Raw genomic sequence first — 56000 nt, 5'->3', positions numbered from 1 at the left:
CGGCGCTGCAGGCGCTGAAGGACGCGGGCGCCGTCTCGATCGGCATCCACGTGGAGTCGATGGACGACGCGGTGCGGCAGCGCTGGACCCCGGGCAAGGCGCGGGTCAGCCTGGACGAGTACCGCTGGGCGTGGCGCGAGGCAGTGCGGATCTTCGGCCGCAACCAGGTCTCGACCTACCTCCTGGTGGGCCTCGGCGAGGACCCGGACGAGCTGGTCACGAGCGCCCGCGAGCTGATCGGGATGGGGGTCTACCCCTTCGTGGTGCCCTTCCGTCCGCTGCGCGGGACCCTGGCGACCGAGGTCGACCACGTGCTCCCGCCGGCCGGGTCACTGCTGGAGCGGGTCAGCGCCGAGGTCGCCGCGCTCCTGATCGAGGCCGGGATGCTGAGCAGCGGCCAGAGTGCGGGCTGCGCGGCGTGCGGGGCCTGCGGCGTCCTGAAGACGGCCGGCGCCTGATGGTGGAGCTCTCGATCCTCGAGGGTGTTCGGGTCGCGCCTGCGTTCACGGTGGTGCGGGCGGAGGAGCGCGAGCTCGCCGCGCACCGGGCCCTGCGGCGCGAGGTCTTCGTCGCCGAGCAGGGGCTGTTCGCGGGCGACGACCACGACGACGCCGACGACGATCCGCGCTCGGTGGTGCTCGTCGCGGTGGCTCCGGACGGCGCGGTGCTCGGCGGGGTCCGGATCGCGCCTGTCGGCGGCGGACGCGATCTGGGCTGGTGGACCGGCAGCCGCCTGGTGGTGGCGCGCGAGGCGCGGGGCGGCTCCGGGATCGGTGCCGCCCTCGTGCGCGCGGCCTGCGCGGAGGCGGAGGCGCGCGGGGTGCTCCGCTTCGAGGCCTCGGTGCAGCTGCGCAACGAGGTGCTGTTCCGGCGGCTCGGCTGGCGGAGGATCGGCACGAGCACCGTCGCCCGAGTCGAGCACGCCCGGATGCGCTGGCCGGTCGACCGGCTCGACCGGGCGGCCACCGCGGCCAAGGCGGCCCTCGGCGCCCTTCTGGCTCCGCTGGCGGCCGAGGGGGGCCTCGGTGGGGCCGGCTTCGTCGGCGACGACGGAGCACCGGTCCCGGGCAGCGACCTGATCGCCGTCTGCGACGCGATCGTCCCGTCCATGGTGGAGCGCCACCCGGAGTGGGCGGGGTGGTGCTCGGTGCTGGTCAACGTCAACGACCTCACCGCGATGGGCGCGACCGGCATCGGGCTGATGGACGCGATCGGCGCTCGCGACGCGGCCGCCGCCGCGCGCATCGTGAGCGGTCTGCGGGCCGCCTCCGCCGCCTGGGGCGTCCCCGTGCTCGGCGGGCACACCCAGCTCGGAGTGCCGGCGGCCCTGAGCGTCACCGGTCTCGGCCGTACCGCGGCGCCGGTGCCGGGCGCCGCCGCTCCGGGCGACGAGCTCTCGCTGACGGCCGACCTCGGCGGCGGCTGGCGGCCCGGCTTCGCGGGCGCCCAGTGGGACTCGACGTCGTCCCGGCGCGCGGAGGAGCTCCGGGCGATGGCCGCCTCCGTCGGACTCGCGCGGCCGAGGGCGGCGAAGGACGTGAGCATGGCCGGGCTGGTGGGGACGGTCGGCATGCTCGCCGAGGCCAGCGGAGGAGGAGCGGTGATCGACCTCGCGGCGGTCCCCGTCCCCGAGGCGGCCGGCACCGCCGACTGGCTCGGCTGCTTCCCCGGCTTCGCGATGATCACCGCCGACCGGCGGGGGGAGTCGAGGATGGGCACACCCTGGACCGCGACGGCCGCGGTGGGGAGCGTCGTCACGGAGCCGGGCGTGCGGCTGCGCTGGCCGGACGGCGAGGAGACGACGGCGATCGCCGGTGCGGTGACGGGGCTCGGCGCAGCGGGCTGACGGGCCGGGCCGGAGGCGCATCGTCCTCGGCGCGGCCGTGAGACGCAACCCCGTGCAGATCCTCGCCGAGCGGCGGAGACTGGCGGCGGCCCGTTGCTCGACGGGCGCTCATCGACGGAAGGAACGACCCCATGGTGGATCTCGGAGGACTCGCGGACAAGGCGAAGAACGCCGTGAACAGCGACAAGGGCGAGGAGCTGACCGACAAGGGACTCGACAAGGCGGGCGACGCCGCCGACTCCGCGACCGGCGGGAAGTTCGCCGGCCAGGTCGACAAGGCCCAGGAGGCCGGCGACCAGCACGTCGGCAACGACTGACCGCCGGGCGGCCCTTCCGCGCTGTCGCGGAGGGCCGCCCGTCCATCAGTCCCGGTCGCCGAGCCCGCGCAGCAGCGCCCGCACCACGGCGACGGAGCGATCGGCCGCGTCGTCGACGTGCGCCTCGAACTCGCCGGGGGCGCAGAGGTCCGAGATCCCGCGGACCGAGACGAACGGCAGCCCGTGCACGTGCGCCGTCTGCGCGAGGGCGACGGACTCCATGTCGGTGGCGAGCGCGCCGGGGAAGTCGTTCCGCACGCGGTCCACGTGGGCGCTCGAGACGAAGACGTCGCTCGAGACGATCAGGCCGCGGCGCACCGGCGGCCCCTCCAGCAGCTCGAGCTCCGCGGCGAGCGCCGCGTTGTCCCCGGAGTAGCGGGCGGGCATCCCCGGGACCTGCCCGAGCGCGTAGCCGAACGCCCGCGCATCGGCGTCGGTCTGCACGTACTCGGCGCCGATCACGACCTCGCCCACGCGGACGTCGGCGCCCAGGCCGCCGGCGGTCCCCGCGCTCACCACGAGCGGCCGGGAGCCGCCCTCCCGCAGGATCGCTGCGGTGAGACCGCCGGCCGCGTTGACGAGGCCGATGCCGGTGCGGATGAGCAGCACCGCGCGGGAGTCGAGCTCGAGCTCCCACTGCAGCGCGTTGCCGACGGCGCGCGGCTCGGAGGCGCTGGACGCGGCGGCGAGGAACGGCGCGGCCTCCTCGTCCATCGCGACCAGGACGATCGCCGTGCTCACGCGGTGACCGTCTCCCACTCCGAGCGGTGCGCGAGGAACGTGCGCGCCGCCTCCTGCGCCCCCTCGAGGGAGTGGTTGGCGCCCCAGCCGCACTGGGTCTCGTTGGCGGCCGGGACCTCGTCGGCCTCGGTGATGTCCTGGAGCGTCGCCTCGACCAGGCCGAGCACCTCGGAGAGCTCGGGCTCGCCCGAGAGGAGCAGGTAGAAGCCGGTCTGGCAGCCCATCGGCGAGAAGTCGATCACGCGGTCGGAGTGGTTGCGGGACTTCTCGGCGAACAGGTGCTCGAGCGAGTGCACGGTGGGCATCTCGAGGTGCCCGCGGTTGGGCTGGGTGAAGCGCACGTCGTACTTGACGAGGTGGTCGCCTCCGGGCAGCGTCTTCGCGTCGGCGAGGCGCACGTACGGCGCGGCGACGGTGCGGTGGTCGAGGTTGAACGACTCGACGTTCATGCGCGGCTGATCCACGGTGGTCTCCTTCACTGGGGGTCCCTCCATTGTCCTCCGCTCCGCGGAGCGGAGGCGGACCCCGGCGGATCCGGCTGCTTCTTCTCCGGGGCTGCGCCCGGATGCGAGGGCGGAACGGAGATCCCCGATCGACCGGGCGGAGGGGTGGCCGGAGCGGGGCGGCCGTACGCAGGCGGGTAGCGGAGGGCCGTCGAGCCGTCGTTCGCAGTCGTCTTCCCGGTCGTCGTTCCTCCTCCTCGGCGTGCGGGGCGGCGTCCTCGGTCCACTCGACCACGGACTGGTCGGGCACGGAGAGCCAGCGTGCCGTCGCGCCCGACGCGGCGGGGACCCGGGCCCCTGAGCGGTGGAGAACGGGCCGCTCCGATCCCTGGCGAGGAGCCTCGGCCGCTCCTCAGAACAAGTCCGAGAAGCCCATCGCGACGAGGTTCGCGTGCGAGGTCCGCAGGCAGTCGAGCGCGCTCCGCCCGTAGCGCTCGTCCTGCTCGACGAGGAGGTGGTCGACGCCGAGCGCGAGGCTCGTCCCGATGATCCCCGGGAAGTCGAGATTGCCCTCCCCCACCTCGGCGAACTGCACGTTCGAGGTGAAGGCGTGCACGGACCACCCGCCGGACATGTCGGCGGGCGGCCCGACCCGGTAGTCCTTCAGGTGCACCAGGGCGACGCGCTCCCCGTACCGGCGCAGCGTCGTCACGGGATCGAGCCCGCCCCGCTGCACCCAGTGCACGTCGAGCTCGAGCCCCAGCAGCGGAGCCCGGTCGGCGACGACGTCGAGCAGGAGGCGGCCGCCGTGCCGCGCGAACTCGTGGTGGTGGTTGTGGAGCAGCAGCCGCAGCCCGTCGTCGCGGAGCCTCGCCGCGGCGGCCTGGGAGCGGTCGGCGAAGTCGAGCAGGGCGGCCGGCGAGGCCGCCGCGGAGGCGGGCAGCATGCCGATCCGGACCGTGCGCGTGCCGAGCGCGCGGGCGTCGGCGACGATCCCGGCGAGCCCGCCCTCGAGCGCGGCGCCCGGGGAGTCCCCCGGTGCCAGGCCCGCCGAGATCGCCGCGATCTCCACGCCGAGCTCGTCCCGCGCCCGCTGCAGCTCGGCCACGGTGGCCGCCGTCAGCGGGATCTGCGAGATCTCCACCGACCGGTAGCCGATCGCTCGGACCTCCCGGAGCGTCGCGAAGGCGCCCGCCGAGGCGAACGCGTCCTTCAGCATCATCGCCTGCACGCCGATCCTGGTCACGGCAGTCCTCCCGGTCGCGGTGGGGGCCGACGTCTCCGCGGCCCGGAACGCCCCCGACGGTAGAGGCGCGCCTCCGATCTTGTCAATCGGTTGCCAATACGCGTATGGTCGTGGCACGGCGGCGCTCCTGCCCGCCGGTTCCCGACGACGAGAACGAGGCACGCACCGTGACCACCGCACCCGTGACGACCGCACCCGCGACGACCGCACCCGAGAACCCCGCGCCCTGGACCCTCTCCGGCTTCGGCGACGAGATCGACCCCGACCCGGTCGTCCAGGTCGCCGTCCTCCGAGCGCTCGGCGCGCACAGCATCGAGGTGCGCAGCGCCTGGGGCCGGAACGTCGTCGACCTCGACGACGAGCGCCTCGCCCGCCTCGCCGCCGTGCTCGAGCGCGGCGGCCAGTCCGTCTCGGCCGTCGCCTCGCCCATCGGCAAGGTCGACGTCGCCCTCGATCCCGAGCTCGAGGTCGCGCGCCTCGACCGCGTCATCCGCGCCGCGCACGCCCTCGGCACGCCGAGCATCCGCGTCTTCTCGTTCTACCGGGGCGAGGGAGTGCCGGTCGAGAGCATCCGCGACGACGTCCTGCTGCGCATGCGCAGGCTCGCCGATCGCGCCGAGCGCGAGGGCGTGGTGCTGCTGCACGAGAACGAGAAGGACATCTACGGCGACGTCCCCGAGCGGATCCTCGATCTGGTCGAGTCCGTCGGCTCGCCCGCCCTGCGCCTCGCCTGGGACAACGCGAACTTCGTGCAGTGCGGGGTGCGGCCCTTCGACGACGGCTGGACGGCGCTGCGGCCCTACGTCGACTACCTGCAGGTGAAGGACGCGGTGGCCGCGACCGGCACCGTGGTGCCCGCCGGCGAGGGCGACGGCCAGCTGCGCGAGACGCTCACCGCCCTGCGCGACGACGGCTGGACGGGCGTCGCCTCGCTGGAGCCGCACCTCGCGATCACGGACGCCCTCGGCGGATTCTCCGGCCCCGAGTCGTTCGGAGTGGCCGCTCGGGCCTTCCGGGGGCTCGCCTCCTCGCTCGGGATCGACCTGCGATGACCGTCCGCGCGGCGGTGATCGGCTGCGGCGACATCTCCTCCGTCCACCTCGCGGCGATCGGCACAGCGCCCGGCGCGGAGCTGGTGGCGGTCTGCGACACCGACCCGGGCCGGCTCGCCGCGGCCGCCGAGAGGCACGCGGTGCCGGGCTTCCCCGAGGCGGTCCGGATGCTCGACTCCGTCCGCCCCGACGTCGTGCACGTCTGCACTCCGCACAGCACGCACGCCGCGCTGGCGGTCGCGGCCCTGGACCGCGGCGTCGCGGTGCTCCTCGAGAAGCCGCTCGCCTCCTCCGTCGCCGAGGGCGAGCAGGTGATCGCCGCGGCCGAGCGGGGCGGGGCGCGCATCGGCGTCTGCTTCCAGAACCGCTACAACCCGCCCGTGCAGCGCCTCCGCGAGCTGCTGGCGTCCGGCTCCCTGGGCGCCGTGACAGGTGCGGCCGCGACCGTGCTCTGGCACCGCACTCCCGGCTACTACCTCGACCGTCCCTGGCGCGGGATGCGGGCCGAGGGCGGCGGCGGGATGCTGATGAACCAGGCGATCCACACCGTCGACCTCCTGCAGTGGCTCCTCGGCGAGGTGGTCGCGGTGAGCGGCTCCGCCTCCACGCGCCTGCTGCCGATCGAGGTCGAGGACACCGCCGACCTGGTGCTCACCCACGCCTCCGGCGCGCGCAGCGTCCTCTACGCGACCGTGGCGAACGCGTGGGACGAGCCGGTCGAGCTCCGCCTGCGCACCGAGCGCGCCATCGTCTCGCTGCGCGGTGCCCTCACCGTGCGGCGCGACGACGGATCCGTCGAGGTCGTCCCGGACACGGAGCGCCGATCCGGCGGGCGCTCGTACTGGGGCGCCTCGCACGAGCTGCTCGTGCACGACTTCTACGCCCGCCTCGGCGAGGACGAGCCCTTCTGGATCTCGCCCCGCGAGGCGGCGAGGTCGCTCGCGATCGTCCAGGCCGCCTACGCCCCGAGCGCGCCCGCGCGGATCCCCCACTCCACCCCGAACGAAGGACTCCTCCCATGACCACCGTCCGCCTCGGCATCATCGGATTCGGCGCCCAGGGCTCCTCCTACGCCCGCTTCCTCGCCGACGGCAGAGTGCGCGACCTCGTCGTCACCGCCGTCGCCGACGTCGACCCCGCCCGGGAGGCGGCGGCCGCCGCGCTCGCGCCCGGAGCGTCCTTCCACGCCGACCACCGCTCCCTCCTCGCGAGCGGGGAGGTCGACGCCGTCGTCGTCTGCACTCCGCACTACCTCCACCCCGGGATCGGCATCGACGCTCTCGAGCACGGGCTGCACGTGCTGGTCGACAAGCCGGCGGGCGTCTACGCCGCGCAGGTGGCGGAGCTGAACGAGGCCGCCGCCGCCCATCCCGGGCAGCGCTTCGCGATCATGTTCAACCAGCGGGCCAACCCGCTCTACCGCCGGCTCAAGGAGGTCGTCGACGAGGGCGGGATCGGCCGGATCCTGCGCTCGAACTGGATCATCACGACCTGGTGGCGGCCGCAGGCCTACTTCGACCAGAGCGCGTGGCGCGCGACCTGGGGAGGCGAGGGCGGAGGCGTCCTGGTCAACCAGGCGCCCCACCAGCTCGACCTGTGGCAGTGGCTGTGCGGAGTGCCGGAGTCGGTGGTCGCGAAGGCCGGCTACGGGCGGTGCCGCGACATCGCGGTGGAGGACGAGGTGACGGTGCTCGCCGACTTCGGCGGGGGCACGACCGGTGTGCTGGTCACCACGACGCACGACCCGATCGGCACCGACCGCCTCGAGATCATCGGCGACCGCGGCCGGATCGTCGTCGACGACTCCCGGGTCGCGACGATCACCCGGCTGAACGCCCCCGAGCGCGAGGTCAGCGCCGCCCTCAGCGCCGAGGACGTGGGCCTCCTGCTCGGCGGTCGCTACGACACCGCGGGCCTCTCCACGACGGAGCGGATCGAGTCGGCGTCGGTCTGGGGCGAGCAGCACACGGCCGTCCTGCAGGACTTCGCGGACAGCATCCTGCACGGCACGCCGCTGCTCGCACCCGGGGCGGAGGGGATCCTCGGGGTCCGGCTCGCCAACGCCATCCACTACTCGAGCTGGACGGGACGCGAGGTACCGCTCGACCTCGACGAGGGCGTGTTCCTGGCGGCGCTCAACGAGCGCATCCGCGAGGAGGGGGCGTTCCCGGAGCGGAGCTGACGGGGCGGAGCCGCGCGGACCCGCGCTGGACGGGGCCGGAGCGGTGGGCGGCCGGCCGGCGACGGCGGCCTCCCGGAGCGCGGGCTCCCCGATCCGGCCCGACCCGGACGCGAGCGACGGGCCGGGCGGGCTTCTCGGCCCTGTGGCAGCATGGGCGGCGGACGGCGCCCCGTCCGCCGCCGTGCCCCTCGAGAGAAGACCGCGATCGTGCCCAGCGAAGACGTGCCCACCGGCCCCTCCGCCGCGAGACGCCGCGGCCGCTCCGCGACGACGATCTACGACGTCGCCCGACTCGCCGGCGTCGCCCCCTCCACCGTCTCGCGCGGGCTGAGCACGCCCGGACGGCTGAACGCCGCGACCGAGCAGCGGATCCGCGCCGCCGCCAAGGAGCTGGGCTACCGGCTCAACCCGATGGCGCGCGCGCTGCCGACGGGCCGCACCTCGACCCTCGGGCTGCTGGTGGCCGACATCACCAACCCGGCCTTCTTCCCCGCCGTGCGCGGAGCGGAGCGGGCGGCGTCGCTCCGCGGCTTCACGATGATCCTCGCCGAGTCGCAGGAGTCCGGGGAGCGCGAGGCCGAGGCGGCCGACCGCATCGCCGCCTCCACCGACGGGCTCGTCCTCGTCAGCACCCGCCTCAGCGACGAGGAGATCATCGCGCTGGCCGGGCGCATCCCGGTCGTCGTCCTCAACCGCGTGGTCCCCGGCGTCGCGGGGATCGTGCCCGATCTCGCCCCCGGGATCGACGCCGCGCTCGACCACCTCGCGGCCCTCGGCCACCGCTCCCTCGCCTTCATCGCCGGTCCGCCCGACTCGTGGATGAGCGCCGCTCGATGGGAGCTCCTCCTCGACCGCGCTCCGCAGCGGGGCATGACGGTCGTCGAGATCGGGCCGGGCGTCTCGACCCTCGAGGGCGGGAGGAGCGCGCTCGCGAGGGTGACCGCCTCCGGCGTCGGCGCGGTGATCGCCTACAACGACCTGGTCGCCATCGGACTGATGCGCGCGGCTCAGGAGTCGGGCGTCGCGATCCCGGAGCAGCTCAGCATCATCGGCTTCGACGACATCTTCGGGAGCGACTTCACCTCGCCGCCGCTGTCGACCATCAGCGCACCGCTGGGCCGGATGGGCGAGCGGGCGGTCCGCCGGGTGCTCGGCGACGAGGAGCCTCCGGAGCGGGCCGACGACCTGCCGACGGAGTTCGTCCCGCGCGCCTCGACGGGACCCCGCCGCGACTCCTGACCCCGGTCCGCGCCCGGCGCGCCATCCGGTGCGACACCTCTGGCAATCGGTTGACACTCCTCGGCACCCATACTTGGATGGCCCTGTGCCGACGAAGCTGCTGAACGATCCCGACCGACTCCTGCCGATCGACCCGACGACCCGGGCGATCGCCCGCGATCTCCACGCGAGCGTCGCCGACCTGCCGATCCTCTCCCCGCACGGGCACGTGGATCCGCGCCTCCTGCTCGAGGACCGCCCGTTCGCCGACGCGGCCGAGCTCTTCCTCCGGCACGACCACTACGTCACCCGTCTGCTCCACTCCGCCGGGATCGACCTCGGCGATCTCGGCATCCCGGGAGGCGAGCGCCTCGCCGGCCCGGAGGAGGTGTGGCGCACGTTCTGCGCGCACTGGCGGATCTTCGCGGGAACCGCCTCGGGCTACTGGCTCCAGTCGATCCTCGCCGAGCAGTTCGGCATCACCGAGCAGCCCGACGCCTCCACCGCCGACGCCCTCTTCGCGGCGATCGGGGCCCGGCTGTCGTCCGCCGCCTTCCGCCCGCGGGCGCTCTTCGAGCGGTTCGGGATCGAGGTGCTGGCGACGACCGACGATCCGCTGGACGACCTGGCCGTCCATCGGGCTCTGGCGGAGGATCCGGCGTTCCCGGGCCGCGTGCTGCCGACCTTCCGCCCCGACGCCTACCTCGATCCCTCCACCCCCGGCTGGCCCGAGCGCGTCGCCGCCCTGGCCGCCGCCACCGGAACGAAGGAGTCCAGCTTCCCCGGATTCCTCGAGGCCCTCCGCGCCCGGCGCCGGTACTTCCTCGACCACGGCGCCGTCTCCGCCGACCACGGAGTGCTGGAGCCGCTGACCGTCGACCTCGACCCCGCCGAGGCGCAGTCCCTCTTCGCCCGCGCCCGCGCCGGCACGATCGACGCCGAGGGCAGCCGCGTCCTCGCCGCGCACCTGCTGCTGCAGTCCGCCCGCATGAGCGTCGACGACGGCCTGGTGATGACCGTCCACGCCGGCGTGCTGCGCAACCACGATCGGCCGACCTTCGAGCGCTTCGGTCCCGACACCGGCCACGACATCCCCGTCGCGACCCGGTTCGCCGAGCCCCTCCGCCCGCTGCTGCAGGAGCTCGGCAACGCACCGGGCTTCCACCTCGTCCTCTTCGGGATCGACGAGAGCACCCACTCGCGCGAGCTCGCTCCCCTCGCCGGCTACTACCCGTCGGTGTTCCTCGGAGCGCCGTGGTGGTTCCTCGACGCGCCCGACGCGGTGCTGCGCTTCCGCGCCGCCGTGACGGAGACCGCCGGCTTCTCGCGGAGCTCCGGCTTCATCGACGACACCCGCGCGTTCCTCTCCATCCCGGCCCGTCACGACATGGCGCGGAGGCTGGACGCCGCGTTCCTCGCGCGCCTGGTCGCCGAGGGGCGCATCGACTCCGAGACGGCGAGCGCCGTCATCCTGGACCTCGTCGACGCCCAGCCGCGGAAGGTCTTCAAGCTGTGAGCGGGCACGGCGGAGGAGGCTCACTCGATCGCGCATCCACGGGCCTGCCGGCGGCTCCCGTCCGCATCGTCCACCTCGGCCTCGGCGCCTTCCACCGAGCGCATCAGGCCTGGTACACGCACGCCGTCGACGACGAGCACGAGTGGGGAATCGCCGCATTCACCGGCCGGAGCCCCCGCGCGGCCGAGGAGCTCACCGCGCAGGACGGCCTGTTCACGCTGATCGAGCGCGGACCGGAGGGCGACTCGGCGACGGTCGTGGGCAGCATCGTCGAGGCGGTCGACGGCGCGGACGTCGCGCGTCTCGTCGAGCTCGTCGCGGCTCCGGCGACGGCGATCGTCACGCTGACGATCACGGAGGCCGGGTACCGTCTCGCCGCGGACGGCGGCCTCGACCTGGACGACCCCGCCGTCCGGAGCGACCTCGCCGCCTTCCGATCGGGAGGAGCGCCGACGACCGCGCTCGGCCGCCTCCTCCTCGGCCTCACCGCCCGGCGCGACGCCGGCTCCGGCCCGCTCGCCGTCGTCCCCTGCGACAACCTCTCCGGCAACGGCCCTCTCGTGCGCCGTGGGCTGCTCCTGCTCGCAGAGCGGCTCGACCCGTCGCTCGCCGACTGGATCGACCGCACCGTCTCGTTCGTGTCGACCTCCGTCGACCGGATCACTCCGGCCGCCACGGCGGCGGACCGGGAGGCGGCGGCCGAGCTCACCGGCATCAGCGACGCCGCGTCCGTCGTGACCGAGCCGTTCCGCGACTGGGTCCTCTGCGGCGGCTTCCCCGCCGGCCGGCCCGCCTGGGAGCGCGCCGGAGCCCGCTTCGTGGACGACATCGAGCCCTTCGAGCGGCGCAAGCTGCGACTCCTCAACGGCGCGCACACGCTCCTCGCCGCCACCGGCCGCCGGCGGGGTCTCGCCACCGTCGCGGAGGCGATCGCCGACCCCGCCTGCCGGAGCGCCGTCGAGGCGTTCTGGGCGGAGGCGGCGGCCGGCCTGCCCGCCGGTCTCGACGCGGACGCCTACTGCGCCGCCCTCCTCGGGCGCTTCGGCAACCCCCGGATCGAGCACCGGCTCGAGCAGATCGGCGCCGACGCGACCGCCAAGCTCCGCATCCGGATCGCGCCCGTGCTCCTCGCCGAGCGCGCGGGCGGACACGACGGAGCCGCCTCCCTCCGTGCCGTCGCCGACTGGATCGCACTGCTGCTCCAGGGCGACCGCCTGCCCGACACGCAGCGCCACGCCCTCGACCGCGCCCTCGGCTCCGCCCGGCCCGTCGAGGCGCTGCTGCGGCTCGTCGACCCGCGCCTCGCCGACGACCCGGCCCTCGTCGCCGCGGTCGCCGCTCAGGCGGCCTAGACCTCCACCCCGCCTCTCCGCGCGGCGCCTCCGGCGCCGTCGGCAACCGATTGCCACCCTCGCACCGTCTCGACGCGGCGCGGATCCCGACGGGTCCGCGCCCGGGTAAAGGAGCCCGCATGACCCCCCGCACCACCGCGCCCGGAGCGCCCGCCGCTGAGAAGCTCTCGAAGCTGAGCATCGTGGGCTACGGCGCCGGCGACACGGCGAACAACCTCGCCTTCACCACCGCCACGATGTTCCTGCTCGTCTACTACACCGACGTCGCCGGGATCTCCGCGGCCGCGGCGGGCACGCTGCTGCTCGTCGTGCGGATCTTCGACGCGTTCGCCGACGTCTTCGCCGGCCGGGTCGTGGACCGCACCTACAGCAGGCGCTTCGGCAAGTTCCGGCCCTTCCTGATGTTCGGGTCGGTCCCGCTCCTGCTGCTCTCGGCCGCGACCTTCTCCGTCCCGCAGATCGGCGAGAGCGGAACCCTGCTCTACGCCTACCTGAGCTACGCCGCGCTCGGCCTCGCCTACAGCCTCGTCAACATCCCCTACGGCTCGCTCGCCGGAGCGATGACGCAGGTCGGCACCGAGCGCGCGAAGCTCGCCAGCGCCCGCGCCATCGGCGGCGCGATCGTGGGGGCCGGGCTCGGCACCTTCATGGCCCCGCTGGTCGTCCCCGGCGCCGATCTGCAGTCGCTCTTCTCGATCGTCACGCTGAGCTTCGTCGTCGTCGGCTCCGCGCTCTACCTCTTCACGATCCTGACCGCGAAGGAGCGCGTCCAGCGCGACGTCGCGCACGTCACGTTCCGTCAGAGCATGACGACCCTCCGCTCCAACCGGCCGCTGCTCTTCCTCTGCCTCAGCTCGTTCCTGTTCCTCACCGGGACGCTCGCGCTCCAGACCGTGCAGCTCTACTACCTGCGCGACGTGCTCGGATCGGTCCAGCTCTACGCTGCGATGTCGCTGATCCAGCTCGCCCTGACCTTCGGACTGGCCGCCCTCGTCCCGACGATCGTGCGGCGGTTCGGCAAGCGCAACGCCTACATGGCCGGAGTCGGGGTCCTGATCAGCGGCGGAACGGTCGTCTTCCTCGCCCCGGGCGACGCGGTGGCGGTCGGCTTCGGCGGACTGGTCCTCGCCTACGTCGGCATCCAGCTCGTCAACATGCTCGTCTGGGCGATCGAGGCCGACACCGTCGAGTACGGGGAGTGGAAGACCGGCATCCGCTCCGAGGGCACGATCTACGCCCTGTTCTCCTTCACCCGCAAGACCGGCCAGGCGGTCGGAGGCGCCCTCGCCGCGTACGCGCTGGCCTGGGGCGGCTACGTGGCCGGCGCCGCGGAGCAGAGCGAGCACGCCGAGTGGGGCATCCGCGCCGCCGCCGGCCTCATCCCGGCCGTCGCGGCCCTGCTCGCGGTGCTGATCATGGCGTTCTACCCGCTGACCGACCGCCGGCACGCGCAGATCGTCGCCGAGATCGCCGAGCGCCGCGAGAGCACGGGTCAGGCCGCGCCCGTGGCGCCCGGCCTCTCGACCGCCGCGTTCTCGATGGACCGCGCTCCCGGCCGGAACCCCTGACCCGATCCCCCACCACGAAAGGCACCCCATGAAGATCGACAAGGCCGAGGTCGTCGTCACCAGTCCCGACCGCAACTTCGTCACCCTCAAGCTCACGACCGACGACGGGCTGACCGGCCTCGGCGACGCGACCCTCAACGGCCGCGAGCTCGCCGTGGTCTCCTATCTCGCCGACCACGTCGTGCCGCTGCTCCTCGGCCGCGACGCCTCGCGCATCGAGGACACCTGGCAGTTCCTCTACCGGTCGTCCTACTGGCGCCGCGGGCCGGTCACGATGGCGGCGATCGCGGCGGTCGACACCGCTCTCTGGGACATCAAGGGCAAGGCCGCGGGCATGCCGCTCTACCAGCTGCTCGGAGGCGCGTCGCGCACCGGCCTGCTCGCCTACGGCCACGCGTCCGGGCGGACGGACGCGGAGCTGTTCGACAGCATCCGCGAGCACCAGGAGCAGGGATACCGCGCGATCCGCGTGCAGACCGCGGTGCCGGGACTGACCTCGATCTACGGCATCGCCTCCAACGCCGTCCTCGAGGGCAACGCCGGTGTGCGCTACGACCACGAGCCGGCGCAGCGCGGCGGCCTGCCGACCGAGGAGGACTGGGACACCCGCGCCTACCTGCGCCACGTCCCCCGCGTCTTCGAGGCCGTCCGCAACGAGTTCGGACCGGGGCTCCCCCTCCTCCACGACGGCCACCACCGGATGACGCCGATCCAGGCCGCGGCCCTCGGCAAGTCCCTCGAGCCGTACGACCTCTTCTGGCTCGAGGACTGCACGCCCGCCGAGAACCAGGAGGCCCTCCGCCTCGTCCGGCAGCACACCACGACGCCCCTGGCGATCGGCGAGGTCTTCAACACCGTCTGGGACTACCAGCTCCTGATCCGCGAGCAGCTGATCGACTACATCCGCAGCGCGGTCACGCACACCGGAGGCGTCTCCCACCTCCGGAGGATCCTCGACCACGCCGCGCAGTACCAGATCAAGTCCGGGATGCACGGACCCACCGACGTCTCCCCGGTGGGCATGGCGGCCGCGATGCACCTGGGCCTGGCGATCCACAACTTCGGGATCCAGGAGTACATGAAGCACGGCGAGCGGACCGACAGCGTCTTCCAGCAGTCGTTCACCTGGAGCGAGGGACGGCTGCACCCGGGCGACGCCCCCGGTCTGGGCGTGGAGCTCGACGTCGACGCCGCCGGGAAGTACCCCTACGTGCGCGCGTACCTGCCCTTCAACCGACTCGCCGACGGCACCGTCCACGACTGGTGACCTGCCCCCCTCCGCCGAGGCGATCGCGGACCGTCGCGGGAGCCACGACCGGCGGGCTCCCTCGACGGTCCGGGGTTCCCCCCGCCGGGCACAGGCCGGTCAGGGCACGAAGCGGTAGCCCATGCCCGCCTCGGTCAGCAGGTGCCGCGGATGCGCGGGGTCGGGCTCGAGCTTCTTGCGCAGCTGCGCGAGGTAGAGGCGCAGGTAGCCGGTGTCGGTGACGTGCGCGGGGCCCCAGATCTCGGCCAGCAGCGAGCGGCGGGTGACCAGCTTGCCCGCGTTGCGGATGAGGATCTCGAGCACCTGCCACTCCGTCGGGGTGAGCCGCACGGAGACGCCGTCCCGCGTCGCGCTCTTGGCCACCAGGTCCACGGTCACCTCGCCGATCACGACCAGCGGCTCGCCGTCGGCCGGCTGCACGCGTCGCGAGAGGGCCCGGATGCGCGCGAGCACCTCGTCCATCGAGAACGGCTTGGTCACGTAGTCGTCCGCGCCGGCGTCGAGCGCGCCCACCTTGTCGGCCGCGCCCGTCCGCCCCGACACCACCAGGATCGGCGCGCTCGTCCAGCCGCGCAGTCCGTGGATGACCTCCACCCCGTCGAGCCGGGGCATGCCGAGGTCGATCATGTAGAGGTCCGGATGCTCGTCCACCGCGCGGTTGATCGCCTCGGTGCCGTCGCCGGCCGTCACCACGTCGTATCCGCGGGCGGTGAGCGTGATGCGCAGGGCGCGCAGGATCTGCGGGTCGTCGTCGGCGATCAGGATCTTCATGCGGCTCCTCCGGAGTCCTCGTGCGGAGCGGTGCCCGACCCGCCGTCGTGCGGGGCGGCCGGAGCGACGTGAACCGCAGGAGCAGCGGCAGCAGTCTCCGGCGCCAGCGGCAGCGTCACCACCATCGTCAGCCCGCCCCCCGGAGTGTCCTCCGTCTCGAGCGTGCCGCCCATCCCCTCCGTGAACCCCTTCGAGAGCGCGAGGCCGAGGCCCAGGCCCGTCAGGTTGTCGTCGTCGCCGAGTCGCTGGAACGGCACGAAGATCTCGGCGCGGCGCTCCTCGGGCACCCCGGGGCCGTGGTCGACGATCCGCAGCTGCGCGCTCCCGCCGAAGGCGCTGGCGGCCACGCGCACCCGGGTGCCGGACGGCGCGTAGCGGACGGCGTTCGCGAGCAGGTTGACCACGACGCGCTGCAGCAGAACCGCGTCGGCGAGCAGCGCCGGGCCCTCCGGATCGAGGTCGAGGTCGACCTCGCCGGGACCGAGCCCGAGCTCGTCGAGCGCGGGGAGCACCACGTCGGCGGCGTCGAGCGGGGCGAGCGCCACGGCGAGCGCCCCAGCCTCCAGCCGCGTCACGTCGAGCAGGTCGGTGACCAGCGCGGCGAGCACGGTGAGGCTCTCGTCGGCGGTGGCGAGCAGCTCCTCCCGGTCGCGCTCGCTCCAGACCACTTCGGGCGAGCGCAGACCGCTGACCGCCGCGGTGGCCGCGGCGAGGGGCCGGCGCAGGTCGTGGCTGACGGCCGACAGCAGGGCGCTGCGCACCCGGTCGGTCTCGGCCAGCGGAGCGAGGGAGCTGGCCGTCTCGCTGAGGGCCGCGTTCTCGAGCACCGAGTCCAGCTGGGCGGCGACGACCTGGAGCAGTCGCCGCTCACTCCCCTCCAGCTCACGGCCGTGCAGCTCGAGCACCGCGCCCTCGCCCACCGCGATGCGCGCGGGATCGCCCTCCGGCTGCGGCTCGCCGTCGGCCGCGACGAGCTCGCCGCCTCGCAAAAGCCGCACGCCGGTCAGCCCGAACGCCTCGCGCGAGCGCTCGAGGATCGCCTGCAGCGCCCCCTGCCCGCGGATCACGCCGCCCGCGATCGTCGCCAGCAGCTCCGACTCCGCCCCCGACCGCTTGGCGGCCCGCGCCCTCCGGGCCGCGCGGTCGACCACGGCGCTGACGAGCGCCGCGTTCAGCACGTAGAGCACCAGCGCGAGCGCGTGCAGAGGCTCGTCGACGGTGATCGTGTAGAGGGGATCGACGAAGAAGAAGTCGAGGGTCAGCCCCGAGAGCACGGCCGCGAAGAGGGCCGGCCAGAGCCCGCCGACCAGCGCGACCACCACCACCAGCAGCTGGTACGAGAGCACGTCGCTCGTGATCGACTCGTCGCTGCGGAGGCTCGAGAGCAGCCAGGTCACCAGCGGGCCGCCCACGAGGGCGAGGGCCAGTCCCAGGAGGCGGCGCCGCAGCGTCAGGGCCCCGTCGAGCCTCGGCAGCACCGCGGTGCGCCCGGCGGCGGAGTGGCTGACGATGTGCACGTCGATGTTGCCGGACTCGCGGATCACCGTCGACGCGGTGCCGGGCGTCAGCGCCGAGGCGAGGCGGCTCCGCCTGCTCACGCCGATCACCAGCTGCGTCGCGTTCACCGAGCGGGCGAACTCGACCAGCGTCCGCGGCACGTCCTCGCCTACCACCTGGTGGTAGCTGCCGCCGAGCTTCTCGACCAGCACCCGCTGCGCCTCGAGCACGTGCGGCCGGGGAGTGCGGAGGCCGTCGGGGGTCACCACGTGCACGGCGAGCAGGTCGCCCCCGGAGGCGCGGGCCGCGATCCGCGCGCCGCGCCGCAGCAGGGTCTCCCCCTCCGGCCCGCCGGTGAGGGTCACGACCACGCGCTCGCGCGCCTCCCAGGTGCTGTCGATGCCGTGCTCGACGCGGTAGTCGCGGAGCGCGCTGTCGACCTCGTCGGCGAGCCAGAGCAGCGCGAGCTCGCGCAGGGCGGTCAGGTTGCCGAGCCGGAAGTAGTTGGACAGCGCCGCGTCGATGCGCTCGGGCGGGTAGACGCGGCCGTCGGCGAGGCGGTCGCGCAGCGCCTGGGGCGCCAGGTCGACGACCTCGATCTGGTCGGCGGCGCGGAGGACCGCGTCCGGGATCGTCTCGCGCTGCGGCGCTCCGGTGATCGCGTGCACCACGTCGTTGAGCGACTCGATGTGCTGGATGTTCACGGTCGAGAAGACGGTGATGCCGGCGTCGAGGAGCGTCCGCACGTCCTCCCAGCGCTTCTCGTGCCGGGAGCCGGGGGCGTTGGTGTGCGCGAGCTCGTCGACCAGCGCGACGTCGGGCCGGCGGGCCAGCACCGCGTCGAGGTCCATCTCGTCGAGCAGCACGCCGCGATGCTCGACGGCCCTCCTCGGCACGACCTCCAGCCCCTCGACCATCGCGGCGGTGGCGGAGCGGCCGTGCGTCTCGACCACGGCCACCACGACGTCGCGACCCTCGGCGGCGAGCCGGCGGCCCTCCTCGAGCATCGTGTAGGTCTTGCCCACTCCGGGCGCGGCTCCGAGGAGCACGCGCAGGCGGCCCTTCGTCATGCTCCCGGCCTCCCCTCGTGCTCGCGGCTCCGGGGCGTCCCGGGCTCGCGGGACCGGCGTCGATCCGCTCGATCGGACGGTCCCGACGAGCCGATCGCGATTCTACGAGCCGGAGGCGCCACCGGAGCGGTCACAGCCGCGCGAGAGCGGCGTTGAGCTCGAGCACGTCCACCGTCGGCTCGCCGAGGTACCCGAGCTCGCGGCCCGCGGTGTGCTCCTCGACCAGCGCGCGCACGGCGCTCACGTCGAGCCCGCGGGCGGCGGCGACGCGGGGCGCCTGCAGCTGCGCGTAGGCGGGGCTGATAGCGGGGTCGAGCCCCGAGGCGGAGGCGGTCAGCGCATCGGCCGGCACCGCGGCCGGGTCGACGCCCTCGAAAGCGGCGATCGCGGCCCGGCGCTCCTCGACGGACGCGACCAGGTCGGCGTTCTCGGGGCCGAGGTTGCTGCCGGTCGAGGCCGCGGCGTCGTAGCCCGCGGCGGAGGGACGCGACTGGAACCACTCCGGCAGGGGCGCTCCGTCGGCGTCCGTGAACGACTGGCCGATCAGCGACGAGCCGATCACCGCGCCGTCCTGGCGCAGCAGCGAGCCGTTCGCCTGGGCGGGCAGGGCGAGCTGCCCGATCCCGAGCACCGCGAGCGGGTACGCCGCTCCCAGCAGCACGGTGAGCACGATCATCGCGCGCAGCGCGACACCGTAGGGACGGAACATGGTCTCTTCTCTCTGTCTTCAGTGGTCGGGACGGGCGGGTCAGAAGCCCGGGATCGCGGCGACGATCAGGTCGACGAGCTTGATCCCGAGGAACGGAGCGATCACTCCGCCCAACCCGTAGACCAGGAGGTTGCGGCTGAGGATGCGCGAGGCGGCGACCGGGCGGTACGCCACTCCCCGCAGCGCGAGCGGGATCAGCACGACGATCACCAGCGCGTTGAACACGATCGCCGAGAGGATCGCCGAGGCCGGCGAGTGCAGCTGCATCACGTTCAGCACCGCGAGCCCGGGGAAGACCCCCGCGAACATCGCCGGGATGATCGCGAAGTACTTCGCCACGTCGTTCGCGATCGAGAACGTGGTGAGTGCGCCGCGGGTGATCAGCAGCTGCTTGCCGATCCGCACGATGTCGATGAGCTTGGTGGGGTCGGAGTCGAGGTCGACCATGTTGCCCGCCTCCTTCGCCGCCGAGGTGCCGGTGTTCATCGCCACGCCCACGTCGGCCTGCGCGAGGGCCGGGGCGTCGTTGGTGCCGTCGCCGGTCATCGCGACCAGCGCGCCGCCCTCCTGCTCGCGCCGGATCAGGGCGAGCTTGTCCTCGGGGGTCGCCTCGGCGAGGTAGTCGTCGACTCCCGCCTCCGCCGCGATCGCCTTCGCGGTCAGCGGGTTGTCGCCCGTGATCATCACGGTGCGGATGCCCATCGCGCGCAGCTCCGAGAAGCGCTCGGCGAGCCCGTCCTTCACCACGTCCTTCAGGTGCACGACGCCGAGCAGGCGGGCGCCGTGGGCGTCCTTCACCGCGACGACGAGGGGCGTGCCGCCGCTCTCCGAGACGCCGTCGACGAGCACCGTGAGGCGCGCCGCGACCGCGGACGGCAGCGGCCCCTCCTCCTCCACCCAGGCGCGCACGGCCGAGCCGGCGCCCTTGCGGATGGAGGAGCCGTCGGGGAGGTCGAGCCCGCTCATCCGGGTCTGCGCGGTGAACGGCACCACGGCGGCCTGAGCGGGCTCGACGGCGGGGCGGCCCGAGTCGCCCGCGAGGTCGACGATCGACTTCCCCTCGGGCGTCGGGTCGCTGAGCGAGGAGGAGGCGGCCGCGTCGACGAGGGCGGCCTGCGCCACTCCGTCGAGGGGGAGGAACGCCACAGCGCGGCGGTTGCCGTAGGTGATCGTCCCCGTCTTGTCGAGCAGGAGCGTCGTGACGTCGCCCGCCGCCTCCACCGCCCGGCCTGACATCGCGAGCACGTTGCGCTGCACGAGCCGGTCCATGCCGGCGATGCCGATGGCCGAGAGGAGGGCGCCGATGGTGGTCGGGATGAGGCAGACGAGCAGGGCGACCAGCACCGGGACGCTCACGGAGGCTCCCGCGAACGAGGCGATCGGGTTCAGGGTCAGCACGACCACGACGAACACGATCGAGAGGCTCGCCAGGAGGATGTCGAGCGCGATCTCGTTCGGCGTCTTCTGCCGCGACGCGCCCTCGACCAGGCCGATCATCCGGTCGACGAAGGTCTCGCCCGGCCGGGAGGTGATGCGCACCACGATCCGGTCCGAGAGCACTCGCGTGCCGCCCGTCACCGCGCTGCGGTCGCCTCCCCTCTCGCGGACGACCGGGGCCGACTCGCCCGTGATCGCCGACTCGTCGATGGAGGCGATGCCCCAGACGATGTCGCCGTCGCCGGGGACGAGGTCGCCCGCCTCCGCCACGACCACGTCGCCCAGCTGCAGCTCGGCCGAGGAGACCTCGACCAGGCGGGCCGACAGGGCGGAGGGGTCCGCGGGGTCGTAGTCGGCCACACGCCGGGCCGGAGTGCTGGTCCGGGTGGCGCGCAGGCTCTCGGCCTGCGCCTTGCCGCGGCCCTCGGCCACCGACTCCGCGAGGTTCGCGAACACCACGGTGAGCCAGAGCCAGATCGCGATGCCGGCCGTGAAGGTGACGGGCACCGTCGATCCGCCCGACTCCTCCGGCCCGCCGAGGAACGGCTCGGCGATCGCCAGCACCGTCGTCAGCACGGCGCCGACCTCGACGATGAACATCACGGGGTTGCGCCACATCAGGCGCGGATCGAGCTTGCGCAGCGCTCCGGGGAGGGCGGCGGCGAGCTGGCGCGGCCCGAGGGCGGCGCGGGTGGGGCGCGCGGGTTCCGCGGGTGCCTCGGTCAGTGCAGTGGTCATCGGAGTCGCAGTCCTTCCGCCAGGGGGCCCAGCGCGAGTACGGGGAAGTAGGTGAGCGCGGTCACGACGACCGTGACGCCCACGAGGAGGCCGACGAACTGCGGCCGGTGGGTGGGCAGCGTGCCGGCGCTGGAGGGCACCGGCGACTGCGCCGCGAGCGAGCCGGCCAGGGCGAGCACCAGCAGGATCGGGAGGAAGCGGCCGAGGAGCATCGCGACGCCGAGCGCCGTGTTGAGCCAGGGCGTGTTCGCCGTCAGCCCCGCGAACGCCGAGCCGTTGTTGTTGGACGCGGAGGTGAAGGCGTAGAGCACCTCCGAGAGCCCGTGCAGCCCGGGGTTCAGGATCGACGTGCTCTCCACGTCCTCCCGCACCGCCGGGATCGCGAAGCTCAGGGCCGTGCCGGCCAGCACGAGCGTCGGCGTCACGAGGATGTAGAGGCTCGCGAGCTTGATCTCGCGCGGGCCGAGCTTCTTGCCCAGGTACTCGGGCGTCCGGCCGACCAGCAGCCCGCCGACGAACACGGCCAGCACCGCGAGCACGAGCATCCCGTAGAGGCCCGAGCCGACGCCGCCGGGGGCGACCTCGCCGAGCATCATGTTGAGCATCGGCAGCATGCCGCCGAGCGCAGTGAAGGAGTCGTGCATCGCGTTGACGGCGCCGGTCGAGGTGAGCGTCGAGGCGGTCGCGTAGAGGGCGGAGCCGGCGATGCCGAAGCGCGTCTCCTTGCCCTCCATCGCGGCTCCGGCGGCCTGCGCCGCGGATCCGCCGCCCGCCGCCTCCAGCGCGGTGAGGGCCGCGAGCGACACGACGAAGATCGTCGCCATCGCCGCGAGGATCGCGCGGCCCTGCCGCACGTCGCCGACCATCCGGCCGAAGGTGCGCGGCAGCGAGAACGGGATCGCGAGGATCAGCACGATCTGCAGCAGCGACACCCACGCCGAGGGGTTCTCGAACGGATGCGCGGAGTTGGCGTTGAAGTAGCCGCCGCCGTTGGTGCCGAGCAGCTTGATCGCCTCCTGCGAGGCCACCGCGCCGCCCGGGATGCTCTGCTCGCCGCCGGTGAGCGTGGTCACCGTCAGCGGGCCGTTCAGGTTCTGGATCACGCCGCCCGCGATCATCACGACCGCCGCCACCACCGCGAGGGGCAGCAGGAGGCGCAGCGTGCCGCGCACGAGGTCGACCCAGAAGTTGCCGAGCGTTCCGGAGGAGCGGCGCGCGAATCCGCGGATCAGCGCCACCGCCACGGCCAGGCCCACGGCCGCCGAGACGAAGTTCTGCACGGCGAGGCCGCCGAGCTGCACCGCGAAGCCGAGGGTCGCCTCCGGGGAGTAGGACTGCCAGTTGGTGTTGGTGACGAACGAGACGGCGGTGTTGAACGCCAGCCCCTCCGGCACCGCGGGCAGGCCGAGGGAGCCGGGCAGGACCGCCTGGAGGCGCTGCATCCCGTAGAGCAGGAGCACGCCGACGAGCGAGAAGGCCAGCACGGCCCGGAGGTAGGCGCGCCAGCTCTGCTCGCCCGCGGAGTCGACGCCGATGAGGCGGTAGACGCCGCGCTCGAGGGCGAGGTCGCGCGTCGAGGTGTAGACGCGGAACATGTGGTCGCCGAGGGGGCGGTGGAGGAGGGCGACGGCCAGGCCGACGGTCGCGACCTGGAGGACGGCGAGGAGCGCATCCATCAGAAGCGCTCCGGTCGGATCAGGGCCGCGACGAGGTAGACGACGGCGGCGAGCGCCAGCACGGCCGCGAGGGCGTCGAAGACGATCACCGGCCCGCCTCCTTCTCGCGGGTCCCGCGGGTCGCCGAGGGGGGCGGTCCGCCCAGCCGCTCGACCCCCTTCGCGGCGAGAGCGATGAGCGAGAAGAGGGCGAGCACGCCGAGGAGGTAGGCGAGGTCGAGCACGGAGGACTCCATCCGGGGAGCGGACGACGCCCGGGACCGGACGCCTGCCGGGAAGCGGCACAGGAAGCGATGCAACACCTCGCGGGGGCCCCTCGGAGCGGTCCTCACGGTTCCCCTACGGCCCGGCCCGGAGTCCTCGCGTTTCCCTCACGCGGACGGCGGCGGGCGCCCGGCGGAGGGGCGCGAGCCGGGCGGGAGCCGAGCGGTGAGAGCGTTCTCCCCCAGCAACGGCGGGGGTCGACGTCCCGAAGATCACATTTCGGCATCGCCTGGACAAATTCGCCGCCCGCGCTTTACTCCCCCCGATCGAAGGAATATGTTCTCTCCGTGGACAAAGCCCCTCGGGGCTCTCCCGCCCTCCCGGGCGACGACACGACGACGTGCGCCACACGTGCACGCCTCTTGTCGTCCTCTCCCTCGGACACTGCTTTCAGAGAGGAATGCACTCCATGAAGTTCTCCCGCGGCATCACCACGCTGGCCGCCGCCGGCATCATCTCCCTCGGCCTCGCGGCCTGTTCCGCGAGCCCCGCCAACTCCGGAGGCGCCGCTGCCGGCGCCGGCGCGGAAGGCGACTGCACCGTCGGCATCTCGATGCCCACGCGCAGCCTCGAGCGCTGGATCAACGACGGCGAAGGCCTCCAGTCGCAGCTCGAGGGCGACGGCTGCACCGTCGACCTCCAGTACGCCGACAACAAGACCGATCAGCAGATCTCGCAGATCCAGAACCAGATCGCCGGCGGCTCCAAGATCCTGGTCATCGCCGCGATCGACGGCGAGGCGCTCGCGCCCGTCCTCGCCGAGGCGAAGAAGCAGAACGCCACCGTCATCGCCTACGACCGTCTCATCAACGGCACCGCGGACGTCGACTACTACGCGACCTTCGACAACTACAAGGTCGGCCAGCTCCAGGGCCAGTACATCGAGTCGACCCTCGACCTGAAGAACGCCGCGGGTCCCTTCACCCTCGAGCCCTTCGCCGGCAGCCCCGACGACAACAACGCGAAGTTCTTCTTCTCCGGCGCGTGGGACGTCCTGCAGCCCTACATCGAGAGCGGCAAGCTCACCGTCCCCTCGGGCAAGTCGCCCGCGTCGGACGACGACTGGGCCTCGATCGGCATCCAGGGCTGGGCCTCCGACAAGGCTCAGTCCGAGATGGACAACCGCCTCTCGTCCTTCTACACCGGCGGCCAGAAGGTCGACGTCGTGCTCTCCCCCAACGACAGCCTGGCCATCGGCATCGAGGCCTCGCTGAAGTCGGCCGGCTACACCCCCGGCGCCGACTACCCGGTCATCACCGGCCAGGACGCCGACAAGGCCAACGTCAAGGCGATCCTCGCCGACGAGCAGTCCATGACGGTCTGGAAGGACACCCGCACCCTCGGCGACCGCGTCTTCCAGATGGTGCAGTCGATCGTCGCGGGCGAGGAGCCCGAGGTCAACGACACCGAGACCTACGACAACGGCGAGAAGGTCGTCCCGTCCTACCTGCTGGAGCCGCAGGTCGTCACGAAGGACGACGTGCAGTCGGTCCTCGTCGACTCCGGCTTCCTCAAGGCCGGCGACGTCGGACTCTGATCCGTCGGGCGGGGGCGGGGAGGAGCGATCCTCCCCGCCCCCGCCTCCCCGTCCGCACACCACTCCCCCCCAACGAAGTGAGGCCCTGTTGGCCAGTCCCATCCTCATCATGCGCGACATCGTCAAGGAGTTCGGCGGCGGCATCCGCGCCCTCGACGGCGTCTCGCTCTCGGTCCAGCCCGGCGAGGTCCACGCCATCTGCGGCGAAAACGGCGCCGGCAAGTCGACCCTGATGAAAGTCCTCTCCGGCGTGTACCCGTACGGCAGCTTCGAGGGCACCATCGAGTTCGAGGGCGAGGAGGCGCAGTACCGGTCGATCAACGACAGCGAGGCCGACGGCATCGTGATCATCCACCAGGAGCTCGCCCTCAGCCCCTACCTCTCCATCGCCGAGAACATCTTCCTCGGCAACGAGAAGTCGACCCGCGGCGTCATCAACTGGAACGCGACCAACGCGGAGGCGGCCAAGCTGCTCGCCCGCGTCGGCCTCGCCGAGAGCCCCGCGACCAAGATCCTCGAGCTGGGCGTCGGCAAGCAGCAGCTCGTCGAGATCGCCAAGGCCCTCGCCAAGGAGGTGAAGCTCCTCATCCTCGACGAGCCCACCGCCGCCCTCAACGACGAGGACAGCGACCACCTGCTCGGCCTGATCGACCAGCTCCGCAAGCAGGGCATCACCTGCATCATCATCAGCCACAAGCTGAAGGAGATCCGCGCCATCGCGGACACCGTCACGATCATCCGCGACGGCCGCACCATCGAGAGCTTCCCGATGGCCGGCGAGGAGGCGTCCGAGAGCCGGATCATCCGCGCGATGGTCGGCCGCGACCTCAACAGCATGTTCCCGCCGCGCGACCCGCAGATCGGCGAGGAGAAGCTGCGCGTCGAGAACTGGACGGTCCACCACCCCGTCGACATCAACCGCGTGGTCGTCGACGACGCCTCCTTCACCGTCCGCGCCGGCGAGATCGTCGGCTTCGCGGGCCTGATGGGCGCCGGACGCACCGAGCTCGCGATGAGCATCTTCGGGAGGAGCTACGGCACCGGGATCTCCGGCCGCGTCTACAAGGACGGCGAGGAGATCCAGACCCGCACCGTCGACGAGGCCATCCGCAACGGCCTCGCCTACGCGACCGAGGACCGCAAGCGCTACGGGCTCAATCTCATCGGCGACATCACCGTCAACGTCTCGGCCGCCGCGCTCTCGCGCCTGGCCCGGCTCGGCGTGATCGACAAGCACCGCGAGTACAAGGTCGCCGACTCGTACCGATCGAAGATGAACATCAAGGCGCCGACCGTCTCGGCCGTCACGGGGAAGCTCTCCGGCGGCAACCAGCAGAAGGTCGTCCTCTCGAAGTGGATCTTCTCCGGTCCCGACGTGCTGATCCTCGACGAGCCCACCCGCGGTATCGACGTGGGAGCCAAGTACGAGATCTACGGGATCATCAACGAGCTCGCGGCCCAGGGCAAGGCGGTCGTCGTCATCTCGTCCGAGCTGCCCGAGCTGATCGGCCTCGCCGACCGCATCTACACCATCTCCGAGGGACGGATCACGGGCGAGATCGATCGCGCCGACGCCACCCAGGAGCACCTCATGCACTACATGACCGCCGGAAAGGAACAGGCCCGATGAGCGCCACGACCACCACAGCGCCGGCGGACACGCCCGCCAACACGCCCTCCACCCCGCCCAAGCGCTCGCGCCGGCTGAACATCAACCTCCGGCAGTACGGCATCCTCGCCGCGCTGGCCATCATCATCCTGCTCTTCCAGGTGCTGACCGGCGGGCGCCTGCTCCTGCCCGGCAACGTCAACAACCTGATCCAGCAGAACGCCTACGTGCTGATCCTCGCGATCGGCATGGTGATGGTCATCATCGCCGGCCACATCGACCTCTCGGTCGGCTCGGTCGTGGCGATGGTCGGCGCCATCTCGGCGATCGCGATGAACAACTGGGGCCTGCCCTGGTGGGCGGCCGTCGTCGTCGCCCTCGTCACCGGCGCCGCCGTCGGAGCATGGCAGGGCTTCTGGGTCGCCTTCGTCGGCATACCGGCGTTCATCGTGACCCTCGCGGGCATGCTGATCTTCCGCGGCTTCACCCTCGTCCTCCTCACCGGCGGAACGATCAACGGCCTCCCCACCGAGTTCACCGCGATCGGCGCCGGCTGGCTGCCGGGTGTCCTCGGCGGCATCGCCGGGCGCGACGCGCTCACCCTTGTCCTCGGCCTGATCGTCTGCGTCGTCCTCGTGGCCCAGCAGCTCCGCAGCCGTGCGACCCTCCGCCGCCTCGAGCTGCCCCGCGAGCCCATCGGCTCGCTGGTGGCGAAGTCGGCCATCGCCGTCATCGCGATCATGGCCCTCTCCTGGCTGCTCGCCGGCTACAGCGGAACCCCGATCATCCTGATCGTGCTCGCCGTGCTGATCCTCGCCTACAGCTTCGTGCTCGGCCGGACGGTCTTCGGCCGCCACATCTACGCGATGGGCGGCAACCTCTTCGCCGCGATGATGTCCGGCGTCAAGACGAAGTGGGTCAACTTCTTCATCTTCGTCAACATGGGCGCACTGGCCGGAGTCGCGGGCATCGTCAGCACCGCCCGCGCCGGCGGTGCGGTCGCCTCGGCCGGACAGAACTACGAGCTGGACGCGATCGCCGCGGTCTTCATCGGCGGCGCCGCCGTCCAGGGAGGCGTGGGCACCGTCGTCGGAGCCGTCATCGGCGGACTCGTGATGGGCGTGCTCAACATGGGCCTCTCCATCCTCTCGGTCGACGCGGCCTGGCAGATGGCGATCAAGGGCTTCGTGCTCCTGCTCGCGGTGGCGTTCGACATCTTCAACAAGCGCCGCGCCGGCGGCCGCTAGGCGAACGTTGGGCGCCGCCCAGCGGCGCTCCTCGTCCTTCTCTTCTACAGTTCTCGGGCGCGGCTTCTCCTCGGGGGAGCCGCGCCCGAGTGCATCCGAGACCCGTCGGGGTCCAGCGACAGGCAGGCGATCATGGCAGGAGCAGTCGGAGCCTCCAGCAACGCGCTGCTGCGCCGCACGAACCTCGCGAGCCTCGCGACGCTGGTGCACCGCTCCGGTCCCACCAGCCGCGCCGAGCTCGGCCGCCTCACCGGGCTGAACCGCTCCGCCGTCGCGAACCTCGTCGGCGAGCTGAGCGAGCTCGGCTGGGTCGCGGAGGAGACCACCGCGCCCGACGGCCGCATCGGCCGCCCCAGCGCCACCGTCGTCCCCGGCGACCGGTTCGCGGCCGTGGGCGTCCACCTCGACACCGATGCGATCATCGTCGGCCTGGTCGGGCTGCACGGCGAGCTGCTCCGCCGCGTCCGCTTCGACACCCCCAAGCCCGCGAGCCCCGCCACGGTGGTCCGCGTCGTCACCGGGATCGTCGAGGGCTTCCGCTCCGAGCGGGAGTCGCTGCGCACGCTGGTCGGCGCGGGCGTCGCCGTCCCCGGCCTCGTCCAGGCCGACTCCGGCTTCGTCCACCGCGCCCCGCACCTGGGCTGGCGCGACGTCGACCTCGCCACCCAGCTCAGCCGCGCCCTCGACCTCCCGGTCGCCGTCGGCAACGACGCGACCCTCGGCGCCATCGGCGAGTCCCTCTTCGGAGCCGCGCACGGCGTGGCCGACGTCGTCTACGTCACCGGCGGCGCGGGCGGCATCGGCGGAGGAGTCATCATCGGCGGCGTCCCGCTCCAGGGCTCCTCGGGGTTCGCGGCCGAGCTGGGCCACACCCTCGTCGCCACGAACGGCCGCCTCTGCGGCTGCGGCCGGCGCGGCTGCCTCGAGGCCGAGGTCCGGATGCGCTCCCTCCTCGACGTCCTCGGCGCCCGCGTCCTCGACCAGGACGAGCTCGACATCGCCCTGGGCACCTCCCGCGACCCCGCCGTCCTGGGCGAGGTCGCCCGCCAGGTCGACCTGCTCTCGGAGGGCCTGTCCACCTACATCAACCTCTTCAACCCCACCGCGGTCGTGCTCGGCGGCTTCCTCGGCTCGCTGCTCACCGTCGACCGCGAGCGCCTCGCCGCCCGCGTCTCGGCCCGCGCCCTGAGCGACCTCGCGCGCGGCGTGCGGATCGAGCGCGCGGCCCTGCGCTCGAGGCTGGAACTCGTCGGCGCCGCGGAGCTACCCTGGCGGCGGGCGCTGGCGGATCCCGCCGCCGTCACCGGGGGCGCACAGCCGCCGGGTGGGAGCAGCAGCCGCGAGGACGCTCTGGGCGCCCGCGCCTGACCCCGGCACTCGAGTGCCGGCACCGCGTCGAGGAGGACGAGCATGGCCGACTGGAACGACACGATCATCGAGGAGTTCCGCGCGAACGGCGGGACCGTGACCACGGGCGGCTTCGGGAGGAGCCTCGTGCTGGTGCACCATCGCGGCGCCCGCTCCGGTGAGGAGCGCGTGACTCCCCTGATGGCGCTGCACCCCTCCGACGACGTCTGGCTGCTCGCCGCGTCCGCCGCCGGTGCGCCGAAGCACCCCGCCTGGTTCCACAACATGATCGCCCACCCGGACCTGGCGATCGAGACCCCCGACGACGGCACCGTCGACGTCCGGGCGCGCGTCCTCGCCGGGGAGGAGCGCGACGCCGGCTGGGCCCGCTTCACCACCGCCTCCGCCGGCTTCCTCGACTACGAGAAGCGCACCACCCGCATCATCCCGGTCGTGGAGCTCACCCGCCGCTGACCGCGAGCCGTCAGCGCAGCAGCACGGGCACCGTGTCCGGCGTGCTCCAGCTCAGCGCGATCCGCTCGCGGAAGCCGCCGCTGCGCAGCTCCGCCTCGAGCGCGTCGATCACCACGGGGAGCAGCGCGCGCCGCTCGATCAGCAGGTCGAGCACGAGCCGGTCGCCGGCCGTCAGCAGCACCGGGCCCGATCCGGGCAGCACCGCGATCCACTGGCACTCCCCCACCTGCACGCTCCGGTGCCGGCGGAGGCGTCGGAGCAGCTCGGGCAGCGCCTGCGTATCGAGGGCGGACACGTCGGCACGGAGGGCGATCACCCCGCGAGCGTGCCCGCGCCGGACGACCTCGCGCCGACCTCCCGGTGAACACCGCCCCTCCGCGGGACACCGTCCGCGAGAACGACACGACAGGAGCCCGCCCCGCGGCGCACCGCACCCGGGAACGGAAGAAGCCCCCGACCGGACATCCGATCGGGGGCTTCTCCTCTGGTTCTCTCGAACCCGGTTCTCTCGAACTCCGGTTCTCGTGAACTCTGGTGCGCGAGGGGGGAGTTGAACCCCCACGCCCTTTCGGGCACACGGACCTGAACCGTGCGCGTCTGCCTATTCCGCCACTCGCGCTCACCAGCGGCACCAAAGCGCCGACGAGAAATCGTAGCATCCCCCGGCCTCCGAGCCGAACCGGCACCCGCCGCCCGGGCCGTCGCTCCCCCGGGAGCCGCCTCCGGGCCGCCCCGGTGAGAGCGCGCACACGGCACTCCGGCCGCGAAACCACCGCGGAGGATCGCGCATCCAGACCATCCCAGTAACATGCCCGTAGCCGTGCGCGGCGCAGACCAAGAAGAGGAAGCGGCGACGGGCGCGCAGACATCTCGATCCGTGCGCGACCGCCGAGAAGGCGAAGAACCGGAAGATCGGAAGACTGTGGGCATACTGGACAACTTCGAGAAGGGACTCGAGCGCGTCGTCAACGGCGCGTTCGCGCGGACCTTCAAGTCGGGTCTGCAGCCGGTCGAGCTCGCCTCCGCCCTCCGCCGGGAGCTCGACACCTCCGCCGCCGTGGTCAGCCGCGACCGCATCCTCGTCCCCAACAGCCTGGTCCTGCGGATGTCCGCGACCGACCTCGACCGGATGCAGCGCATCGGCCCCACGCTGATCGACGAGCTCACCACGGTCGCCACCGAGCACGCCACCAAGCAGGGCTTCCGCTTCCCCGGCCCGATCGACATCTCCCTCGCCGTCGATCCGGCGCTCAGCGACGGCATGGTCGAGGTCGACTCCCGCAGCGTGAAGGGCACCGTCGCCTACACGCCCGTCCTCGACATCGACGGCCGGCGCCACCCGATCACGAAGGCGCGCACCGTCATCGGCCGCGGCAGCGACGCCGACATCACCGTCGACGACTCGGGCACGTCCCGCAAGCACGTCGAGATCCTCTGGGACGGCTCCCGCGCCCAGGTGCACGACCTCGGGTCCACGAACGGCTCCAAGCTCGACGGCCGGCCCGTCACGCAGGCGCCCCTGGCCCCCGAGCAGACCATCACGATCGGGCGCACCTCGATCGTCTACCGCGTCGTGCAGGGCTCCGCGCCCGCACGCACCGACCGCCCGTCGTCCGGCAGGGCAGCCGGACGCGGCTCCGAGGGATTCTGGGACGACCGGCTATGAGCGAGCTCACTCTCTTCCTCCTGCGCATCGCGTTCCTCGCGCTGCTGTGGTTCTTCGTGTTCGGCATCGTCTACGCGCTGCGCTCCGACCTGTTCGGGCAGCGCGTGCGCAAGCTGCCGCCCGGCGCGCAGGCCGCGTCCCCCGAGGCCCCGTTCGTGACGGCGGCCCAGCCCGTGGTCGCCGCGGCCGCCCCGGCTCCCGCGCCCGCGCAGCCCGCCTCCCCGTCGGCCCCCTCGGCCCGGAGGAGCCGCGAGGCCGCCGCCGAGCGCGCCGAGCAGGGAGGTACCGCCACGGTCCACACGGCGCAGCGCCTCGTGATCACCTCGGGCCCCAAGCGGGGCACCGAGCTCGAGCTGACCGGCGACCCGCTGACGATCGGCCGCTCCGCGGAGTCGACGCTGGTCATCCGCGACGACTACACCTCGACCCACCACGCGCGCCTTCTCCTCTGGAACGACGAGTGGATGATCCAGGACCTCGACTCCACCAACGGCACCTTCCTCGACGGCCGCCGTGTCGGCGCGCCCACCAAGGTGCCGCTGGACACGCCCGTGAAGGTCGGCACCACCACCTTCGAACTGCGGCGGTCGTAGCGCGTGGCCCCCACTCCGGAGAGCGGCTCCGGCCACGGCGCGGTGCGCGAGAGCGCCGCCGTCTCGCACGTCGGCAGGATCCGCTCGAACAACCAGGACTCCGGCTACGCGGGCCGGCAGCTCTTCGTCGTCGCCGACGGCATGGGCGGTCACGCGGGCGGCGACGTCGCCTCCTCCATCGCGATCAAGCGCATCGCGGAGGCGGACCGCGTCTACGCCTCCACCTACGAGGCCGAGGACGAGCTCAAGCGCACCCTGCTGGCGGCCAACACCCTGCTGGCCGACGCCGTGGTCGACCACCCCGAGCTCACCGGCATGGGCACCACCGTCAGCGCGATCGCCCGCGTCGGCGAGTCGGTGGCGATCGCGCACATCGGCGACTCCCGCATCTACGTCCTCCGCGACGGCCGGCTCGAGCAGGTCACGACCGACCACACCTTCGTGCAGCGCCTCGTCGACTCCGGCCGCATCACGGAGGAGGAGGCGATGACGCATCCGCGCCGCTCCGTCCTGATGCGGGTCCTCGGCGACGTGCACACCAACCCCGAGATCGACACGCTCACGCTCGAGACCGAGCCGCACGACCGCTGGCTGATCTGCTCCGACGGCCTCTCCGGCGTCGTCCCGCACGACGAGATCCTCAAGGAGCTCAGCCGCGACGAGACCGCCCAGCAGGTGGCCGACCGCCTGATCCGCGACAGCCTCTCGCACGGCGCCCCGGACAACGTCACCGTCGTCGTCCTCGACATCCCCGGGGCGGGCGACACCGCGCGCATCCTCGCCCCCGTGGAGGAGCCGGTGGTCGTCGGATCCGCCGCCGCACCCACGCCCTTCAGCACCGACGACTCGCAGAACCGCGTCCGGATCCCCGGCCTCCGCCTGCACACCCGGGCTCCCGCCGCGCAGGGCCCCACCCACTTCGAGCCCGCGTCCGAGGACTACCTCGACGAGCTGATCGAGGAGGACCGCCGCCGGCACCTGCGCCGCCGCATCACCTGGCTCGTCGGCCTGTCCCTCGTGCTGATCATCGGATTCCTCGGGATCCTCTTCGCCTACGACTGGACACAGTCCCGCTTCTACGTCGGCACCGACGGGGACACCGTGATCATCTACCAGGGCATCCAGCAGTCGGTCGGCCCGCTCTCGCTCTCGGAGGTGAAGGAGGACACGGGCATCCCGCTCGACTCCCTCCGCGCCTACGACGTCGAGCAGCTGGAGCAGACGATCAGCGCCGACTCCTACGCCGGCGCGGTCGACATCGTCGAGCGCCTCACGGACGCGAACGGAGCACCATGACGGACGCCGCCACGGCCACCGCCCGCCCCGCCCCCGAGCGGCAGGGCTTCTTCCGCCAGAAGCTGCGCAATCTCGAGCTCCTGCTCCTGATCGGCGCATGCCTGATCGACGCCGGCGCGATCGTGCTCGTGCAGCTCGGCGCCCTCGGCTCGATCGACACCACGCTGGTCTCGCTGGGCGCCGGCCTCTCGGCGCTCGTGCTCGCCGTGCACGTCGTGCTGCGCTTCGCGGCCCCGGCGGCCGACCCCTTCCTCCTCCCGATCGCCACCGTGCTGAACGGCCTGGGCGTCGCCGAGATCTACCGGATCGACATCGCCGACGGCGCGACCGGCTGGGAGTCGGTGGCGGTGCGGCAGATCTTCTGGAGCGCCCTGGCCGTCGTGGCGGCGATCGTGGTGCTGCTGGTCATCCGCAACCACCGCGTGCTGTTCCGCTACACCTACGTCGCCGGGTTCGCGGCGATCGTGCTGCTCCTCCTGCCGCTCCTGCCCTTCATCGGCCGCGAGGTCAGCGGCGCGCGCGTCTGGATCGGGATCGGCGACGTGGCGAGCTTCCAGCCCGGCGAGATCGCCAAGATCGCCCTCGCGGTCTTCTTCGCCGGCTACCTCGTGCGCAACCGCGACTCCCTCTCGATGGTGGGCCGCACCGTCCTCGGTATGCGCTTCCCGCGCCTGCGCGACCTCGGCCCGATCCTGGTGGTCTGGGCGGTCACGATGGGCGTCATCGTCTTCCAGCGCGACCTGGGGACGGCGCTGCTCTACTTCGGCCTGTTCCTGGTCATGCTCTACGTCGCGACCGGCCGCACCGGCTGGGTCCTCATCGGCGTCGGCCTGTTCCTCGGCGGCGCGCTGCTGGCGAGCCAGACGCTCGACTACGTGGGCAACCGCTTCGCCAACTGGCTCGAGCCCTTCAGCGCCGAGCGCTACGGGGCGGATCCGGGCGGCAGCTACCAGCTCGTGCAGGGCCTCTTCGGCCTCGCGCACGGCGGACTGCTCGGCACGGGCCTCGGCCAGGGGATGCCGGATCTCACGCCGGTCCCGCAGTCCGACTACATCATCGCCAGCCTCGGCGAGGAGCTGGGCCTCGCCGGGCTCTTCGCGATCTTCGGCCTCTACCTCCTGCTGGTCTCGCGCGGGTTCCGCATCGGCTTCGCCGGGCAGGACGACTTCGGGCGCCTCCTGGGAGTCGGCCTCTCGTTCGTGATCGCCCTGCAGTGCTTCATCGTCATCGGAGGCGTCACCCGCGTCATCCCGCTGACCGGCCTGACCACGCCGTTCCTCGCCGCCGGCGGCTCCTCCCTCGTGGCGAACTGGATGATCGTGGCGGTGCTGCTGCGCCTGTCCGACACAGTCCGCAGTCAGCCTCGTCTGGTGGTGTGATCCGTCGATGAACCGAGAACTCAAACGGGTGAGCCTCGTCGTGCTGACGATGTTCGTGGCCCTCTTCCTCTCCACCACCACCATCCAGGTGATCCAGGCCGACTCCCTCGACGAGGACGGCCGCAACACGCGGACCCTCTACGAGAGCTTCTCGACCGAACGCGGCGCGATCCTCGCCGGCGGTCAGCCGATCGCCTCCTCGACGCCGTCGGACGACCTCTACAAGTTCCAGCGGCAGTACGCGAACGGCCCGCTCTACTCCGCCGTGACCGGCTACTTCACCCTGAACCAGGGCACCACCGGCATCGAGCGCACGCTCAACGACTACCTCTCGGGCACCTCGAACTCGCAGTTCTTCGACGAGATCAACAACCTCGTCACGGGCCAGGACCCGAAGGGCGCGTCGGTCGAGCTCTCGATCGACCCGGTCGCCCAGCAGGCCGCCTTCGACGCGCTCGGCGACTACACGGGGGCCGTCGTCGTGACGGAGCCGGCCACCGGACGCATCCTCGCGATGGTCTCGAAGCCCACCTTCGATCCCACCGCGCTGGCCTCCCACGACACCGACGACGTCCTCGCCGCCTACCGGGCGCTGAACGACGACTCCTCCGAGCCCCTCGTGAACCGTGCGATCGGCGGCTCGCTCAACCCGCCCGGCTCCGTCTTCAAGCTCGTCGTGGCCTCGGCCGCCCTCGAGTCCGGCCGCTTCACGGCCGACTCGAGCTTCCCCAACGTCGAGTCGTACACGCTGCCCGGCTCCTCGTCGCAGGTGATCAACTCCGGAGGCGGTCTCTGCGGCTCCGGAGAGACGGTCACGCTGGCCACCGCCGTCTCGCTCTCCTGCAACGTCCCGATGGCCGAGATGGGCGTGCAGCTGGGAGCGGACGCGATCCGCTCGCAGGCCGAGAAGTTCGGCTTCGACACCGAGCTCGAGATCCCGATGTCGGTCGAGGCGAGCACCTACCCGACGAAGACGGACGACGCCCAGACGGCCCTCACCGCCTTCGGACAGTACGAGGTGCGTGCGACGCCGCTGCAGATCGCCATGGTCTCCGCGGCGATCGCGAACGGCGGCGAGGTGATGCAGCCGAACCTGGTCGACTCGATCCGCTCGCAGGACCTCAGCGTGCTGCAGCAGTTCCAGGAGAAGTCGCTCGGCCGGGCGGTGAGCACGCAGACCGCGGACGCCGTCAAGGCGATGATGGTCGCCAGCGTCCAGGGCGGCGCGGCGACGAATGCAACAATAGGGGGCGTCACTGTGGCCGGTAAGACCGGTACCGCCGAGAACGGCGGGGACGACCCGTACACCCTCTGGTTCACCGGCTTCGCGCCTGCGGACGACCCGCAGTACGCCATCACCGTGCTCGTGGAGAACGGTGGAGGGCTCGGCCAGACCGGGTACGGCAACCTGATCGCCGCACCCATCGGACAACAGGTACTAGAGGCGGTGCTGAACAAATGAGACCCACGACAGGCCTCACCTTCGGGGGACGCTACGAGCTGCAGTCCCGGATCGCCATCGGCGGCATGGGAGAGGTGTGGCAGGCGACCGATCTGGTCATCGGCCGCACCATCGCGATCAAGATCCTGAAGGACGAGTACCTCGGCGACCCCGGCTTCCTCGAGCGCTTCCGCGCCGAGGCCCGCCACGCGGCGCTGGTCAACCACGAGGGCATCGCCAACGTCTACGACTACGGCGAGGAGGACGGGTCGGCCTACCTGGTCATGGAGCTCGTCCCCGGCGAGGCGCTCTCGACCGTCCTCGAGCGCGAGCGCGTCCTCTCGACCGACAAGGTCCTCGACATCGTCGCGCAGACCGCGCTCGCCCTGCACGCCGCGCACGCCGCGGGCCTCGTGCACCGCGACGTGAAGCCGGGCAACCTGCTCATCACGCCGGACGGCCGCGTCAAGATCACCGACTTCGGCATCGCGCGCATCGCCGACCAGGTCCCGCTGACGGCGACCGGGCAGGTCATGGGCACGGTCCAGTACCTGTCCCCGGAGCAGGCGAGCGGCCAGCCCGCCTCCCCCGCCACCGACATCTACTCGCTGGGCATCGTCGCGTACGAGTGCCTGGCCGGGCGCCGCCCCTTCACGGGCGAGTCGCAGGTCGCCATCGCGATGGCGCAGATCAACGACACCCCGCCGGAGCTGCCGGTCACGGTCGCGGAGCCGGTGCGCAACCTCGTCTACTCCTGCATCGCCAAGAAGCCGGCCGACCGCCCCGCCACCGCCGCGCACCTCGCGCGGGCGGCCCAGGCGCTGCGCTCGGGCGACGTGCGCGGAGCGGCGCTGGCCGTCCCCGCGGTCCTCAGCGACCTGCCCGCGACGCAGGCGACCACGGTCCTCCCCTCCAACCAGGGCGCGACGCAGGCGACCACGGTGCTCCCCTCCGGCGCGCCCGCGGCCGCGGCCGCCGCTCCGTTCGTGCCGATCGAGGATCCGCTCGAGCCGGCCGAGGAGCCGCGTCGCCGCAGCCCCTGGACCTGGCCGCTGATCGCCCTCATCGTGATCCTCGCCGTCGTCATCGCGGGCACGATCTTCGCCCTGACGACCGGCGGGAGCAGCGACCCGGCCGCCTCCCCCACCGCGCCGACCAGCACGGCCCCGTCGCCGACGCCGTCCGAGACTCCGAGTCCCACGCCGACGCCGACCTCGAACACGGTCGTCATCGACAAGGCCGACTACGTCGGGCGCTCCTTCGACGACGTCGAGACCGAGCTCGAGGCCCTGGGCATGGGCGTCCGCCGCGCGGACGGTCCGAGCGCCCCCACCGCCGAGCAGGTCGGACTCGTCGAGGACGTGAACCCCACCGCGAACGTGGTGAAGGGCACGACCATCGAGGTCTCCGTCTTCACCGAGGTCGCGACCCCGGACGCACCGACCGCCGTGCCGACCGTCACCCCCGCCGCCTCCAGCGTCGAGGCGGGCGCGACGTTCAACGTCACCTGGAGCAACTACAACCAGTGCCCGAGCGGAACCTCCGTGAGCGGTTACCGGGTGACCGCGACCGGTGAGGGCGCGAGCGTGACGAGCACCAACCCGTCGAACTCGACGACCGCGACGATCCAGGCCGGCACCACGGCGGGCACGATCGACGTCACGTACACCGTGCTCTGCGGCGAGTCGGAGTCGGCGGCCTCGCCCACCCTCTCCGTCACCGTCGAGGAGCCGGCTCCGACCCCGGCGCCGACCCCCACCTCGAAGGCCACCTCGACGCCCACCCCCTCCGAGTAGCGGCGGCGCGCCGGCCCGGGGCATCGCTCCGGCCCGGCGCCTCGGGGCCGTCGCGTCGCGCCCCCGCCCGGAACACCAGCGGCCCATAGGTACACTTGCCGTGGCTCCTCGGGGCCGCACCACACGGAAGTACAGGGCGGGAGCGTGCGCGTGACGGATGAGGGTCGCCTGATCGCGGGACGGTACCAGGTCGGACCCCGGCTCGGCCGCGGCGGGATGTCCGAGGTGTACCTCGGCACCGACACCCGGCTCGGCCGCACCGTCGCCATCAAGGAGCTGAAGCTCTCCCTCTCCTCCGACTCCGCCTTCCGCCTGCGGTTCCGCCAGGAGGCGCAGTCCGCATCGCGCATGTCGCACCCCACGATCGTCCGGGTCTTCGATGCGGGCGAGGAGGTCTCGCTCGACGACAACGGCGCCGAGTCGCGCCGGCCCTTCATCGTCATGGAGCACATCGAGGGCCGCCTCCTCAAGGACCTGATCGCCGAGGGCCCCCTCGACGTGGACGAGGCCGTCCGCATCACGGAGGGCATCCTCACCGCCCTCGAGTACTCGCACCGCGCAGGCGTCGTCCACCGCGACATCAAGCCCGGCAACATCATGCTGACCCCGTCGGGCCAGGTGAAGGTGATGGACTTCGGGATCGCCCGCGCCGTCTCCGACTCCGCCGCCACGGTCGCTCAGACCACGGCGATCCTCGGCACCGCGGCCTACTTCTCCCCCGAGCAGGCGAAGGGCGAGCAGGTCGACGCCCGCAGCGACCTCTACTCCGCCGGCATCGTGCTCTTCGAGCTCCTCACCGGCCGTGCGCCCTTCCGCGGCGACACCCCGGTGGCCGTCGCCTACCAGCATGTCAGCGAGACGCCGCCGGCGCCGAGCTCCATCAACCCGGCCGTCACGCCGGCGCTCGACGCGGTCGTCGCCCGCGCACTCTCCAAGGACCGCTACGAGCGCTTCCAGGGAGCTGCGGAGTTCCGCGACGACCTGCGCGACGCCGCCGCCGGACGCCTCCCCGACCACCGCCCGATCGACGAGCTGACCACCTCGCTCTTCGCGGCCCGCAGCCAGGGTGGAGTCAACGACTCCGAGCTCGCCCTCCGCCAGCTGGCCGAGGACAACTCGATCGTCCGCACCCAGCGCCGCCCGCCGGTCCTCTGGATCTGGTCCTCGATCGTCGTGCTGGCCGTGATCGTCGCCGCGCTCGTGATCTGGGTGCTGACGCTCCAGCCCGCGTCGACCCTCCCGTCGCAGTCGCGCGAGGTCCCCACCCTCACCGAGACCACCTACGACAGCGCCCAGTCAACCCTGACCGAGCTCGACCTCGTGCCGAGCCAGGTCGCGGAGTACAGCTCGACCGTCCCCGAGGGCGAGGTGATCCGCACGGATCCGGGCTCGGGCACGATCGTCGCGCCCGAGACGGTCATCCGCATCGTCGTGTCCCAGGGTCCGCAGCCCGTCGCCGTGCCGGACACAGTCGGGCAGAGCCTCGCCGAGGCCATCGACGCGCTCACCGCCGTCGGCTTCGTCGAGGGCTCCCAGACCCGCGAGAACTCGCCGACCGTCCCGGGCGACGTCGTACTCGCCGCCTCTCCCGGAGCGGGCCAGCAGGTCGCCCCGGGCACGCCGGTCGACCTCACGGTCTCCTCCGGCCAGGTCACGCTCCCCGACCTCGTCGGGACGTCCCTCAGCAGCGCGCTGGCCACCCTCGCCTCCGAGAAGCTGCAGCTCGTGGGGGTCGAGGTCCCGGACGAGACCTGCGACGCGACCCGGGCGAACCCGCCCATCACGACCCAGTCCCTGGCTCCGGGCGACGTCCCGCAGGGATCGACCGTCCAGCTCGGCTACTGCGCGGGCTGACCCTGCCTGCAGCCCGCTGCGGCTGCGGCGTCGACCGACGGCGCCCGGTGGAGGCCGGGCCGCTGCTCTGCGCGCCGAGAAGGGCTCGTCCGGACGTCGCCCGTCGGGGTCGATGCTCCGCGAGGCCGACGGCCCCGAGGTGAACGGCTACGCCCGGCGCGCGTCGGCGAGCGGGGGCTGGAGCCGCACGACCTCGCCGGCTGCCGATCCGTCGGCGGGGCGCGCGATCCTGCCGCGGATGTCGCTCGGGGTGAGCCCCTCGCGGCGCTTGAGCGCACGGCGGAGGTGGTCCGCCGAGGAGAATCCGGACGCGGCGGCGATCGCCTCGAGCGGGACCTCCCGCGGGCGGCGGCGCAGGAGCTCCACGGCGCTGGCGACCCGGGAGCGCTCGATCTCGCTCGCGACGGTGGTGCCCGCGTCCTCGAAGAGCCGCTGGAGGGAGCGGGTGGACACGTTGACCGCGTCGGCCACCGCCTCCGGGGTGCAGCGTGGCGTGCGGTGCGTCCGGTCGATGACCGTGCGCGCGCGCCCGAGCGTGGCGGCCCGGACGCTCGTGGTGCCGGGCTGCGAGCTCGCCGCCGCGAGGAACGCGCTGGTGAGGAGCTGCTTGACAACGTGGGCGAAGCCGGTGACCTCGCCCTCACCGGGCAGCCCCGTCCCGGACTCCGCCGCGAGGGCGAAGGCGGTCGTGAAGGCGTATGCGGCGCGGGTGGACCGGGCGTCGGGATCGAGCGCGTAGACCGGGGCCGACGTGTCGAAGCCGTAGCGGCGCATCTCGTCGGCGCGCAGCGAGAGGTGGAGGATCGTGGCCGGAGTCGTCGACTCGGTCGTGAACGTCGTCGTCCCCTGCTGGTACGAGATCGAGCCCGGACGCAGCAGCACCGTTCGGTCCGGGGCGACCATGCGCACGAAGCCGTCGATGAGGAAGCTGAAGGTGAGGAAGGAGGTGTCGTCGGCCGGCCACGTCCCGCGGAGGACGCGCAACGGCGAGACCGTCATCAGCACGACGCTCAGATCGGCGGTGCCGAATCCCGAACCGGTGATGCTCGGAACGGTGCCGGGTTTGACGACGATGCGCGGTCCGAGATTCTCGAGTTCTCGGATTCCCGAGAAAGCCCAGGAGATCGATGCGACCATGAGGTCCCCCCGGACTTCTCTTCTGCGGCGCCGACCCCCTGTCGGCGCCCTCTGATTATGCAGGGAAAAGGGGCCGCATCCTCCGCCGGGAGCCCGTCAAATCCCGCCACCTGATCGGGGGGTGCGCAAGGGGGTGGACAAGGTCACGCTCATACCCTGTCTCGGCTTTCTCCTCCGCCCACCGTCATTTAGCCGTCAGATGGCGGATTTCTACGTGAGAACGCACTCAGGGCGGCATCCCCGTTCGGGGGACGGTGGTCGCTGATCATTCTCAATGCTCTCGACTCGATAACGAGCCCGATAAGCCCGGCGAATTCCGCCTCACCGAGCCGGGATCGAGAGTCCGGGCGTGTCGTCGGCCGATACGGACGACCGGATCGACGTCACCTCGCGCAGCCAGTTCTCGAGAAGGCGCCGCCCGCCCTCGGTGAGGACCGACTCCGGATGGAACTGCACGCCCACGAGCGGAGCACTCCGGTGCCGGACGGCCATGACCACTCCCTCCGGTGTCCGCGCCGTCACCCGCAGCTCCTCGGGAAGGCTCTCGCCGTCGACCGCGAGCGAGTGGTACCGCATCGCGGCGAATCCGGTGGGCAGGCCGTCGAAGAGCGGATCTCCGTCATGGAGGACCGCGGACGTCCGGCCGTGCAACAGCTCCGGCGCCTCCGTGACGCGGGCGCCGAGAGCATGGGCGAGCACCTGGTGGCCGAGGCAGACTCCGAGCAGCGGCCGCCCGGTCGCCTCCGCCCGCTGCACGAGCGCCGTCGACGCGGGGACGTCCTCAGGACGGCCCGGCCCGGGAGAGACCAGGACCCCGTCCGCCTCCTCCGCGCGAGCCAGGAGCGCCGTCGTCCCGAGGTCGTCGCCCTCGACCACGTCGACCTCGGCACCGAGCTCGCGGAGATACGAGACGAGCGTGAAGACGAAGCTGTCGTGGTGGTCGACGACCAGGATCCGCGGGGCCGCGCCGGCGGTCACGAGCCGACGGTCACGTTCCGGTCGAGCACGAGCGACTGCACCCAGGGGAACACCCACTCGTCGAGCGCCACCAGGACCGCCGCGACGAGGACGAGGACGATCAGGAGCCGGACCCACCACGGCCCGGGCAGGAGCCGCCACAGCGCTGCGTACACGGTCAGCCCTCCTGAGCCAGCGAGGCGGCGATCTCGGCGGGGGCGCCCGCCGACCGCGGCTGGAACGAGTCGAAGACGCCGTACGCGATGATCCGCTCGGCCGTCGAGTAGAGCGGGTTGCAGCTCGTCAGCGTGATCAGGCGATCGGTCGGAGCCGCGTCCGGAGTCCACGGAATCGGGTCGATCACCTGGACGTCGGAGGGCTGGACGTACTCGAGATTGCGGAAGCGGTAGGTGTACCAGCCGTCCGCCGTCTCGATGTAGATCGGGTCGCCGAGCTGGAGCTCGTCGATCAGGTGCATGCCTCCGCCGTACGCGCTGCGGTGCGCGGCGAGCGCGAAGTTGCCGGCCTGGCCGGGCATCTGCGTCCCGGGGTAGTGGCCGATGCTCCCCTCGTCGAGCACGTTCTCGGCGTCGATGCCCTCGGCGATCGTGCGCACCCACCCCTCGCCGTAGCGCGGGATGTAGAGGTTGCCGAAGGAGGTGTCGAGGGCGGCGACCGACGCGACGACCGGCTCCGCCGGGGCGGCCTCGGTCGGCTGCGGTGCCGGAGAGGAGTCGCCCCAGGTCTCGCGGAGCTCCGCGGCCTGCGTCGTCTGCCGGCCCGCGATCACCGCGTCGTTCCACCAGAGCTGCCAGGCCAGGAAGAGCAGGACCAGGACGCCGGCGGTCATCAGGAGCTCGCCGACGACTCCGAAGAACGAGAGTCGTCGGACCGGGCGGGCCCTCCGTCGCTTCGCTCGCGGCCGCAGAGCCGCCCCGTCGGGGTTCTGGGCGGTCATGCGACGAGTCTAGGCGCGAGCCGTGACCGGCTGTGGCGCATGATCCGGACCTGTGGAGAGCCCTCCCGAGTCGCCGCCTGAGGAGGGCCGATGGGACCACTCGAGCGCCCGCACCGGCCGCTCCGCGAGTCCGCACAGCACCCGCGCAGCCCCGACGCTCCCGGCCCGGAGCCTCCGCCCGGTACAGTGGTCGGCATGGCACGAGCGACGAAGAGCCCGAAGCCCGAGCGCGACGAGGCCCGGACCGGCGAGAACGCACCGAATCCGGTCTGGTTCAAGCCGGTGATGTTCGGCTTCATGCTGCTCGGACTCGCCTGGATCATCGTCTTCTACGTGAGCCAGGGCACCCTGCCGATCCCCGATCTCGGCAACCTCAACATCCTGATCGGCTTCGGCATCGCGTTCATCGGCTTCCTGATGACGACGCGCTGGCGCTGAACCTCCCCCAGTCGTGAACGACGCCCCGTCCGGTCCGCCGACGGGGCGTTCGTCGTCGGTGGAGCGTCTGCGCGCCGCCGGCTGCGTCTTCGCCGAGGAGGAGGCGGGCCTGCTCGAGGAGGCCGCCGACTCCTCCTCCGACCTCGAGCTGCTGCTCCGTCGCCGCGAGACGGGCGAGCCCCTCGAGCAGATCCTCGGCTGGGTCGCCTTCCGCGGCCTGCGCGTCCCCGTCGCACCCGGCGTCTTCGTGCCCCGCGTGCGCACCGAGTGGCTGGTCGACTGCGCCCTGGAGGTCCTCCCGGACGGCGCCGTGGTGCTCGACCTCTGCTGCGGATCCGGCGCCCTCGCCCGGTCGATCGCGGAGGAGCGGCCGGACGTCCGCCTGCTCGCGGCCGACCTCTCCCCCGCCGCCGTCGCCTGCGCGCGCCGCACGCTCGCAGGCCGCGCCGACGTCCACGAGGGCGACCTCTTCGACGCTCTCCCCCGGAGTGAGCGCGGGCGGATCGACGTCGTCGTCGTCAACGCCCCCTACGTCCCCACCGCGGCGATCGCGCTCATGCCGCCGGAGGCCCGGGTGCACGAGCCGATGCTCACGCTCGACGGCGGATCGGACGGGCTCGCCCTCCACCGCCGCATCGCTCAGGAGGCGGGAGCGTGGCTCGCACCCCACGGCGTCGTCGTGATCGAGGTCGGCGCGGATCAGGCCGCGGCGAGTGCCTCCGCGTTCCAGGCGGCCGGGTTCGCCACCTCGCTGCACCGCGACGACGACCGTGAGGCGACGGCCCTGGTGGCCGTCCGCCGGAGAACTACACCGCTGTAATTATCCCCAGCTGTGGAATCTCCTGTGGAGAACTCCGCGGTCCCCGCCGCGCTGGCCTGCTCGAGGCGAGCAGGGCCCGGATCCGCACCAGTCCGCCGGTCCTCGGACGCGCCGCCGTCCCCGGATCGTCCTCCCGAGGAGGACACCCGGGACGTTCTCCCCAGTGTTAACAACTCTGTGGATAACTTCCTCCCCACCTGTTGAGAGCACCTGTGGACAGCGGTGGAGACGGTCGCCGCGGGAACGACGAAGCGGCGGGCCCGGGAGTGCGCGAGGCACTGCCGGACCCGCCGCTGCGGGAGGGGACGGGGTCAGCCGAGGACGTAGGCGCCCGCGGTGATCGCCACCAGTCCGACTCCGATGAGCCCGACGAGGAGGTTCTGCGTGCGCCGCTGGGCGCGCTGCCGCGTCTTCGTGAAGACCAGCCCGATGAGCGCGCCCGCCACCAGACCGCCGACGTGCGCCTGCCACGCCACGTTCATCCCGGGCAGGAAGCCGATGACGAGGTTCAGTCCGACCAGCACCAGCAGCTGCGACGCCTGACCGCCCAGGTGCCGGAGGATCACCAGGTACGCGCCCATCAGCCCGAAGATCGCACCGGAGGCGCCGATCACCGGGGTCAGCGGGTTCGCGAGGAGCAGGACGCCCACCGACCCGGCGAAACCGCTCAGGAGGAAGAGGGTGAGGTACCGCCCGCGGCCCAGCATCCGCTCGAGCACCATGCCGAACACCCACAGCGTGTACATGTTCAGCACCAGGTGGAACGGGATGACGATGAAGAGCGACGTGCTGTGGAGGAACACCGAAGTGAGCATCCGCCACGGCTCGAAACCGGCGCCGAAGCCGGGGAGCGTGTAGGCGGGGGCGTACAGAAGAGCGTTGACCGCCGGCCCGCCGACGAAGGGGAGGATCTCGACGATCCACAGCACGATGCAGAGCGCGATGATCGCGTAGGTCACCGTCGGCTGGTCGGCGCGGGTCATGGCCCGCACGCGGGAGAGAAGGGGACCGCGGGTGCGCGGCGCGGTGGCGCGCTGCTGCGCCATGTCGTCCGGGCAGATCACTCCGACCGGAGCGGGCGTTTGGCACTCGCCGCAGATGGTGCGGCCGCACCGCTGGCAGCGCACGAAGCTCTGCCGGTCGGGGTGTCGGTAGCAGGAGTAGGTGCTGCTCGGCGGGACCTGGGTCACGGACGTGCCTCCGGGGAGAACGAGGGCCGGGCCCTGACGGACCCGGCCCTCGAATGAGTGGTGGATGAGGCGATCAGACCTCGGTGATCTCGACGCTCTCGATCACGACGTCCTCGAGCGGCTTGTCACGGCCGTCGGTGGGGACCGCCGAGAGCGACTGCACGAGCTTCTTCGACTCCTCGTCGGCGACGGCGCCGAAGATGGTGTGCTTGCCCTGGAGCCAGGTCGTCGGCGCCACGGTGATGAAGAACTGCGAGCCGTTGGTGCCGCGGCCCGCCTGCTTGCCGGCGTTCGCCATCGCGAGGATGTAGGGCTGGGTGAAGTCGAGCTCCGAGTTGATCTCGTCGTCGAACTGGTAGCCCGGGCCGCCGATGCCCTGCCCGAGCGGGTCGCCGCCCTGGAGCATGAAGTCGGGGATGATGCGGTGGAAGACGGTGCCGTTGTAGAGCGGCTCCTTCGTCTTCGCACCCGTGGCGGGGTGGGTCCACTCGATGTCGCCGGTCGCGAGACCGACGAAGTTGCGGACCGTCTTGGGAGCGTGGTTCCCGTAGAGGTTGACGACGATGTCGCCCTTGTTGGTGTGGAACGTCGCGACTGCGGTGTGCAAAGGCATGCTCGGATTCTCGCACAGCGCGTCTGTAGGCCCCTGCAACGCCCGGTGTCAATGCGCTGGGTGCGCGATGCGGACGCCGATCGATGAGTGGCAGTATTGAGGCGTTCGCTGCTCGTAGCCGATGGAGGACCAACATGGGTCTGTCACGTAAGCACAAGAAGGACCTCAAGCGTCTTCGCAAGAACGCCGAGGCGGTCTGGGGCGAGCAGCAGGAGGTGCTGGCGCACGCGGCCTCCGTGCTCGAGAAGAGCCGCCGCCACGCGTCGAAGTACGCCAAGAAGGAGCTCGTCCCCTTCGTCAAGGACACGTACGACTCGCGCGTCAAGCCGGTCTACGACAACGGCGTCTCGGCCGTCGAGGGCACGTACTCCTCGGCACGCAACGCCTACAAGCACAAGGTCGTCCCGACCTTCGCCGCTGTGGGCGGCACGGCCGCCGCCGCCTTCGAGGCCGCCAAGGACTCGAAGAACCGCGCGAAGCTCGCCGAGATCTCGAAGGCGCGCTGGGAGGAGCTCACCACTCCGCCGAAGAAGAAGAGCAAGGTCGGCACGGTCTTCGCGATCGGCGCCGCGCTGATCGCCGTCGGCGGCATCGGCTACGCCGTCTGGCAGACGTTCCGCGCCGACGACGAGCTGTGGGTCGCCGAGGACGAGCCGCAGAGCGCCGCGCAGAACGCGGCCTCGACCGCTTCCTGACGTTCTCGTCGCTGGAGCCGGGCCCCTCAGGGGGTCCGGCTCCTTCGCATGCCCGGGTTAGGCTTCTGCGGTGGACATCCGGGTCGCCGCGTACGGCGTGATCATCGACGGCGAGCGGATGCTGCTCGCGCACTGGAGCCAGGGCCCCTGGTCGGCCTGGACGCTTCCGGGCGGCGGGATCGACGAGGGCGAGTCGCCCGCCGACGCCGCGGTCCGCGAGATCTTCGAGGAGACGGGCTACCGTGCCGAGCTCGAGGCCCTCATCGGCGTGGACTCGCACGTGATCCCCGCGCACCGCCGCAGCGATCCCGAGGCCGGCCCCCTGCACGCCATCCGCGTCGTCTACCGCGCCCGCATCGTGGGCGGCGAGCTCACGCACGAGGTGGACGGCTCCACGGACGCCGCCGCCTGGTTCCCCTTGAGCGACGTCGAGGAGCTGGAGCGCGTCGAGCTCGTCGACGCGGCCCTCACCATGAACGAGGCCTGGCTCCTCCGCTGACGGTGCCCGGGAATCCCCGGCCGCGCCCCGGTGTTCCCTTCGTCGTGATCGTCGAGCTCTACACCTCCGCCTTCTGCGGCGCCTGCCATGCCGCGCGCTCGGTGCTGGAGCGCGCCGCGGAGCTCGTCCCCGCCGCCGAGATCCGCGAGCGCGACGTGGCCTTCCACCCCGTCGAGGCCGAGGCCGCCGGCATCCGCTCGACCCCCACGGTCGTCGTGCGGGACACGGCCGGAGAGGTGGTCTTCCGAGCGGAGGGCGCTCCCTCCCTTCCGCAGGCTCTCGCCGCTCTGGCCCTCGCCCTGCCCGCGTAGGGTGGCCGCGGGAGGACCCATGCACCGTCGCGCCGCGCTCGCGAGCACCGTCGTTCTGCTCGGCGCCCTCGCGCTCTCGGGATGCGCCTCCGAGGAGCCGGTGACCACGGCCGCGGTCGGGCTCGGACGGGGCGGCGAGCGAGGCGAGGTCCTCGGCGTCGTCGTCGTGTGCTCGGGATCCGTCGACGGCCTCGACCTCGCCGCCTCCGACTCCGCCCCCCTGACCATCGGCGACGGGCTGCGGAGGGTCACCCGCTGGGTCTCCCCGTCACCGGTCACGCAACTGGGCGCGACCGACCTCTCCGGATCCACGGTCTGGCCGGCCGACACGGTGATCGAGCGGTTCCCGCTCGGCGTCGACCTCTCGCTGGGCGCCTACGCGACCGACCGCTCCGTGCTCGCCCGCCCGGTCGTCTTCACGGCCGAGCAGTTCGACACGCTCTCCGTCGGCGAGATCATCGTCGGCGACATCCGCGACGGCACGTCCGAGACCCTCTCGGTCCAGCAGTTCCTCGGCCTCGCCTGCGTGGACCGCTGAGCGGGCGACTCGGTCATCCGAGTGGCGACCTCGATCGCGGGGACCGCACGGTCGGCGACAGGAGGAGCCGCCGAAGACCTCGACACGGTGACCCCGCGACGGCGGAGGACCCGGAGTGCCGTGCGCCGGTGGACCAGAAGGGCCGGCGAAGGGGAAGCACCCGCGAGAGGGAGGAAGTGTGGAGCCTAGGAGATTCGAACTCCTGACATCCTGCTTGCAAAGCAGGCGCTCTACCAACTGAGCTAAGGCCCCGGGTCGGAGACGGGGCGATCCGTCTCCGAGAGTCGAACGGCCCGCCACCGCGAGGTGACGGGCCGTTCGGACCGGGTGGGGGTACCAGGACTTGAACCTGGGACCTCTTCATTATCAGTGAAGCGCTCTAACCGCCTGAGCTATACCCCCGGAATGGCCAGAGGATACTCTACCCGACATCGAGCAGGAATCCCAATCGGCCGGACCGTGCGCCCTACTGGTTGGTGAAGCCCACCAGGAGGCCGCCGGTGATCTTGACGCTGAGGTTGTACAGCAGCGCCACGATCGCGCCGAGCGCGGTGGTGACGATGGTGTTCAGCACCGCGACGACGATCGCGAAGCCCATGACCTGCGGCAGCGAGATGATCGTGTTGAGGTCGAACGCCTCGGCGCCGGCGATGTCCTGCACGAGGCCGTTGACCTCGTCGAACACTCCCGTCTGGGCCAGGACCGTGTAGACCAGGTAGACGACGACGATCGTGATGATCGCGAGCGTCAGACCCAGCAGGAACGAGAGCTTCACGGCCGACCAGAAGTCGACGTAGACCAGCTTCAGGCGGACCTGCTTCGCCGCCGGGCTCTTCGCGGACTTCCTGGCGAGCTTCTCGGCGACGGTGCTACTCATCTACGGACCCATCCTCCTCCGACACCGGGGCGGACTCGGCCGGCGCCGCGGCGTCGGGATCCTCGTCCTGGGCGTCGAGATTGCGTTCGGTGTTCTTGGCGAGTGCGATGATGCGGTCGTCCTCAGCGAATCGTGCGAAGACGACTCCCATGGTGTCGCGACCCTTGGCCGGTACCTCGGCCACCGCAGAGCGTACCACCTTGCCGCTGGCGAGCACGACGAGCACCTCGTCGTCCTCTCCGGTGATGATGGCGCCCACGAGGTCGCCGCGCTTCTCCTCCAGCTTGGCCACCTTGATGCCCAGCCCGCCGCGTCCCTGGAGGCGGTACTGGTCGACCGCGGTGCGCTTGGCGTAGCCGCCCTCGGTGACCACGAACACGAAGCCCTCGTCGCTGACGACGTTGGCGTCGAGGAGGCGGTCCTCCCCGCGGAACGACATGCCGCGGACTCCGGAGGTGGAGCGGCCCATCGGACGCAGCGCCTCGTCGGACGCGGTGAAGCGGATCGACATGCCCTTGCGGGAGACCAGCAGCACGTCGCTGTCCTCCTCGACCAGGAGCGCCGAGACGAGCTCGTCGCCGTCGCGCAGCTTGATCGCGATGATGCCGCCGGAGCGGTTCGTGTCGTACTCCGAGAGGGCCGTCTTCTTCACGAGGCCGTCGCGCGTGGCGAGCACGAGGTAGCGGGCCGCCTCGTAGTCGCGGATGTCGAGGATCTGCGCGATCTGCTCCCCCGGCTCGAGCGCGAGCAGGTTCGCGATGTGCTGGCCCTTGGCGTCGCGGCCGGCCTCCTGCAGCTCGTAGGTCTTGGCGCGGTACACGCGGCCGGTGTTCGTGAAGAACAGCAGCCAGTGGTGCGTGGTGGTGACGAAGAAGTGCTCGACGATGTCGTCGGCCTTCAGCTGCGCGCCGCGCACGCCGCGGCCGCCGCGGTGCTGGGCCCGGTAGGAGTCGCTCCGGGTGCGCTTGAGGTAACCGCCTCGGGTGACGGTGACGACCATCTCCTCCTCGGGGATCAGGTCCTCGACGCTCATGTCGCCGTCGAATCCGAAGAGGATCTCGGTGCGGCGGTCGTCGCCGAAGCGGTCGACGATCTCGTCGAGCTCGTCCGAGATGATCGTGCGCTGGCGCTCCGGGCTCGCGAGGATCGACTTGTAGTCCTCGATCTCGGCCTGGATCCGGTCGTGCTCGTCGATGATCTTCTGGCGCTCGAGGGCCGCGAGGCGGCGCAGCTGCATGTCGAGGATGGCGCGGGACTGCACCTCGTCGATGTCGAGCAGCTCCATCAGACCGTCGCGCGCCTCCTCCACGGTGGGGGAGCGGCGGATGAGGGCGATGACCTCGTCGAGCGCGTCGAGCGCCTTGAGGTAGCCGCGCAGGATGTGGATCCGCGCCTCGGCCTCGTCGAGGAGGTACTGGGTGCGGCGCACGATGACCTCGACCTGGTGGTCGACCCACGCGCGGATGAAGCCGTCGAGCGAGAGCGTGCGCGGGATGCCGTCGACGATCGCGAGCATGTTCGCGCCGAAGTTCTCCTGCAGCGGGGTGTGCTTGTAGAGGTTGTTCAGCACCACCTTCGCCACGGCGTCGCGCTTGAGGACGACGACGAGGCGCTGGCCGGTGCGACCGGAGGTCTCGTCGCGGATGTCGGCGATGCCCGAGACGCGCCCGTCCTTGACCAGCTCGGCGATCTTGATCGCCAGGTTGTCCGGGTTCACCTGGTACGGCAGCTCGGTGACGACGAGGCAGGTGCGGCCCTGGATCTCCTCGATGGAGACGACGGCGCGCATCGTGATGGAGCCGCGGCCGGTGCGGTACGCGTCCTGGATGCCGCGGACGCCGAGGATCTGCGCACCGGTGGGGAAGTCGGGTCCCTTGATCCGCTGCAGCAGCGCCTCGAGGAGCTCCTCGCGCGTCGCGTCGGGGTTCTCGAGCGCCCACTTGGCGCCGGCGGCGACCTCGCGCAGGTTGTGCGGCGGGATGTTGGTCGCCATGCCGACCGCGATGCCGACGGAGCCGTTGACGAGCAGGTTCGGGAACCGCGCCGGCAGGATCGCCGGCTCTCGGGTGCGGCCGTCGTAGTTGTCCTGGAAGTCGACGGTGTTCTTGTCGATGTCGCGGACCATCTCGAGCGCGAGCGGCGCCATCTTGGTCTCGGTGTACCGGGGGGCGGCCGCGCCGTCGTTGCCGGGGGAGCCGAAGTTGCCCTGCCCGAGCGCGAGCGGATAGCGGAGGCTCCACGGCTGCACCAGACGGACCAGCGCGTCGTAGATCGCGGAGTCGCCGTGCGGGTGGAACTGGCCCATCACGTCGCCGACGACGCGCGAGCACTTCGAGAACGCCTTGTCGGGACGGTAGCCGCCGTCGTACATGGCGTAGATCACGCGGCGGTGCACCGGCTTCAGGCCGTCGCGCACCTCCGGCAGGGCTCGCCCGACGATGACGCTCATCGCGTAGTCGAGGTAGGAGCGCTGCATCTCGAGCTGCAGGTCGACCGGCTCGATCTTGTCGTGACCGTGGATCACCACACCGGTCTCGGTGACGATGTCGTCGCTCTCGTCCGGGCCGGTGGGGGTGGTGGGTTCTTCTGCCATGGTCTCTGGTCTCTCAGGTGGGTCCGTGCCCCGGAGGAGCGGGGGCGGCGGTCGCGCTGGGTGTCAGGTGTGTCGTCGGTGGGCGGGCCGGTGAGGGCCTCTGTCGCGTTCTGGTCGAGGATGCGGCCCATCGAGGGCCGCCGTCACGTGTTCGAGGTGGTCGCGAGGGCGGTCCACTGGACCGCCCGGCCGCCGTCTTTCGAAGGACGTCCGCTTTCTCGACCACTAGATGTCGAGGAAGCGCACGTCCTTCGCATTCTTCTGGATGAAGGAGCGGCGGGACTCGACGTCCTCGCCCATGAGGGTGGAGAAGATCTCGTCGGCCGCGGCCGCGTCGTCGAGCGTGACCTGGAGGAGGGTCCGCGTGGCGGGGTCCATCGTGGTCTCCCACAGCTCCTTGTAGTCCATCTCGCCGAGGCCCTTGTAGCGCTGGATGCCGTTCTCCTTGGGCATGCGCTTGTTGGTCGCCGAGCCGTGCGCGATCAGGGCGTCGCGCTCGCGGTCGCTGTAGACGTACTCGTGGGGGGAGTTCGACCACTTGAGGCGGTACAGCGGCGGCTGCGCGAGGTAGACGTAGCCGAGGTCGATCAGCGGGCGCATGTAGCGGAAGAGGAGCGTCAGCAGCAGCGTCGTGATGTGCTGGCCGTCGACATCGGCGTCGGCCATCAGGATGATCTTGTGGTACCGCGCCTTGTCGGGGTTGAAGTCCTCGCCGATGCCGGCGCCGAACGCCGTGATCATCGCCTGGACCTCGTTGTTGCCGAGAGCGCGGTCGAGCCGCGCCTTCTCGACGTTGAGGATCTTGCCGCGGAGGGGGAGGATCGCCTGCGTCTCGGGATTGCGGCCCTGCACCGCGGATCCTCCCGCCGAATCGCCCTCGACGATGAAGATCTCGGAGATCGACGGGTCCTTGGACTGGCAGTCCTTGAGCTTGCCCGGCATGCCCCCGCCCTCGAGCAGGCCCTTGCGGCGGGCGGTCTCGCGCGCCTTGCGCGCCGCCATGCGGGCCGAGGCCGCCTGGATCGCCTTGCGGATGATGTCCTTCGCCTGGCTCGGGTTGCGGTCGAACCAGTCGGCCAGCTGCTCGCCGGCCACGCGCTGCACGAACGCCTTCGCCTCGGTGTTGCCGAGCTTCGTCTTGGTCTGGCCCTCGAACTGCGGCTCGCCGAGCTTGATCGACACGACGGCGGTGAGGCCCTCGCGGATGTCGTCGCCCGAGAGGTTCTCGTCCTTCTCCTTGAGCAGGTTGTTCGCGCGCGCGTAGCGGTTGACCAGAGTGGTCAACGCGGCGCGGAAGCCCTCCTCGTGGGTGCCGCCCTCGTGGGTGTTGATGGTGTTCGCGTAGGTGTGGACGCTCTCGGTGTAGGCCGTGGTCCACTGCATCGCGACCTCGAGCGAGATGCGGCGCTCGGTGTCCTCGGACTCGAAGTCGATGATCTCGGAGTGCACGAGGTCCGACTTCTTCAGCGAGTTGATGTACTCGACGTAGTCGACGAGGCCCTTCTCGTAGTGGAAGACGTCGGTCCGGTCGCCCTCGGTCTCGTTCTCGCCCTCCCCCTCGAACTCGACCTCGTTCTGGTCGGTCAGCGCGATGCGCAGGCCCTTGTTGAGGAACGCCATCTGCTGGAAGCGCGCGCGCAGGGTCTCGTAGTCGAACTCGACCGTCTCGAAGATGCCGGCGTTGGGCCAGAAGGTGATCGTCGTGCCGGTCTCGTCGCTGGCCTCGCCCTTCTCGAGCGGGGCGTCCGGCACTCCGTCGGTGAAGCTCATCCGGTACACGGCGCCCTGGCGCTTGACCTCGACGTCGAGGCGCGTCGAGAGCGCGTTGACCACGGAGGAGCCGACGCCGTGCAGGCCGCCGGAGACCGCGTAGCCGCCTCCGCCGAACTTGCCGCCGGCGTGGAGCACGGTGAGGACCAGCTCGACCGTGGAGATGCCCTCGGTCGGGTGCATGTCGACCGGGATGCCGCGGCCGTTGTCGGAGACGGTGACGCCTCCGTCGGCGCGCATCAGGATCTCGATGTTGTCGCAGTAGCCCGCGAGCGCCTCGTCGACGGCGTTGTCGACGATCTCGTAGACCAGGTGGTGCAGACCGCGCGGACCCGTGGATCCGATGTACATGCCGGGGCGCTTGCGGACCGCCTCGAGGCCCTCGAGGACCTGGATCTGGTTCGCGCCGTAGTCGCCGGACGACTTGGTCGACATGCTCTCGTGCGGAGCGGAGGGGGCTGCTGAGCCGTTCGCGTCCAGGTCGTTCGCTGCGGGTGACGTGGAGTCGTTCGGCTCGTGAGTCATAGCTGTGGAGTTCTCCTCTGACGGTCCGTCGCGACGCGCACGGTGATCTGGAGATCGCCCGCGCGGCGGCGTCACTGCGGTTCGGCGGCCCTCCATTCTACCGCGTGCCGGGTCGATCCGAAGCGCTGGACGGCGATCTGAGGCGCGAAAGATCAGCGGTCGACCGAAAATGCGTCCTCAGCCGTAGGTGTCGCGCGGACCACGCCCTGGAATCGACCTGGGACCCTTTTTCCAGTTCGGGACGTCCGGGCCCTGGAAACGGATCGACGCGATGCCCGCGTCGGGGAAGTTCACGGCGATGTGGTTCATGATCTCGATCCGCATCAGCCGGAGCTGCGTCGACCACGCCGTGGACTCGCACGCGACGGTCAGCACGCCGTCGACGACGCCCACCGGAGTCGAGTGCTTCGCGGTCTCCTCGCCGGCGATCGCCGTCCACGACGACATCAGGTCGCCCTGCGCCAGCGGCGCCGTCCAGCCGAGCTTCACGGTGAGGGAGTCGAGGACGTCGCCGAGGTCGTGCGGGTCGCGGCCCTTGCCGAACGGGATCGCGTCGCCCTTGGGCTCGGCGCGCTCGACGGTCTTCCGGATGCGGCGCGGGCCGTCGGCGCCGAACACCTCCTTGAGGTGGCGGTAGACGCGGGCGGCCTCGGAGTCGGGTGCGGGGGCTCCGCGGCGGGGGGAGTCAGCCATCGGCCGGCTCCGACGGGGCGGGGGCGGGCGGCTCCGGGGACGCGGGATCTGTGGACGCAGGCGCTGGGGACGCGGTCTCCGAGGAGGAGGCCGCGACGGAGGAGACGGCACCAGGAGAAGGGGAGTCGGACGAGACCGGATCGGGAGAAGAGGAGCGGGAGGACTCGGGACCGGGAGGAGGGGAGTCGGAGGACACCGGATCGGGCGAGGCGGAGTCGGGTGCGGTCGGCTCTGGCACGGCGATCGGCGCGGCGGCGGCGCCCGTGCCGACGATCCGGCCGGCCTCGATCCGCACGGTGTGCGCGGCCAGCGCCTCCGGGACGTCGTCGAAGACGGCCGCGGTGATCAGGACCTGCTCGTAGTCGGCGACCACCGAGGCGAGGCGCTCGCGCCGGCGCGCGTCCAGCTCGGCGAAGACGTCGTCGAGCATCAGCACCGGATCGCCCATGGGGGAGTCGCGCCGGAGCAGCTCCGCAGCGCCCAGCTTCAGCGCCAGGGCGAACGACCAGCTCTCACCGTGGCTGGCGTAGCCCTTGGCCGGCAGCGCGTTCAGCTCGAACTGCACGTCGTCGCGGTGCGGGCCGACGAGGGAGACGCCCCGGTCGAGCTCGCGGCGGCGCACCCCGGCCAGCGCGGACGCGAACGCCTCCGCCAGTCCCTCGCCCGCCGCCGGTGACGCGGCGCCCGGCTGCTCCAAGGGCTCGCCGTCGTCGTCGACCGCGCCCTCGATGCTCAGGCGGGAGCGGAGCACCGGACGCTGGTCGGCACCGGCGACCGCCTCGTACGCGGCGCGCACCGGTCCGCTCAGCTCCTCCACCAGGGTGAGGCGCGACTGCATGATCTCGGTCCCGAGCGCGATCAGGCGCTCGTCCCAGATGTCGAGGGTCCCGAGCTTCGAGGGGTCCCGGACGCCGCTCGCCCGTGCGGACTTGAGCAGCGAGTTGCGCTGGCGCAGCACCCGCTCGTAGTCGGCCTGGACGGCGCTCATCCGCGGGGAGCGGAGGATCACCAGCTGGTCGAGGAAGCGGCGGCGGGCCGACGGGTCGCCGCGGATGAGGAGGAGGTCCTCCGGCGCGAAGAGGACGCTGGAGAAGAAGCGGGGGAGCTCGCGCGGCTTGATCCCGCCGCGGTTGATCTGCGCGCGGTTGGGGGAGGAGCGGTTGATCTGCACCTCGGCCAGCAGGTCGCGCTCGCCGTTGCGGAGGCGGGCGCGCACCACGGCGCTGTCCCGGCCGGCGCGGATGAGCGCCTGGTCGCTCGACACGCGGTGCGAGCCCAGGGTGGAGAGGTAGCCGAGAGATTCGACGAGGTTCGTCTTGCCCTGGCCGTTGCGGCCGACGAAGAGGTTCGGTCCGGGCACGAGCTCGACATCGACCGACTCGTAGTTCCGGAAGTCGCTGAGCGCCAGCTGCGTCACCTGCACGTCGCGCTCCTCTCCTCCACCCGTCGTCGCGGGCCTTCACTGCACCCCTGCGGGCTCCTGGCCCGTCTCGCTCGGCCGATCCACCCGCTCCGGCGCCTGCGGCCCGCTGTCCCACGGTCGGCCAGGCCTTCGCCCCCGGTCTCGACACACCCCTGCGGGCTACTCGACCAGCACGGCGGCGGAACCGTCCGGGACGCGGATCCCGATACGCCCGTCCGGGGCCACTACTCGCTCACCATGATCGGCCGAGCCCCGTCCCCGCCCGTGAAGGCGGCCGAAGGCTCGCCGCCCGACGTCGGTAGCGAGGTGGAGGCGGCCGGAGGCCCGCCGCCCCCGTGAGAGCATCCCTGCCTCACGGGGGCGGCGGGCCGCAGTCCGCCGTCCATCACCGGCCCTGCGGAACGCGCCCCCTTCCGGAAGCCGACCGCCGTGAGGACTGCCGGAGGCAGTCCTCACCAGCCGACTCAGTCGACGGCTTTGACGGAGTGCCCGCCGAACTGGTTGCGGAGCGCTGCGACGGCCTTCATCGCGGGGGAGTCCTCCTGGCGGGAGACGAAGCGGGCGAAGATCGAGGCGCTGATCGTGGGCACCGGGACGGCGTTGTTGATGGCCTCCTCGATGGTCCAGCGGCCCTCGCCCGAGTCCTGCACGTAGCCCTCGATGTTCTTGAAGTCCGGGTCCTGCTCGAGGGCGCGGACGAGGAGCTCGAGCAGCCAGGAGCGCACGACCGTGCCGCGCTGCCAGGCCTTGAAGGTGCCGGTGACGTCCTTGATGATGTCGCTGCGGGTCTCGAGCAGCTCGTAGCCCTCGGCGAA

The 56000-nt window shown here is 72.0% G+C and carries 51 protein-coding genes, 3 tRNA genes and 1 pseudogene (2 of these 55 cut by a window edge); 29 read left to right on the top strand and 26 right to left on the bottom strand.

Annotation, left to right across the window (positions count from 1 at the left end):
• From C5C63_RS04030 to C5C63_RS04020, 3 genes are all read left to right on the top strand, one after another.
• Positions 1-458, top strand: partial view of an MSMEG_0568 family radical SAM protein gene (locus C5C63_RS04030; RefSeq protein WP_258059779.1) — the 3' end only. 739 nt of this gene lie to the left of the window's left edge; the window shows 458 of its 1197 coding nt (coding positions 740-1197); its start codon lies off the left edge, out of view; its stop codon occupies positions 456-458.
• On the top strand, positions 458-1846 hold the full coding sequence (locus C5C63_RS04025; RefSeq protein WP_104250269.1) for an MSMEG_0567/sll0787 family protein: 1389 nt from the start codon (positions 458-460) through the stop codon (positions 1844-1846). Before C5C63_RS04030 ends, C5C63_RS04025 begins: the two co-directional genes overlap by 1 nt.
• Positions 1847-1977: 131 nt before the next feature.
• Entirely contained in the window at positions 1978-2163 is a 186-nt protein-coding gene (locus C5C63_RS04020; protein WP_104222638.1) for an antitoxin, read from the top strand.
• A gap of 45 nt (positions 2164-2208) precedes the next feature.
• Here the strand turns inward: C5C63_RS04020 and mtnN are convergent, their stop codons facing one another.
• From mtnN to C5C63_RS04005, 3 genes are all read right to left on the bottom strand, one after another.
• Positions 2209-2904, bottom strand: a complete 696-nt coding sequence (gene mtnN / locus C5C63_RS04015) for a 5'-methylthioadenosine/S-adenosylhomocysteine nucleosidase (RefSeq protein ID WP_258065378.1) — start codon at positions 2902-2904, stop codon at positions 2209-2211.
• The gene (locus C5C63_RS04010; RefSeq protein ID WP_308471247.1) at positions 2901-3398 is read right to left on the bottom strand and encodes an S-ribosylhomocysteine lyase; all 498 of its coding nucleotides are present in this window, start codon (positions 3396-3398) and stop codon (positions 2901-2903) included. The genes mtnN and C5C63_RS04010 overlap by 4 nt, the downstream gene beginning before the upstream one ends.
• Positions 3399-3759: 361 nt before the next feature.
• Positions 3760-4593 (bottom strand): sugar phosphate isomerase/epimerase, encoded by an 834-nt coding sequence (locus tag C5C63_RS04005; protein ID WP_258062838.1) that lies wholly within the window; start codon positions 4591-4593, stop codon positions 3760-3762.
• Positions 4594-4760: 167 nt separating this feature from the next.
• Here C5C63_RS04005 and C5C63_RS04000 point away from each other — a divergent pair, with 167 nt between their 5' ends.
• From C5C63_RS04000 to manD, 8 genes are all read left to right on the top strand, one after another.
• Positions 4761-5645, top strand: coding sequence for a sugar phosphate isomerase/epimerase (locus tag C5C63_RS04000; protein ID WP_258065377.1), 885 nt, complete (start codon positions 4761-4763; stop codon positions 5643-5645).
• Positions 5642-6667 (top strand): Gfo/Idh/MocA family protein, encoded by a 1026-nt coding sequence (locus C5C63_RS03995; protein ID WP_104325512.1) that lies wholly within the window; start codon positions 5642-5644, stop codon positions 6665-6667. The genes C5C63_RS04000 and C5C63_RS03995 overlap by 4 nt, the downstream gene beginning before the upstream one ends.
• A complete protein-coding gene (locus tag C5C63_RS03990; RefSeq protein WP_104325511.1) occupies positions 6664-7827 on the top strand; it encodes a Gfo/Idh/MocA family protein in 1164 nt (387 codons plus the stop codon). The genes C5C63_RS03995 and C5C63_RS03990 overlap by 4 nt, the downstream gene beginning before the upstream one ends.
• A 207-nt stretch (positions 7828-8034) precedes the next feature.
• On the top strand, positions 8035-9066 hold the full coding sequence (locus tag C5C63_RS03985) for a LacI family DNA-binding transcriptional regulator (protein WP_181072728.1): 1032 nt from the start codon (positions 8035-8037) through the stop codon (positions 9064-9066).
• 85 nt (positions 9067-9151) lie between these two features.
• Positions 9152-10561, top strand: coding sequence for a glucuronate isomerase (gene uxaC, locus C5C63_RS03980; RefSeq protein WP_104325510.1), 1410 nt, complete (start codon positions 9152-9154; stop codon positions 10559-10561).
• On the top strand, positions 10558-11913 hold the full coding sequence (locus tag C5C63_RS03975; RefSeq protein ID WP_258065376.1) for a mannitol dehydrogenase family protein: 1356 nt from the start codon (positions 10558-10560) through the stop codon (positions 11911-11913). The genes uxaC and C5C63_RS03975 overlap by 4 nt, the downstream gene beginning before the upstream one ends.
• 119 nt (positions 11914-12032) lie before the next feature.
• A complete protein-coding gene (gene uidB, locus C5C63_RS03970; RefSeq protein WP_104257955.1) occupies positions 12033-13481 on the top strand; it encodes a glucuronide transporter in 1449 nt (482 codons plus the stop codon).
• A gap of 28 nt (positions 13482-13509) precedes the next feature.
• Positions 13510-14748 carry a D-mannonate dehydratase ManD gene (gene manD / locus C5C63_RS03965; protein ID WP_104222646.1) on the top strand — a complete coding sequence of 413 codons (1239 nt, stop codon included), beginning with the start codon at positions 13510-13512 and terminating at the stop codon, positions 14746-14748.
• A gap of 99 nt (positions 14749-14847) precedes the next feature.
• Here the strand turns inward: manD and C5C63_RS03960 are convergent, their stop codons facing one another.
• The 7 genes from C5C63_RS03960 to C5C63_RS16910 form a co-directional block, all read right to left on the bottom strand.
• Positions 14848-15519, bottom strand: coding sequence for a response regulator (locus tag C5C63_RS03960; RefSeq protein ID WP_104222647.1), 672 nt, complete (start codon positions 15517-15519; stop codon positions 14848-14850).
• Positions 15516-18086, bottom strand: a complete 2571-nt coding sequence (locus C5C63_RS03955; RefSeq protein WP_104266577.1) for an ATP-binding protein — start codon at positions 18084-18086, stop codon at positions 15516-15518. The genes C5C63_RS03960 and C5C63_RS03955 overlap by 4 nt, the downstream gene beginning before the upstream one ends.
• A 130-nt stretch (positions 18087-18216) precedes the next feature.
• Positions 18217-18795 (bottom strand): K(+)-transporting ATPase subunit C, encoded by a 579-nt coding sequence (gene kdpC, locus C5C63_RS03950; RefSeq protein WP_104225770.1) that lies wholly within the window; start codon positions 18793-18795, stop codon positions 18217-18219.
• A gap of 39 nt (positions 18796-18834) precedes the next feature.
• Positions 18835-20970, bottom strand: a complete 2136-nt coding sequence (kdpB, locus tag C5C63_RS03945) for a potassium-transporting ATPase subunit KdpB (RefSeq protein ID WP_104325509.1) — start codon at positions 20968-20970, stop codon at positions 18835-18837.
• Positions 20967-22646, bottom strand: coding sequence for a potassium-transporting ATPase subunit KdpA (kdpA, locus tag C5C63_RS03940; RefSeq protein WP_104325508.1), 1680 nt, complete (start codon positions 22644-22646; stop codon positions 20967-20969). Before kdpA ends, kdpB begins: the two co-directional genes overlap by 4 nt.
• Positions 22646-22735: a K(+)-transporting ATPase subunit F gene (kdpF, locus tag C5C63_RS03935; RefSeq protein WP_068209492.1), complete on the bottom strand. Its 90-nt coding sequence runs from the start codon at positions 22733-22735 to the stop codon at positions 22646-22648. Before kdpF ends, kdpA begins: the two co-directional genes overlap by 1 nt.
• The gene (locus C5C63_RS16910) at positions 22732-22881 is read right to left on the bottom strand and encodes a hypothetical protein (RefSeq protein WP_167299012.1); all 150 of its coding nucleotides are present in this window, start codon (positions 22879-22881) and stop codon (positions 22732-22734) included. Before C5C63_RS16910 ends, kdpF begins: the two co-directional genes overlap by 4 nt.
• Before the next feature lie 437 nt (positions 22882-23318).
• Between C5C63_RS16910 and chvE the strand changes: the two genes are divergently transcribed.
• The 5 genes from chvE to C5C63_RS03910 all read left to right on the top strand — a co-directional run bounded on the left by chvE (position 23319) and on the right by C5C63_RS03910 (position 29123).
• Positions 23319-24446: a multiple monosaccharide ABC transporter substrate-binding protein gene (chvE, locus tag C5C63_RS03930; RefSeq protein WP_374952918.1), complete on the top strand. Its 1128-nt coding sequence runs from the start codon at positions 23319-23321 to the stop codon at positions 24444-24446.
• Positions 24447-24555: 109 nt separating this feature from the next.
• Positions 24556-26076, top strand: a complete 1521-nt coding sequence (gene mmsA, locus C5C63_RS03925; protein WP_104325507.1) for a multiple monosaccharide ABC transporter ATP-binding protein — start codon at positions 24556-24558, stop codon at positions 26074-26076.
• Positions 26073-27302: a multiple monosaccharide ABC transporter permease gene (mmsB, locus tag C5C63_RS03920; protein WP_104222654.1), complete on the top strand. Its 1230-nt coding sequence runs from the start codon at positions 26073-26075 to the stop codon at positions 27300-27302. Before mmsA ends, mmsB begins: the two co-directional genes overlap by 4 nt.
• A gap of 132 nt (positions 27303-27434) precedes the next feature.
• Positions 27435-28670 carry an ROK family transcriptional regulator gene (locus C5C63_RS03915; RefSeq protein ID WP_104222655.1) on the top strand — a complete coding sequence of 412 codons (1236 nt, stop codon included), beginning with the start codon at positions 27435-27437 and terminating at the stop codon, positions 28668-28670.
• Positions 28671-28712: 42 nt separating this feature from the next.
• Positions 28713-29123, top strand: coding sequence for a nitroreductase/quinone reductase family protein (locus C5C63_RS03910; RefSeq protein WP_104266573.1), 411 nt, complete (start codon positions 28713-28715; stop codon positions 29121-29123).
• A 10-nt stretch (positions 29124-29133) separates the two neighbouring features.
• Here C5C63_RS03910 and C5C63_RS03905 read toward each other — a convergent pair whose 3' ends face one another.
• On the bottom strand, positions 29134-29439 hold the full coding sequence (locus C5C63_RS03905) for a hypothetical protein (RefSeq protein WP_104250258.1): 306 nt from the start codon (positions 29437-29439) through the stop codon (positions 29134-29136).
• 216 nt (positions 29440-29655) lie between these two features.
• Positions 29656-29742, bottom strand: a tRNA-Leu gene (locus tag C5C63_RS03900).
• A gap of 303 nt (positions 29743-30045) precedes the next feature.
• On the opposite strand from C5C63_RS03900, the gene C5C63_RS03895 reads away from it, so the two are divergent.
• The 7 genes from C5C63_RS03895 (at position 30046) to pknB (ending at position 39148) form a co-directional block, all read left to right on the top strand.
• Entirely contained in the window at positions 30046-30789 is a 744-nt protein-coding gene (locus tag C5C63_RS03895) for a DUF3662 and FHA domain-containing protein (RefSeq protein ID WP_104325506.1), read from the top strand.
• Complete coding sequence (locus C5C63_RS03890) at positions 30786-31382, top strand: FHA domain-containing protein (protein ID WP_104233000.1); 597 nt, start codon at positions 30786-30788, stop codon at positions 31380-31382. Before C5C63_RS03895 ends, C5C63_RS03890 begins: the two co-directional genes overlap by 4 nt.
• 3 nt (positions 31383-31385) lie before the next feature.
• Positions 31386-32678 (top strand): Stp1/IreP family PP2C-type Ser/Thr phosphatase, encoded by a 1293-nt coding sequence (locus C5C63_RS03885; RefSeq protein ID WP_244229533.1) that lies wholly within the window; start codon positions 31386-31388, stop codon positions 32676-32678.
• Positions 32675-34057 carry an FtsW/RodA/SpoVE family cell cycle protein gene (locus C5C63_RS03880; protein WP_104291953.1) on the top strand — a complete coding sequence of 461 codons (1383 nt, stop codon included), beginning with the start codon at positions 32675-32677 and terminating at the stop codon, positions 34055-34057. Before C5C63_RS03885 ends, C5C63_RS03880 begins: the two co-directional genes overlap by 4 nt.
• 7 nt (positions 34058-34064) lie before the next feature.
• On the top strand, positions 34065-35519 hold the full coding sequence (locus C5C63_RS03875) for a penicillin-binding protein 2 (RefSeq protein WP_104232999.1): 1455 nt from the start codon (positions 34065-34067) through the stop codon (positions 35517-35519).
• Positions 35516-37294, top strand: coding sequence for a protein kinase (locus C5C63_RS03870; RefSeq protein WP_104291952.1), 1779 nt, complete (start codon positions 35516-35518; stop codon positions 37292-37294). Before C5C63_RS03875 ends, C5C63_RS03870 begins: the two co-directional genes overlap by 4 nt.
• A gap of 150 nt (positions 37295-37444) precedes the next feature.
• Complete coding sequence (pknB, locus tag C5C63_RS03865; RefSeq protein WP_104225780.1) at positions 37445-39148, top strand: Stk1 family PASTA domain-containing Ser/Thr kinase; 1704 nt, start codon at positions 37445-37447, stop codon at positions 39146-39148.
• A 147-nt stretch (positions 39149-39295) separates the two neighbouring features.
• Here the strand turns inward: pknB and C5C63_RS03860 are convergent, their stop codons facing one another.
• The 4 genes from C5C63_RS03860 to C5C63_RS03850 form a co-directional block, all read right to left on the bottom strand.
• Positions 39296-40285 carry a helix-turn-helix domain-containing protein gene (locus tag C5C63_RS03860; protein ID WP_104222664.1) on the bottom strand — a complete coding sequence of 330 codons (990 nt, stop codon included), beginning with the start codon at positions 40283-40285 and terminating at the stop codon, positions 39296-39298.
• A gap of 321 nt (positions 40286-40606) precedes the next feature.
• Positions 40607-41263 (bottom strand): aminodeoxychorismate/anthranilate synthase component II, encoded by a 657-nt coding sequence (locus C5C63_RS03855; protein WP_104232998.1) that lies wholly within the window; start codon positions 41261-41263, stop codon positions 40607-40609.
• Positions 41260-41418, bottom strand: coding sequence for a hypothetical protein (locus tag C5C63_RS16905; RefSeq protein WP_167299010.1), 159 nt, complete (start codon positions 41416-41418; stop codon positions 41260-41262). Before C5C63_RS16905 ends, C5C63_RS03855 begins: the two co-directional genes overlap by 4 nt.
• Positions 41419-41420: 2 nt before the next feature.
• Positions 41421-42200, bottom strand: coding sequence for a class E sortase (locus C5C63_RS03850; RefSeq protein WP_104325505.1), 780 nt, complete (start codon positions 42198-42200; stop codon positions 41421-41423).
• A gap of 195 nt (positions 42201-42395) precedes the next feature.
• Between C5C63_RS03850 and C5C63_RS03845 the strand changes: the two genes are divergently transcribed.
• Together C5C63_RS03845 and C5C63_RS03840 are read left to right on the top strand one after the other, a co-directional pair.
• Positions 42396-42638, top strand: coding sequence for a cell division protein CrgA (locus C5C63_RS03845; RefSeq protein ID WP_104222667.1), 243 nt, complete (start codon positions 42396-42398; stop codon positions 42636-42638).
• Positions 42639-42696: 58 nt separating this feature from the next.
• A complete protein-coding gene (locus tag C5C63_RS03840) occupies positions 42697-43458 on the top strand; it encodes a putative protein N(5)-glutamine methyltransferase (protein ID WP_104291951.1) in 762 nt (253 codons plus the stop codon).
• 311 nt (positions 43459-43769) lie between these two features.
• Here C5C63_RS03840 and C5C63_RS03835 read toward each other — a convergent pair whose 3' ends face one another.
• Positions 43770-44648, bottom strand: coding sequence for a rhomboid family intramembrane serine protease (locus C5C63_RS03835; RefSeq protein ID WP_104222668.1), 879 nt, complete (start codon positions 44646-44648; stop codon positions 43770-43772).
• Positions 44649-44721: 73 nt separating this feature from the next.
• Positions 44722-45261 (bottom strand): peptidylprolyl isomerase, encoded by a 540-nt coding sequence (locus C5C63_RS03830; protein ID WP_104222669.1) that lies wholly within the window; start codon positions 45259-45261, stop codon positions 44722-44724.
• A 134-nt stretch (positions 45262-45395) separates the two neighbouring features.
• Here C5C63_RS03830 and C5C63_RS03825 point away from each other — a divergent pair, with 134 nt between their 5' ends.
• The 4 genes from C5C63_RS03825 (at position 45396) to C5C63_RS03810 (ending at position 47304) form a co-directional block, all read left to right on the top strand.
• The gene (locus tag C5C63_RS03825) at positions 45396-45956 is read left to right on the top strand and encodes a hypothetical protein (protein WP_104325504.1); all 561 of its coding nucleotides are present in this window, start codon (positions 45396-45398) and stop codon (positions 45954-45956) included.
• Positions 45957-46026: 70 nt separating this feature from the next.
• Positions 46027-46455, top strand: a complete 429-nt coding sequence (locus C5C63_RS03820; RefSeq protein WP_104222671.1) for an NUDIX hydrolase — start codon at positions 46027-46029, stop codon at positions 46453-46455.
• Positions 46456-46457: 2 nt separating this feature from the next.
• Positions 46458-46766, top strand: coding sequence for a thioredoxin family protein (locus C5C63_RS03815; protein ID WP_258059325.1), 309 nt, complete (start codon positions 46458-46460; stop codon positions 46764-46766).
• A gap of 19 nt (positions 46767-46785) precedes the next feature.
• On the top strand, positions 46786-47304 hold the full coding sequence (locus C5C63_RS03810) for a hypothetical protein (RefSeq protein WP_104257944.1): 519 nt from the start codon (positions 46786-46788) through the stop codon (positions 47302-47304).
• Between the two features lie 179 nt (positions 47305-47483).
• Here C5C63_RS03810 and C5C63_RS03805 read toward each other — a convergent pair.
• The 8 genes and pseudogenes from C5C63_RS03805 to gnd form a co-directional block, all read right to left on the bottom strand.
• Positions 47484-47556 (bottom strand) — tRNA-Ala (locus tag C5C63_RS03805).
• A gap of 76 nt (positions 47557-47632) precedes the next feature.
• Positions 47633-47706: transfer RNA gene (locus C5C63_RS03800), tRNA-Ile, on the bottom strand.
• 64 nt (positions 47707-47770) lie between these two features.
• Positions 47771-48181: a DUF3566 domain-containing protein gene (locus C5C63_RS03795; RefSeq protein WP_104222673.1), complete on the bottom strand. Its 411-nt coding sequence runs from the start codon at positions 48179-48181 to the stop codon at positions 47771-47773.
• Entirely contained in the window at positions 48174-50774 is a 2601-nt protein-coding gene (gene gyrA / locus C5C63_RS03790; protein WP_104222674.1) for a DNA gyrase subunit A, read from the bottom strand. Before gyrA ends, C5C63_RS03795 begins: the two co-directional genes overlap by 8 nt.
• 225 nt (positions 50775-50999) lie before the next feature.
• The gene (gene gyrB, locus C5C63_RS03785) at positions 51000-52979 is read right to left on the bottom strand and encodes a DNA topoisomerase (ATP-hydrolyzing) subunit B (RefSeq protein ID WP_208543372.1); all 1980 of its coding nucleotides are present in this window, start codon (positions 52977-52979) and stop codon (positions 51000-51002) included.
• Positions 52980-53246: 267 nt separating this feature from the next.
• On the bottom strand, positions 53247-53762 hold the full coding sequence (locus tag C5C63_RS03780; protein WP_104237766.1) for a DUF721 domain-containing protein: 516 nt from the start codon (positions 53760-53762) through the stop codon (positions 53247-53249).
• Between the two features lie 262 nt (positions 53763-54024).
• Positions 54025-55185, bottom strand: a pseudogene (gene recF / locus C5C63_RS03775) (DNA replication/repair protein RecF); the annotation flags it as partial.
• A 464-nt stretch (positions 55186-55649) separates the two neighbouring features.
• Positions 55650-56000, bottom strand: partial view of a phosphogluconate dehydrogenase (NAD(+)-dependent, decarboxylating) gene (gene gnd / locus C5C63_RS03770; RefSeq protein WP_104222677.1) — the final stretch only. The gene runs 537 nt beyond the window's last position; 351 of the gene's 888 nt are visible here — the last part of the coding sequence; its start codon lies beyond the right edge, outside the window; its stop codon occupies positions 55650-55652.

Source organism: Rathayibacter sp. AY1B8, from assembly GCF_002932775.1.
GTDB lineage: Bacteria > Actinomycetota > Actinomycetes > Actinomycetales > Microbacteriaceae > Rathayibacter.
This window is presented reverse-complemented; position numbering and strand designations above follow the sequence as displayed.

What these genes read in the sequence shown, in the direction of transcription:
- C5C63_RS03795 (WP_104222673.1), bottom strand. Translation starts at nt 48,181, where the DNA reads ATGAGTAGCACCGTCGCCGAGAAGCTCGCCAGGAAGTCCGCGAAGAGC.
- mmsB (WP_104222654.1), top strand. Translation starts at nt 26,073, where the DNA reads ATGAGCGCCACGACCACCACAGCGCCGGCGGACACGCCCGCCAACACG.
- kdpC (WP_104225770.1), bottom strand. Translation starts at nt 18,795, where the DNA reads ATGTTCCGTCCCTACGGTGTCGCGCTGCGCGCGATGATCGTGCTCACC.
- C5C63_RS03780 (WP_104237766.1), bottom strand. Translation starts at nt 53,762, where the DNA reads ATGGCTGACTCCCCCCGCCGCGGAGCCCCCGCACCCGACTCCGAGGCC.
- C5C63_RS03860 (WP_104222664.1), bottom strand. Translation starts at nt 40,285, where the DNA reads ATGGTCGCATCGATCTCCTGGGCTTTCTCGGGAATCCGAGAACTCGAG.
- uidB (WP_104257955.1), top strand. Translation starts at nt 12,033, where the DNA reads ATGACCCCCCGCACCACCGCGCCCGGAGCGCCCGCCGCTGAGAAGCTC.
- C5C63_RS03960 (WP_104222647.1), bottom strand. Translation starts at nt 15,519, where the DNA reads ATGAAGATCCTGATCGCCGACGACGACCCGCAGATCCTGCGCGCCCTG.
- C5C63_RS03955 (WP_104266577.1), bottom strand. Translation starts at nt 18,086, where the DNA reads ATGACGAAGGGCCGCCTGCGCGTGCTCCTCGGAGCCGCGCCCGGAGTG.
- mmsA (WP_104325507.1), top strand. Translation starts at nt 24,556, where the DNA reads ATGCGCGACATCGTCAAGGAGTTCGGCGGCGGCATCCGCGCCCTCGAC.
- kdpB (WP_104325509.1), bottom strand. Translation starts at nt 20,970, where the DNA reads ATGACCACTGCACTGACCGAGGCACCCGCGGAACCCGCGCGCCCCACC.
- C5C63_RS03890 (WP_104233000.1), top strand. Translation starts at nt 30,786, where the DNA reads ATGAGCGAGCTCACTCTCTTCCTCCTGCGCATCGCGTTCCTCGCGCTG.
- C5C63_RS03845 (WP_104222667.1), top strand. Translation starts at nt 42,396, where the DNA reads ATGGCACGAGCGACGAAGAGCCCGAAGCCCGAGCGCGACGAGGCCCGG.
- C5C63_RS03995 (WP_104325512.1), top strand. Translation starts at nt 5,642, where the DNA reads ATGACCGTCCGCGCGGCGGTGATCGGCTGCGGCGACATCTCCTCCGTC.
- C5C63_RS03990 (WP_104325511.1), top strand. Translation starts at nt 6,664, where the DNA reads ATGACCACCGTCCGCCTCGGCATCATCGGATTCGGCGCCCAGGGCTCC.
- C5C63_RS03915 (WP_104222655.1), top strand. Translation starts at nt 27,435, where the DNA reads ATGGCAGGAGCAGTCGGAGCCTCCAGCAACGCGCTGCTGCGCCGCACG.
- C5C63_RS03880 (WP_104291953.1), top strand. Translation starts at nt 32,675, where the DNA reads ATGACGGACGCCGCCACGGCCACCGCCCGCCCCGCCCCCGAGCGGCAG.
- C5C63_RS16910 (WP_167299012.1), bottom strand. Translation starts at nt 22,881, where the DNA reads ATGGAGTCCTCCGTGCTCGACCTCGCCTACCTCCTCGGCGTGCTCGCC.
- C5C63_RS03850 (WP_104325505.1), bottom strand. Translation starts at nt 42,200, where the DNA reads ATGACCGCCCAGAACCCCGACGGGGCGGCTCTGCGGCCGCGAGCGAAG.
- C5C63_RS03810 (WP_104257944.1), top strand. Translation starts at nt 46,786, where the DNA reads ATGCACCGTCGCGCCGCGCTCGCGAGCACCGTCGTTCTGCTCGGCGCC.
- gyrA (WP_104222674.1), bottom strand. Translation starts at nt 50,774, where the DNA reads ATGGCAGAAGAACCCACCACCCCCACCGGCCCGGACGAGAGCGACGAC.
- C5C63_RS03825 (WP_104325504.1), top strand. Translation starts at nt 45,396, where the DNA reads ATGGGTCTGTCACGTAAGCACAAGAAGGACCTCAAGCGTCTTCGCAAG.
- gyrB (WP_208543372.1), bottom strand. Translation starts at nt 52,979, where the DNA reads ATGTCGACCAAGTCGTCCGGCGACTACGGCGCGAACCAGATCCAGGTC.
- C5C63_RS04020 (WP_104222638.1), top strand. Translation starts at nt 1,978, where the DNA reads ATGGTGGATCTCGGAGGACTCGCGGACAAGGCGAAGAACGCCGTGAAC.
- manD (WP_104222646.1), top strand. Translation starts at nt 13,510, where the DNA reads ATGAAGATCGACAAGGCCGAGGTCGTCGTCACCAGTCCCGACCGCAAC.
- C5C63_RS03870 (WP_104291952.1), top strand. Translation starts at nt 35,516, where the DNA reads ATGAGACCCACGACAGGCCTCACCTTCGGGGGACGCTACGAGCTGCAG.
- C5C63_RS03875 (WP_104232999.1), top strand. Translation starts at nt 34,065, where the DNA reads ATGAACCGAGAACTCAAACGGGTGAGCCTCGTCGTGCTGACGATGTTC.
- C5C63_RS03830 (WP_104222669.1), bottom strand. Translation starts at nt 45,261, where the DNA reads ATGCCTTTGCACACCGCAGTCGCGACGTTCCACACCAACAAGGGCGAC.
- C5C63_RS04025 (WP_104250269.1), top strand. Translation starts at nt 458, where the DNA reads ATGGTGGAGCTCTCGATCCTCGAGGGTGTTCGGGTCGCGCCTGCGTTC.
- C5C63_RS04010 (WP_308471247.1), bottom strand. Translation starts at nt 3,398, where the DNA reads ATGGAGGGACCCCCAGTGAAGGAGACCACCGTGGATCAGCCGCGCATG.
- kdpA (WP_104325508.1), bottom strand. Translation starts at nt 22,646, where the DNA reads ATGGATGCGCTCCTCGCCGTCCTCCAGGTCGCGACCGTCGGCCTGGCC.
- C5C63_RS03910 (WP_104266573.1), top strand. Translation starts at nt 28,713, where the DNA reads ATGGCCGACTGGAACGACACGATCATCGAGGAGTTCCGCGCGAACGGC.
- chvE (WP_374952918.1), top strand. Translation starts at nt 23,319, where the DNA reads ATGAAGTTCTCCCGCGGCATCACCACGCTGGCCGCCGCCGGCATCATC.